Genomic DNA, 57,671 nt, shown 5'->3' on the forward strand with positions numbered 1-57,671 from the left:
GCGCGCATCGCCTGGGTCGTGGGATTGCTCGCCGTTCTCGGCGCGCCGGCGTTCTGCGATCCGCTGGCCTCCTGGAACGAGGGGCCGGCCAAGCAGGCCATCGAAGCATTCATGAAAAAGGTCACCGACCAGCAGGGCAAGGACTTCGTGCCGCCTGACCAGCGCATAGCGGTGTTCGACAATGACGGCACGCTCTGGGTCGAGCAGCCCATGTACACCCAGCTTGCCTTCGCGCTGGACCGGCTCCGCGAGCTCGCTCCGAGCCATCCCGAATGGCGCGACAACCTGGCGCTCAGGGCCGCGATCGACGGCGATCTGAAGGCGCTGGCCGCATCCGGCGAGAGGGGGCTGATGCAGCTGGTCATGGTGACCCATGCCGGCATGACCCCGGAAGAGTTCCAGCAGACCGTGACCGAATGGCTGGCCGGGGCCCGGCATCCGCGGTTCAAAAAGGCGTATACCGACCTTGTCTACCAGCCGATGCTGGAGCTGCTCGCATATCTGCAAGAGAACGGCTTCACCAATTACATCGTTTCCGGCGGGGGCATTGAGTTCATGCGGCCGTGGTCGGAAAAGGTGTACGGCATACCGCCGGCGCAGGTGGTCGGCTCCAGCATCAAGACCAGGTTCGAAGTGGTTGACGGCAAGCCGACGCTGATCCGGTTGCCGGACATCGACTTCATCGATGACGGCGCCGGCAAGCCTGTCGGCATCAACCAGCATGTCGGCCAGCGTCCGATCGCGGCCTTCGGCAATTCGGACGGCGACCTCCAGATGCTGCAATGGACGACCGCGGGCGATGGCGCGCGCCTGGGCATGATCGTGCATCACACCGATGCCGTGCGCGAATACGCCTATGACCGGGCCTCCTCCTTCGGCCGCCTGGACAAGGCCATGGACATGGCTCCCGCCGAGGGCTGGGTCCTCATCGACATGAAGAACGACTGGAAGCGGATCTTTCCGGACGTGAAGTGAGTTGGCCTCCGTCAGCTCGGGTCATCCAGAAAAATGGGAGCGGTCCATTGAGCCTGCCTAAGCACACAACACTGTGCGCGCTTGCCGTGACGACGCTATTTGCGTTCGTCGGCAGTGCGCATGCGCAGGGAACGGCGCCTGCCAGGAAGCCCAACATCCTGCTCATCGTCTCCGACGATACCGGGTGGGGCGATCTCGGCCCCTATCTCGGCGGCAAGCGGCGCGGCATGCCCACGCCCAACCTCGACGAACTGGCCGCCGAGGGCATGACGTTCACCAATTTCTATGGCCAGCCGAGCTGCACGCCCGGCCGCGCGGCCATCCAGACCGGCCGCATTCCCAACCGCTCCGGCATGACCACCGTGGCGTTCCAGGGACAGGGCGGCGGCCTGCCGGCCGCGGAATGGACCCTGGCCTCGGTGCTCAAGCAGGGCGGGTACAAGACCTACTTCACGGGCAAGTGGCACCTCGGCGAGGCGGACTATGCCCTGCCGAACGCCCAAGGCTACGACGTGATGAAGTACGCCTTCCTCTACCACCTCAACGCCTACACCTACGGCGATCCGAAGTGGTTTCCGGACATGAATCCCAAGCTCCGGGAAATGTTCGACAAGGTCACGAAGGGCGCGCTTTCCGGCAATGCCGGCGGACCGGTGCAGCAGGACTTCAAGGTGAACGGCGAGTATGTCAATACGCCGGAAAAGGGCGTCGTGGGCATCCCGTTCCTCGATGAGTACGTCGAGAAGGCGGCGGTCGAATTCCTCGACGATGCGGCCAAGAACAAGGGCACTCCGTTCTTCATCAACATCAACTTCATGAAGAACCACCAGCCCAATCTGCCGGCGCCGGATTTCATCGGCAAGTCGATCTCGAAGTCCAAATATGCGGATTCGGTCGTCGAACTCGACACGCGCATCGGCCATGTGCTGAAGAAGCTGGATGAGCTCGGTCTCGCCGACGACACGCTGGTCTTCTACACGGTGGACAATGGCGCGTGGCAGGATGTGTATCCCGATGCCGGCTACACGCCCTTCCGCGGGACCAAGGGCACCGTACGCGAGGGCGGGAACCTCGTTCCCTCCATGGTCCGCTTCCCCGGCAAGGTGAAGGCCGGCATGAAGAACGACGACATCATCGGCGGCCTCGACCTGATGGCGTCCTTCGCCGCGCTCGCGGGGGTTCCACTGCCGACCAAGGATCGCGCCGGCGAGCCGATCATCTTCGACAGCTACGACATGACCCCGGTGTGGTTCGGCAAGGGCGAGACGCCGCGTCACGAGTGGTTCTATTTCACTGAGAACGAGCTTTCGCCGGGCGCCGCGCGCGTGGACAATTTCAAGTACGTCTTCAATCTGCGCGGCGATGATGGTGCGCACACCGGCGGCCTCGCCGTTGATACCAATCTGGGCTGGAAGGGTGCCGAGAAGTATGTCGCCACGGTCCCGCAGGTGTTCGACCTGCAGCAGGACCCGCAGGAACGCTACGACATCTTCATGACGACCTTCACCGCGAGCACCTGGGCGCTCGTTCCGGCCAACGAGGCCGTGCAGAAGCTGATGAAGACCTATGTCCAATATCCGCCGCGCAAGCCGCAGAGCGAGGCCTATTCCGGCCCCATCACCCTTTCGGGCTATGAGCGCTTCAGAAACGTTCAGGAAAGCCTGAAGGAACAGGGCTTCTCGCTGCCGCTGCCGACGGGCAACTGAACCGGGGCCCTCGATGACCTGAAGCAGAGAGGACGGCGGTGGCCAATCGCGCTGCTGCCCTCTCCCATACAAAGACAATGATCTCGGAAGGAAACATGGGCAACATGGCACGACACGCCGCAAAGGCGGTGCGCCGGCGCGCTCGGGCCATCGGCCTGTCGTGCGCTCTCGCTTTTCTCGGGCTCGCGCGCCCGGCCGCTGCCGCGGACATCCCGGCCGCTGCCGCGGACATCCCGGCGGCGCCTCCGGAACCGCCGGTTTCCACGGTGGCCTGGGAATATCAGCTCAGCCTCTACGGCTGGGCGACCTCGCTGACGGGGGATATCGGCGTGCGCAATCTGCCCACGACCGCGATCGACATCCCGTTTTCGCAGGTGCTTAAGGATCTGAACGGCGCGTTCATGGGCTCGCTGTTGGCCAGCAACGACCGATGGCTTCTCCTGGCCGACGTGGTCTTCGCGAGGCTCTCGGAAACCCGCGCAGTGAGCACATTCGGCGGCAGTGAGCTCGATGCCGAGGTGACCCAGGCCATCGCCACCGGCGCCATCGGCTACAGGCTGCCGACAGGTCGCCCCGACTTCGACTTCGCCATCACCGGCGGCGCCCGCTACATGAGCGTGAAGGGTACGTTGTCGTTTACTCCCGTCGCGTCGCCCATCGGCATCTCGGCCAGCCAGCGGCAATGGTGGATCGACCCGACGGTGGGTTTCTTCGCCCATTGGGAGCTGAACGACAAATGGTTCGTCAATGCCATCGCCGACATCGGTGGGTTCGGCGTCGGCTCCCGGCTCTCAAGCACCGGCTATGCCGGTGTCGGCTACATGTGGACCACCAGTTTCTCCACCGCCCTCGGCTATCGCTACCTCTACGAGGACTATGAGGGAGAGGGCGCCAAGACCGGTACGTTCCGATACAATACGACCATGCACGGGCCGGTGGTGGCATTGGCCTGGCGGTTCTGATCCGATGACGTGGCTCGACCGGCCGATATGGAATTGCGCCGCCGCGCTGGCGCTGGGCGCCGCCGCCGCCGGCCTGATCGCCCTCGTGAGCCTGCTCGCGCCCGCGCGCTCGCAGGCGGGGGAGGCGATGGCGGCGCTTGCCGCCGGAGCTGTCGGCGCGCTGGCCGCGCCCGCGCCCGAAGGCTTCGCCGGTTCCGCGGCCTGCGCGAGCTGCCATCCCACGCAGACCCGCGACTGGCTCGCCTCCCAGCACGCCCACGCCATGGCCCGCGCCACGACGGAAACCGTGCTTGGCGACTTTGGCGATGTGCGCGTCGCGCACAAGGGCTCATCCGCCCGTTTCTATCGCGACGGTGCGCGCTACATGGTCGAGACCGAGGGCGCCGACGGGAAGACGGCGGCGTTCGAGGTCACGGAAACCTTCGGCCTGCACCCGCTGCAGCAATATCTCGTCAGTTTCGCGGATGGCCGCAAGCAGGCGCTGCCGTTCGCCTATGACACCCGAAGCGCCACCGAGGGCGGCCAGCGCTGGTTTCACCTCTACCCCGACCAGGCGATCGCGCCCTCCGATCCGCTGCACTGGACCGGCGCACAGCAGAATTGGAACTTCATGTGCGCCGAATGCCATTCGACGGCGCTGCGCAAGAATTACGAGGCTGCGGCGGATCGCTTCGAAACGCGCTTCTCCGAGATCAGCATCGGCTGCGAGGCGTGCCATGGGCCCGCGCGTGGGCATGTCGACTGGGCGAACGGCGCGCGCGATCCTTCCTGGCCACATAAGGGCTTCGCCGCGGTTGCGGCATCGCGCCCTGCCCCCGACTGGGCGATCGATCCCGAAACCGGAAGTCCGGCGCACGGCGTCTCCCGTCCGGCGGGCGACGAGGTCGAAACCTGCGCGCGCTGCCATTCCCGCCGCAGCATCCTTTCCGAAAACTGGCGGCCCGGCCAGCCGCTGACCGAGACTCATCTGCCCACCTTCCTCTCCGAAGGGCTGTTCGAGGCAGATGGAGTGATGCGGGACGAGGTGTTCAACGATCATGCCTTCAAGCAGAGCCTGATGTATGCGCGCGGCGTGACCTGCTCGGACTGCCACGAGCCGCACTCGGCGAAGCTGCGCGCGCCGGGCGCCGCCGTATGCGGACAGTGCCACCTGCCCGAGCGTTTCGAGACCGCCGCCCATACCGGACATGCGCCGGGGCCGAACGGGCCGGATTGCATCTCCTGCCACATGCCCGCACGCACCTACATGGTGGTGGACCGCCGGCACGATCATTCCTTCCGCATCCCACGGCCGGATGTCTCCGCGCGGCTCGGCACGCCGAACGCCTGCAACGATTGCCACGCGGACAAGCCCGCGCGCTGGGCGGCCGAAGCCGTGGAGCGCTGGCACGGACCCGAGCGCAAGGGATTCCAGACCTGGGCCGAAGCCTTTCACGACGCGCGGCGCGGTGACCCAGCGGCACGTGACGCGCTGATTTCTCTCGCGTCCACGCCCACCGTGCCCGCCATCGTGCGGGCAACGGCCATCGCGGAGCTTCAGGGTTTCCCGTCCACGGCCAGTGAAACGGCCCAGCGCAAGGCACTCGCCGATCCCGATCCGCTCGTGCGCATCGCGGCCCTTCAGGGACAGGCGGGCGCGCCGCTTGATGTCCGGTGGCGGCGTGTCTCGCCGCTGCTTGCGGATCCGGTTGCCGGTGTCCGCATCGAGGCGGCGAACCAGCTCGCCGATCAGCCGACGTCCACGCTCTCGAAAGACGACCGGGCGAGGCTGGAGGCGGCCTGGGGCGAATATGAGGCTGCGCAGCGCGTGAACGCGGACCGCGCCGAGGCGCGGGCCAATCTCGGCAATTTCCTGCAGCGGCAGGGTGATGCGGCCGGGGCGGAAGGAGAGTTCCTCGCCGGCCTCAAGCTCCGGCCGGCGGATCCGGCATTGACGGTCAATCTGGCGGATCTCTACCGTCTCCAGGGGCGCGAGCGCGAATTGCAGGAGGTGCTGCGTCGGGCTATCGCCGTGCATCATGATGCGGCGGCGCCGCATCATGCGCTGGCGCTGGCCCTGATCCGCCAGCGGAACCATGCGGAGGCGCTGGAGCAACTGGCGCAGGCGGTACGCCTTGCGCAAGGGAATGCGCGCTACGCCTATGTCTACGCGGTCGCGCTCAACGCCATGGGCAGGCCGGTTGAAAGCTCCGCCGTCGTGGCGAGCGCGCTGCAGCGAAACCCCGACGATGCGGACCTTCTGACGCTCGCCCTGAACGAGGCGCTGCGATCGGGCGACATCCGGCGCGCCCGCGCCCTCGTCGCCCGCCTCATGCTGCTGCGCCCGGACGACGCCGATCTCGCCCGCCTCGACGCGCGATTGCGTTAGGAGCACCTGGCAGAGCCGTTTGTCTTGAGGCGGTGTCGCCCCTTGGTGGCTCCGCGCAGCTTGGTTCTGGTGCCCGCTCTCCCATCCGAGGCCGACCGCCGTCACCCGCACGCGATCCGCGCCTTTCTCACTGCGGTGCGCAAGCTCATGCATCGAGCGCGTGTGGGAACCTGAGCCGAGATTGTCGTCGCTGATCCGCTCACGGCCACAAGATGAGCGATGTCTTTGTGACGAACACATTCCGCGCCGTTGGCGCTCAAACCGTGCTCGAACACGCTACCTCGGGACGCACGACGCAGTCAGAGGATCGTAATCCTACAGGAAATGGCGCGCCCTAGGGGAGGGGGCAACCCGGCAGGTGATGGCTTTGAAATACATGAAAATATTTACAAAAATGGCGATTTGGGGTACGCAAAGTGGGGTACGTTTCGGGTACTCAGAGCGACCTTTTCATGCCCCGTCCACCCCATTCCGACCGCCGGTATCTTGAGCTGCACCATGGCAAGTGGCGGGTTCCCTGGCCGTGCCTCGACACCTCCATGGTGCCCTTGGAACGCGCCTGAAGCACGCCCTCGACACCGACAGCCTCGCCGTGGCGAACCGCCTCAAGTGGCCCGTGGTGGCCAGCCTGAAGGGTGCCATAGAGAAGGCGCAGCGGGTTCATGACCGGGCCAATGGGGGCGGTAAGACGGGGGGGATGCCGTGGTGTCCGAAGCCATGGAGTGGCGGGAAGCTCTTGCCCAGGGCGACGACATCACGGCTGAAATCCTTCTCCCCGAGCGGGCGGAAGAGATCGAGCGGCGACACGGCACCGAGGCCGCCTTGTCGTTTGTCAGTGTGGTGCAGGGCAGGGCAACGCCTATCACGCCCCTGGAGCCCGCATGGCTTGCCGAAGCGAACTATGCAGGGGCGCACGGAGACAGCTCGGAAACAGGCTGTCCGGGTGTTTCTCGATTGGTGCGGGGCCTCCTCGATCCCCGAGACGGTGGAGGCTATCGACAGGAAGGTGGCCGGTCGGTTCGTGTCCGAGGTCTTCATTGCCAAGGGAGCGGACCCCGCCACGGCGAACAAGCTGATTACAGGCCTGTCCGCTCTCTGGAAGTGGATGGAGAAGCGGGGCCATGCCACCGCCGGCAACCCGTGGGAGCGGCAAAGCCTGAAGCTGAAGAAGGTGAAGACGGAGGAGGGGGAGGGGGCGAAGCGCCCGTTTGCGGACAAGGAGGTCACGGCCATCCTTGCCGGAGCCGAAGGCGTCCTCGGGGACCTCTGCCGATTGGCGGCCCTGTCGGGTATGCGCCTGGGGGAACTGGCAGAGCTACGGGTGCGCAATGTGCGGGACGGCGCCATTCGGGTGGGGCAGGGGAAGACCGATGCCGCCACCCGTGACGTTCCCATCCATCCCGTCATCGCCTCTCTTGTCGCCAGCCGATGCGAGGGGAAGGGGCCTGATGCCTATCTCTTCCATGAGCTGCCAGAGCAACGCAACGAGGCCCGCTCCCGTGGTGCGCCGGCCTCCCAGGCATTCACCCGGCTCCTCCGCGAGTTGAAGCTTTCCGAGCGCATAGAGGGGCGTAGGCAGGCCCGCACGGACTTCCATTCGTTCCGCCGCTGGTTCATCCGCAAGGCCGTGGAAGCCCTCGAACAGGGCGCCACGGGCTTCACCGCCTGGACCCTGGCGGATGTGGTCGGGCATTCCAAGGAGGCCGGGCCGCTCCCCATGACCATGGGGAGATATCCTGGCGCGGCAGGGATGGAGGCGAAACGGGCGTGTGTGGAGGCAGTGCAACTGCCTGTGGCGGGATGACCAGCCCGAAAGCATCATCGCCGTGGTGGTGGGGCACAAGCGGCAGGGGATGACGTTGGGGCGGTATTCGGCAGGGCCGCTGCTGGAACAGGCACGGCGGTGCGTGGAGGCGGTGGAGCTGCCGGCGAAGGCGGAGCGCCACCCGGAATGACCGATATGGGGGGAGCAGGGTGTTCCGGGCTTCATGGCCGGGGCCCTGGCTGATGTCTTTGGCCCCTTTACGGAAGTCGGCCTGTTGCCCATGCCGATGCGGCGTTATCCTGAGGCAGCTACGTCCTGTTGGGCCGACCAGATCGGAGATCGAAGCGCTCACCGACTGAGAGTTGCAAGTGGCTTCTCATGGCACGTCAAGATGCGTACGATGTGCTTTAATTTATGGAGCAGATCAGCGTAGCGGTATGAGCGTTGAGTTTTCTTGCCGGGGCGCCTTTCGGCAGGTGAACGAGCCCCGGCAAGGGGGCATCCGGCTCCGCCGCTCTACACTATAGATTGGCCTCATATTCTTTTTTTACAGCAATCCAGAAGTCATGTAATATTTTCTCTGCGTTCGCATACCACGCCTCGTCGTTGTAATTAAGTCGAAATATAGAGAACTCATGGCGAGATATTACATTTTGAAATGCTTTTGAGAAATTGTTATTATTTGCGTCAAATGGACATGGAGGCTGCTCTTCTGCAGACAGAAGTGCGTCACTGTATTCATCAGATCCATTCCATATAAATGCATCTTCAAGAAATTCAGATCCTATAAATGTCCACAAGAATGACTGCCGTTTTTTCGGCATGTAGGGTTGCGAGTTTCGAGATTGCCAATAAAAAGCCCAACGATTCTCCATAATATCAGTGTCAGATTTATATAGCACCTCTACACCAAGATCGATCCGGTTCCGCAATGTTTTGTTCTCCGCATTCCCGGACTCGGAAAGCGCTTTTTCGTTGTAGTCCCAGTCCTCATTGGCGACCGGCAGCGGCATTGGCAATCGTGCCTGCGTTACATCAAAGTCGCGGAAGCTGCGAAGGGTGGGTTTGCGGCGTTGCCGAGCGCTCCAAGCGGCTTCCGTCGCCTTCCAATCCTCAGCGCTGATGCTCTTCGTATCTGCGCCCTCCCATAGGGCATCAAACCAATCGTGAATTGGGCCAATGTCGGTGACGAGGGCCCCGGCCTCCAGCCATCCTGCCTGTTCTCCAGCCTCCAGCCCCAGTCCGTTTGCTGAAGCGTTCGCGGAGGTGACGACCGCTTTGGTGCGGCCGAGGTAGATTTTTGCGTGGAGAGTATCGCATTGGCGAATGTTACCAGGCGACAGTTTTTTCTCGATATTTTGCAATTCAAATGGGTTGCTTCCGCCCATTTTCAGGTTGCAAATAATCTTTGCGCTTTGAGAGACGAGCTCCAAGCCGCCACGACCCCAGAATGCGACAGCGAGTTTCGCGTCATCTTCTTGGGCGATCTCTCGGACAGCCTTGTTCAGCTCCTCACTGTGCAGAAACAGAGCCACGGTGCGTCTCCTCCAATTTGTGAGCAACTATCGCAAGAGCGAATCGCGTCGTATGGTTGTGGTGGCTCATATATAAACGGAGTAGGAGGGCGCTTGCAGGAGCTTGGGCGTAGCAGGTTGTTGCCGCCGTGAAAGTGGGGCGGAAGTTCTCGACAACGGTCCGTCGCATCAGGAATTCGAGCCGCTTCCCCACGTCTCCCAGAAGCCCCTTCTTGCCGAGGGCGGCGACCACGAGGTCGGCGATGCTCTCGGCGGAGACCTCCTCGGTGGCGACCTTCTCCTCGCCCATGATGTAGGCTCGGTCCTTGTCACTCCGGCTGCGCCGGAGCCTCGGGATGGCAAGGAGCACTACGCGCGTCACCCAATCCTGGAAGGCGCGGGCCTCGGGCTTGTCGTGGCCGCGCTGCATACATATGCGATTTAAGCGCGTGTGTTATGCGATATTTGCGTTTGTAGCGACAAAATCGTCACCAAATCCGTCGCCACTACACCGTTAAGTGGTTCCGGTTCTGTGAAGAAAAAGGAGACGCAGCGGACTAAAAATCCCTTGCGTTTTTATTCACAGGCCCTCGGCTGATTGACGCCCAACCCGTCCGTGAGCATCTTTGCTACGTCAAACGGGCACGACGCCCCGGCGACGGACCCCAAGGACCCGAGGGCGAACAAATATCGGACCGGCTAGGAAGTGTGATGCTGAAGGGCTGAATACGACCGGGCGAAGTGACAGGCCATGGACCTTGCGGAGGCCGGAAGTCGCTTGTCTGCGCTACATCACCGTCACGCTTCTCAAAGCGGACGGCGGAAACCGCAGCACCTTTGCAACTCAACGCCACAGGACCGGGCTGCAACCCACCTGAGGGCACCAATCAAACTCGTATCAATGGCGCGTTGCATACCACGAGATGGGGCAAGCGTCAAGAAAGGTACCGCTACAATGGCCCATGCATCCAAAGCTCTGCCCGTCATCGACGTGGACGCCAACGGCCGAGGGCCGGACGGGGAAGAATTTGTCTACGCCGCCGATCAAGACCATGTTGACGCGGGCTATTTCGTGAACCAGCCGGTGGCTCTTCGTTTGCCCGATGGCACTGTGACAGAAGGTGTCCGCGTCATGGTTACGCTGGCGGGCATGGACTGGCTGGCGGATGAGTTCGCTACTCTGGAAGGCAGGGCGAACTTCGCGAGCGAGGGGTGAAGCCGCGCGGCCCCTACAGTCGCCCGTGGAACCTTGGGAGAGGCATTCCGCCCCTCCGGGCTCCTTCCCTAGCCTCCGCCATCGGATTGCCTCCCCACGCTTCCTGAAGCGCTCCCGCGCATGCGTCACAGAAATGAATCGATCCGGGCTGATTGATTCCAAAATCTCGTTGGACGGCGGATGCATGCTCGGCTGAATGTTGATCGCAGGACATGCAATGCATTCCTGTCGATCCATCCAAAAATCAGGGCATCATCCATGAAATCTGAAATGCATAATAGCTCCTTCGATGCCTCTTCTCTGAAGGCAATCAATCCACCATCGCGCCATTTCCCGGCGGGCCTCCATTATCCCCTCCCGTTCTCTTCCACTCCATTCGGCTGTACGGTCGAAGACATCCCCACGGACATCGTGACGTGGGATGGGTGGTCGCCTCGGGACTGCTTGAACCTTGATCCGGCGCCCCCGGTCGGCTGGTATTCTATTCCCCACTGGTTCGCCCTGACGGAATGGCGTGGCTTTGATTTCCTCGACGAACCCAACGAGTGCCTCACGAATGGGTTCTTCGAGCGGGTGGACAAATACGGGAAGCCGGGCTTGCTCGCCCTCATGGAGATGGCGTGCCGTGACGAGGGATTGGAACCCATCGAATGGCCCGCTCCGCCGAAGCTGGCGGCACACGGCCGGGCCACCGTGCTCCTGTTCCCGGACCCTGTTCTTCGCGACCTGCGGAACTGGCGATAGGGGGCGGAGCCATGACGGACGAACCGACAAAGACCTATGAGGAAGTCGAGGCGGGGCTGTCAGGCATCCTGAACACCTTCACCCTCGCCCGCTCCACGGCCCCCATCTTCAAGGCGCAGGGCGAGCAGCACGCTCGCATCCTCGACGCCGTGGCCAAGTATGTTGCGAATGGTTTCGTGCCACCTCAGCGCGGCATCACGGCCTGTGAGAAGGACATCCCCGTTCGGCTACCCGAGAGCGCGGATGCTGCCTCCTACTGGCTCAAGCCCGGTGTCGCGGGGCTGCAACTCGACCTGTGGGTTTATGCCGACCTGTTCGGCGTGGTCTGCCCCGGCAACGGCGGTAACTTCACCTTCGGCCGCTTCCTGTCCGACCCGATCCTGTCACGCTTACCCTACATCCTCCCCCATGCTGCGTTGGATGAGGTGAAGTGGGCGTGGAGGGACAGCCAGCGGGAAGATGAAGGAGGGTGAGGCCCTCAGGATCGCCTGAGGCGCCGCTAGGCGCGGCTGGGAGACTCCGGGAAGCCCGTCCGCGTTGTTCGGCTACTTGCCCAGCCGCACCCTGCGGATGCCGCTCCCAGAGTCTCCCAGGCCGCTACAGGGCGCATCGGGTTTTGTCCCACGGGAGCGCGCCCCGGCCGAGAGCATTGCCTGCGGGTGTATCTCAAGGAGCACTTCAGGGGAGCTTGAGGAATACCGTGGGGAGGATTGGGCAGGACCACCGTCCTTGTCTTCTTCTCCCCCGCCGTATTGGATGCAGCAAAAAGCCCTGCGTTTTCAATGGTTTCGACTTAGGTTGCACGAGGGCCTAATGCCCTGGGTAGGATTAGTTAAAGATACTCTTAAAGGGACCCTTCATGTTCTCTTATAGATAGCTTGAAGGGACCTTGCAGGGGCATTGAGAAGAAGCCTTCCTGCCTGCCTCTACAGAGGGGGTGTACGAAGTACCCCCCAATATAGACCCTCTATCAGGTCCGTATCTGGCTTCGCCTGCCCCGATCCCTGGTTGAGGATATGCCTGCCGTCAGGTGGTCGGGGTAGGTCGCCAAAGTGGCCCTGCGGGGCCATTTGACGCTGCTATGTGCCAGCGCCTCCAGGCCCTGCCGACCTCTCCCAGGACAACGCTTCCCACGCCCTGAAGCTCCACGCCCTGGTGGAACGTGGCGCCACCGAAGGGGAGCGTGATGTGGCCCGGTACTTCGGGAAGCCCCACAACGACGTGCTCAAGGCCATCCGAGCCTTGCTGGGGCAGGCTCCGGCCAGTCTGGGGAATTTTCCCAGACCCCTGAAGCATCCCCGAATTTTCAGGAATGCCCCTACCGGGACGTGGCGGCCTACTTCGGGAAGCGGCATGACCATGTTCTGAGGGACATCGACATCCTCGTGAGCCACGCCCCAACTCTGGGGGGTGTGCCGAAAATTCCGCACACCCCTACGTCCACCCGCAGAACGGCCAGACCTACCGCTCCTTCGACATGGACCGGGACGGCTTCACGCTCCTGGCGGTGCCCAGCGCTGCTTAGCGCAGCCGACCCACCGCCGGGGAAGGCCAGCTTGCTGGCGCAAGGGGAGGTGCGTCCTCTTCAAGGAATTTGGAGCACACCAAATGAACGCGCATTCTGCTTACGCCTCTTCCACCGGCGGCGTCACCCTCCGCCCCATCGTCACCCACGGCGCCGCCGGGCGGCCCGTCACCAACTCGCGGGACGTGGCGGCCTACTTCGGGAAGGCGCACAAGCATGTGCTTGATGCTATCGACGCCTTGATTTCTCAGGCTCCGTCCATTGAGCCGAATTTTCGGCCCATTAAGACGGACGTGAAGGTTGGCTTCGGAACCCGCAAGGACCGCGCCTACCTCATGGACCGGGATGGCTTCACGCTCCTGGCGATGGGCTTCACGGGCCCCAAGGCGCTCCAGTTCAAGATGGCCTACATCGCCGAGTTCAACGCGATGGAGGCCGAGCTGAATGCGGCCGCCGAGAAGCCCGCCTTCCAGCTTCCCGACTTCACCGACCCCGCCGCAGCCGCCATCGCGTGGGCAGAGGAGTACCGGGAGAAGGAAGCCGCTCAGACGGCACTCGCAGCCGCCCAGGAAAGCCTTGCCATCGCCGAGCCCAAGGCCGAGGCCCTCGACGCCATCGCCACGGCGGACGGCCTCTTCAACCTTGGAGCCGCCGCCAAGAACCTGGGCATCCCGCCTCGGGCCGGCTTCATCACGACCCTGGTGGAGTGGGGCGAGGGGTCTGAAAAGTCACGCGTTTTCAAGGTGATGACTTAGGTTGCACGAGGGCCTAACTCCGACCGCCAACGCGCAGCTTCATGCTGCGCTTTTTTGTGTCCTCATTTGCTCTCCCGGCCGGAACGGCACCCCCATCGCCGCCCCATGGCGTCCCCTCCACCGACCACCCTCCCAAGGAAGCCCGTCAGGGCTCGTGGTCCTCATCCTCCAACCGCCAGCGCAGGACGACCCACCATGTTCATGGAAGCCCCTCCCGCCTCCGAAGACGCTGCCGCCCCTCGACGAGCACGACGGAGAGGACGAGGAAGAGCCGGCCCCCGGCGAGCCGCACAACGCCCATGTGGTCGCCTACCGCGCCCATCGGGAGCGCGAAGCCCACATCGCCAAGCTTCATGCCGGCGTGGACGACATCTTCGCCCACCTCGACGGCTCCCCCGGCTGCATGAAGCTGGGGTGCAGCGAAGAGTTCCTGCACGTCCGCCACCTGTGGGCCGGAGACGCGGACATCCTGGCCGTGCCCTTCGCGCCCACCGAGCACAGCCCGTTCCCCCGCGCGACCGGCTACCCCCATTGCAGGTTGCCATGGGCGTGGTGGCCCCCGGTGGTCGGCTCCGGCCATTCCGCCTTGCTGAGCATCTTCCGCCTCTACCGGGCCGAGGCCATGGTGGTCGCGCAGATTGCCGGCTGCGGTGGCCTGGACGACCTGTGGGGATGGGTCCGCCGGCCCGAGGTGCCCGATTTCGAGGGCCTTGCCGAATGGCGCCGCCGGCTGTTCCTGCCCCCGTCCGAACAGGAAGTCGCCCGGAAGGCCGAGAAGAGGGCCAAGAAGACACTGGACCAGCGCGAGAAACGCGCCCGTGACGCGGGCAAGGCGGCCACCAGGGGCCACACCGTGCGCCCCGTGGTGGTGGAGGGCGGCTTCGCCTTCGTGCCCCTGAGCATGGGCTATACGGCCCGCCTCAGCGCCGCCGACGCGCCCTTGGTGGAAGGCCATAACTGGCACGTCATCGCCTCGCCGGGCCAGTCACCGTTCGCCGCCCGCTTCTCCAAGCGCGAGGACGGCCGCAAGGTTCGCCTGCGGATGCACCGTCTTGAGGGGCTCACCGGCCCTGTCGAGATCATCCAGCCGGCTCCCGATGGTCCCAACGCGGCCTGACGCCCCCCGCAAATCCACTTCATAAGAACACTTGGGCAGCGCCAGCGGCTCCTGTGTGTCGAGGAAAGAGCACTGCCGCTCCTCCCTGACGTGCCGCCCCCGGCGTCTCGATCCGCTCCCCGCCGAGGTGGTGGGTGTGTCGAGGTGAGCGCCGGGAGGGGCAGGGACAGGAGGGGCGGCAATGTGCTGCCTCGCCCACGCATGCCCTCCGCGCTCCCGCCGCCCCCGTCCGCGCTCCGGCCGAGACTGTGCAGCCCTCAGCCGTTGTAGCGCCTCGCCCGGCATCGCCGGGCCCCCTCGCCAGCCCCTTCCATCGGCCCCGTGCACACGGGCTTCTCCTTTCACCGCGCCCACGAGGCGGGCGGGAGGGGCTGGCACCTCTTCGTTTCCCCTGGCGTATCGTCCGGCCCTCTCCCTGAGAAGGGTGGTTCCGTGCGCCCGTGGCACCCATGCGACCCGTGTTCGGTCCAATCCCGATACGGCGCCGCTCTCTTCACGCCCCCATGAAGGAGCACCGACAACGCATGCTTGACACGGCCACATCCACGGCCCCGACGACCACGACCTTCGCCGCCGTTCCTGCCATCGCTCCTGCCACCGGCCGCAGCTCCGGCGGGCCGCTCACCATGAGCAGCCTGGAAATTGCCGAGCTGACGGGGAAGCGGCACGACCACGTGATGCGGGACATCCGCAACATGCTGGCCGAATTGAACGGCCATGACCGTCTCCCCAGTTTTGGGGACACGGTTGACCGGCCCAATCCGAGCGGCGGTTCGCCGATCAAATCGCCAATCTTCCGGCTCCCTAAGCGCGAGACGATGATCCTCGTCAGCGGCTACAGCATCACGCTCCGCGCCCGGATCGTGGACCGCTGGCAGGAGCTGGAAGCCCAGGTCGCTGGGCTTAAGCCCGCCCTGCCGGACTTCACGGACCCCGCCGCAGCCGCCATTGCATGGGCTGAGGAGTACCGGGAGAAGGAAGCCGCTCAAAAGGCACTTGCATCCGCTCAGGAAAACCTCGCCATCGCCGGCCCCAAGGCGGACGCCTACGACGCCTTTCTCGACAGCGACGGGCTTCGCTCCGTCCGCGACACAGCGAAGGTGGTCGGCATCAGCCAAAGCGCCCTCTTCGCCGGCCTGAAGAACAAGAGGGCCGCAAGCAAGGCCAGCAACGGCAAGTGGTATCCCTCTTCGGCTTTCGTCGCCGCTGGGAATGCCAAAATGGTCCCCATCCCGTGCCCCGATGGGCGGTCGCGCGATCAGATGTACCTCACGCCCAAGGGCGTCGATTGGTGCGTGAAGACCTTCGGTCCCAAGTTCGACTGATCGCCTCCTGAGGCACTAATACTGACGTGTCCGTGGTCCGACCCCACGCCGCGCCACAACCCCTTGATGATGCCCGCCAGCCACGACGTGGCCCCCCCGAACGGACGCGCCATCGCTCACAAGCGAGACGCCCGAAGCTCCGCGCACGCGGAGTGAACATGCCATGCGAACTCCACCCCTGTGGTCTCCCATCCCCGCGCCGAGGTGCGGCGGGCGGCCCGTGGCCGGAACTACTCCTTGAGCGTGTCGGGAACCCATGACGGGCCAAGCCCGCTGGGGGCCGAACGCCGCCCGCCGCTGCCGGCTCTCCTGCCCACCGCCCCACAATCCCTTGCGAGGGCTTGCATGCCGCCTGACGGCGACGGGGCGGAGCCTTTGGAGAATTACCGGGAGCCGTGATGCTCCGCGCGACGCGGAGTTGGCGACGCCACGCCACGACCCTCCACATCATCATCAAGGAATTTCCCCACCATGGCTTATAGTGACACCAATCTCTCCCGCCTCGGGCAGGTCAACAAGGCCGGCGCCGTCGATGCCCTCTTCCTCAAGGTCTTCGGCGGCGAGGTCATGACCGAGTTCGAGCGGAACAACGTCTTCAAGGCCCTCACCTACGTCCGCCAGATCACGGCGGGCAAGACGGCCCAGTTCCCGCTCGTGGGCCGCGCCAGCTCGGCCTATCACACCCCCGGCAGCTGGATCGACGGCAGCGCCATCGACCACGCGGAGAAGACCATCTCCGTGGATGACCTGCTTCAGTCCAACACCTTCATCGCGGACGTGGACGAGGCGATGAACCATTACGACGTGCGCAGCATCTACAGCGCCGAGCTGGGGCAGGAACTGGCCTACCAGTACGACACCCACCTCGCCGCCGTGCTGACCCTCGCCGCCCGCTCCACCTCGCCCCTCACCGGCCGGAGCGGCGGTTCCCGCATCACTGATGCCGCCATGAAGACCGATCCGGCGAAGCTGGAAGCGGCCCTGTTCACCGCCACCCAGACCCTGGACGAGAAGAACGTGGGGCAGCAGGACCGCTACGCCGTGTTCCGCCCGGCGCAGTATTACCTGCTCGCCCAGCGCGACCGGCTGGTGGACACCAACCTGGGCGCCAAGGGCGCGGTGGCCTCGGGCGTGGTCGAGACCATCGCCGGCCTGCCCATCGTGAAGTCCAACAACGTCCCCTCCACCAACGTGACGACCGGCCCCGCCAAGTATCAGGGCGACTTCACCACCACCGTGGGTCTGGTCTTCAACAAGTACGCCGCCGGCACCGTGCAGCTCCTCGACCTGTCGGTGGAGAACGAATACGAAATCCGCCGGCAAGGCAATTTCTTCGTCGCCAAGTATCTCTGTGGCCACGACGTGCTCCGCGCGGATTGCGCCATCGAGCTGGCGACCGGGGCGGTGGCGTGATGCCCTCCGGCGCCAACGATGGCGGCGAGCGATGACCTCCCGGTTTCCGCCGGCTTCTACCATCGCGACATGGAGCCTGCCGCTCCTGTGGCTGATGCCGCTGGCAGCGAAGACGTTGTCACTCAACTGAATGCCCTGCTGGCGGCCCTTCGCGCCGCCGGCATCCTCGCCCCCGGCGCCAACGACGGCGGCGAATAACCTCCCTCCCGCGTCCTCCCAAGTCGCCTTCGCCGTCCTGACGGCCCCGCGCGGCGCTCAAGGACCCGCACCCCCGCCCCCGTCGCCCTCAGCGGCCGGGGCGGGGGAATGCGGTCACGCGGCACCCTGCCCATCCCCGCCGTTCCTCTCTTCAAGCCCGCTCTGGCGGGTCCCAAGGACGCCGCATCGAGCGGCTCAACGGCATTCCCACGAAAAGGACGCCTCATGGCTTCGGACACCCACAGCAAGCAGCCCACCGGCATCACGATTACAGCCGCCGGCAGGGGCTCGCCGCAGAGCACCCTCAAGGGCGCGTATGCCATCTGCTACGCGGTCACCACCCATTACGAGGACGGCTCCACCGCCACGACCATGACCTCTGCCCCTTTGGCCGGCGCCCACCCCGGTCCCGAGCCGCATGCAATCGCCGTGGCCGAAGCCCTTCTGGAGGTCTTCGACGCGGGCTTGCAGGGGCTTCCTGTGGAGGTGTTGAGCACGTCCCGCGTCGTTTGCGACCTGCCCCCGTGGGGCACCTGGAAGCCCACCCCGGAGACCACGATAGGCTTCCTGGAGGCTGCGCACAGCCTGCGGGAGGTGGCCGCACAGTTTCCCAAGCTGCGCTTTGAGCTTGCCGAGGGCGGCCATGAGGACCGGCGTCTTTACGGCGTGCTTGCCGAGGCCATGGCGCAAGCGGCTGTGTGGGCTGAGGAGCGCCTTGCGGCCATCGGTGGCACGGGCCTGATGCCCGCCCACGGCGTGGGTCCCTCCGCCCGGCGCGGCTGACCACCACCACCTCCTCCACACCCCGACCCATCAACGAAAGGACCCACCATGACCACCGTCCCCGACACCGCCGTTCCCGGCCACGCCCTCTACGGCACCGCCGACCGCAGCCACATCCCGGCCGCCATGGTTGCCGGCGGCCTCTATGACCTCTCCCCGACCACCCTGCGCGAGGATGGCACTCGCCCCCGGCCCCTGTTCGACCTGGGCACCACGGAGGGCCGCAACGCCCGTAACGCCTACCTCGCCGATGTGGAGCGCTCCGAAGACGCCAAGGACGCCGCCCGTGCCCGGCATGCGGCCAAGCAGGGCAATGGCGAGGGCATGGCCGGTGCGGGCATTTGAACGCCCGCCCGAAGGGGCTGGCCTCTGATGCCTTCCCTTCAGGCCATGGCCCTGGTGGACCTCAGCGACGGCAAAGGCCCCCGGCACATTCCCGGCGTCGTGTGGTCGCCGGTGTCGCAGCTCTTCGAGGCGACCCTGGATGACCCTGAGGGGAACACCGTGTTCCTCGGGGCCTTTGCGAGCCCCATGCAGGCCGTGCAGGCCATGGAGAGCATGAAGGCCACCTTCGCCCGCATGGGCAATGCCACGCCCGGCACCCGCGTGGGCGGGCCGAAGCCCTCAGGCCAGCCGAAGCCGGAATGACCTCGACCACCAAGCGCCCCTTCCCGTGTCGTGTCACGCCTCTTCAGCCGGGCCTAAGCAGTGCCAAGGCGGCCGCAACGCTCCTTCCTGCCGGTCGAGGCTTCCCGGCAAAATCCGGGGCAAATTTCTGAACCCCCCTCGATAGATAAAAGACCGCGCGGCACCCCCCGTGCCCCTTCGCGCCTGGGCAGGACGCCGCCCGCGCGATCCGGCCGCGCCCTCGCGCCACACCGCGCACACGTCACGCGCCCGTCTGGCAAGTCGCGCCCGAGTCCACCAGCGGCCATCATGGGCGTCCATGCCCTTTGCTTCCCAGCGAACCGGAAGCTCGCCAGTGGGTCCCCCAGGCGATCCATGCGTCTCCTGCGCTGAGGAGAGGGCCGCCGCCCACTGCTGCACGCCTCGCTATGGCACCCCCATGGCCAAGGCGGGCGCAGGCCCATACCGAAACCCTCCACGGAAATCGGTCTCTCCGACCACGCATCCATGCGGGTTTGCGGAGGGCGCTTGACGCATGCCGTAAACACTTGTTGTCGGTATGTATGCCGTCCGCCCTTGGAGCCCCTGTCATGCCGCCCAAGGCCCGCCGTCGCGTCGCCCTCTACCTGCGTGTCTCCACCTCCGAGCAGACCACCGAGAACCAGCGCCGCGAGCTTCAGGCCGTGGCGGAGAAGGCGGGCTGGGAGGTGGTGGCCGTGTTCGAGGATGCCGGCATCTCCGGCGCCAAGGGCCGCGACCAGCGCCCCGGCTACGACGCCATGCTGAAGGCCGTGACGCGCCGCGAGGTGGACATGGTGGCCGCGTGGTCGGTGGACCGCCTGGGCCGCTCCATGGCGGACCTCGTGGCGTTCCTAGGAGAGCTTCACGCCCGTGGTGCCGACCTCTACCTGCACCAGCAGGCCCTCGACACCTCGACGCCCTCCGGCCGGGCCATGTTCCAGATGATGGGCGTCTTCGCCGAGTACGAGCGGGCCATGATCCGGGAGCGGGTGAACGCAGGGCTGGCGCGGGCGAAGGCGGAGGGCAAGAAGCTGGGGCGGCCCACGGTGGGCGCTGAGACGGAGGCTCGCATCAGGGAGCTTCGGGCGCAGGCATGGGAATGCTGAAGGTGGCGAAGACGCTGGGGGTGGGCGTCTCGGCGGTGCAGCGGGTGGTCGGGGAGGGGGAGTGAGGGCTGAAGGGCGTGAGCCCCACGGAGATCGCCGGGCGCCTCGGGATCGGTCGGGCGAGCGTCTACCGGTGCTTGCAGGAGGCGGCGGCGTAGCGGGGGGCGTCGCGGGCCGTCCCGTGTGACGTGTGCTTCCGCCCATCTGTAAATCACCAAAACAACAGCACACACGAACCGAGAAAGGCTACATGAACACCTCAAACACCTTATGGACAGTTCAAGGCCATGGTAGGCAGCGCGGCTACAAGGTAAAGCGCCCGCTTCAAGCGGACGCCAGCCATGTTTACATCCCGCTTGGTCATGACAAAGTCGCCATCGTGGACCGCGATGACTTCGATAAGGTGGACGGCTACAACTGGCACCTACACGCGGACGGCTACGCTGTTCGAGGGTGGCTCCGTAGCGAAAGTGGCTACCCCGGCGCCTGCTACCTGCACCGTTGGATTGCGGAGTGCCCCATCAACATGGAGGTGGATCACGTTGACGGCGATCCCCTCAATAACCGCAGGAGCAACCTGCGAATGGGGACGCATCGGGACAACCTGAACAACCGCAGAACTGGCAAGGTGGGGCGCGTCGGCCTCAAGGGTGTGAGATATGCCGGCGGGAGCTTCGGCGCGGGCGTCCAGCATATGGGTAAGCACTACCACCTAGGCACCTACCGCGATCCGCTTCATGCCTGGATAGCCGCATCCATCGCCCGCGAGCGCCTGCATGGCCGATTTGCGAACCACGGGCCTGACCCGTTCGAGGCCGCTGTCGGGAAGCGATTGGCAATCGCCTACGACATCTGGGGTCCTGGCTGGGGTCCCATTGCCTCTTTCTCAGGAGGCTTTGGGGCGGCAGTGATGCGCCTGCGGCGCCTTGGGGTACGCTGCGGGGGTACGGATTGGGGTACGCAAGCGCCTCTGGCGCACCTCTAATGCCCTGCTATTTCAGGAAATTTTATACGTAGAGGTAATATGGCGCGCCCTAGGGGAGTCGAACCCCTCTCTCCACCGTGAAAGGGTGGCGTCCTAACCGATAGACGAAGGGCGCTAAGCGCTCGTGCCTTATAGGCGGGGTGTTTTCGTTCGGCAAGCACCCGGCATCGAGTTTTCCAAAGGCATGCCGCGGGCTCGGGAAAAGAAAAGGGGCGCCTCGCAGGAGGCGCCCCAGTCGCAGAAACGTGCCGATGGACAGGTGCGGCCCGCAGGACGGGCCGCACGCCGCATCAGACCGAGTAGTACATTTCGAACTCGACCGGGTGCGGCGTCATTTCGAAGCGCATCACCTCGGCCATCTTCAGCTCGATGTAGGACTCGATGAAGTCCTTCTGGAACACGTCGCCCTTCAGCAGGTACTCGTGGTCGGCGGCGAGCGAATCAAGCGCTTCGCGCAGCGAGCCGCACACGGTGGGGATCTGCTTCAGCTCGGCCGGGGGCAGGTCGTACAGATCCTTGTCCATGGCGGAGCCGGGATCGATGCGGTTCATGATGCCGTCCATGCCGGCCATGAACAGGGCGGCGAAGGCGAGGTAGGGGTTCGCGCCGGGATCGGGGAAGCGGACCTCGACACGCTTGGCCTTCGGGTTGTTGGTGTAGGGGATGCGGCAGGACGCCGAGCGATTGCGCGCGGAGTAGGCCAGCAGCACCGGCGCCTCATAGCCCGGGACCAGCCGCTTGTAGGAGTTGGTCAGCGGGTTGGTGAAGGCGTTCAGCGACTTGGCATGCTTGATGATGCCGCCGATGTACCACAGGCAGTACTCGGACAGGTCGGCATACTTGTCACCGGCGAAGAGGGGCTTGCCCTCCTTCCAGATGGACTGGTGGACGTGCATGCCCGAGCCGTTGTCGCCGAAGACGGGCTTCGGCATGAAGGTCGCGGTCTTGCCGTAGATGTTGGCCACCTGGTGGATGCAGTACTTGTAGATCTGCAGGTGGTCGGCCATCGTGACCAGCGAGCCGAACTTCAGGCCGAGCTCGTGCTGGGCGGAGGCCACCTCGTGGTGGTGCTTCTCGACCACGGCGCCCATCTTGGCCATGGAGGCGAGCATCTCGGAGCGCATGTCCTGGGCGCTGTCGATGGGGGGCACCGGGAAGTAGCCACCCTTGGTGCGCACGCGGTGGCCGAGGTTGCCACCTTCATACTCGGTGTCGCCATTGGTGGGCAGCTCGACCGAATCGAGCTTGAAGCCCGTGTTGTACGGGTCGGCCTTGAAGCGCACGTCGTCGAAGATGAAGAATTCGGCCTCGGGGCCGAAATACACGGCGTCGCCGATGCCGGTGGACTTGGCGTAGGCCTCGGCCTTCTTGGCGATGGAGCGCGGGTCGCGGCCGTAGGGCTGGCCGGTGGTCGGCTCCAGCACGTCGCAGACGATGGAGATCGTGGTCTCCGAGAAGAAGGGGTCGATGGTGGTGGTGTTGGGGTCCGGCATCAGGAGCATGTCGGACTCGTTGATGGCCTTCCAGCCGGCGATGGAGGAGCCGTCGAAGGCGGTGCCCTCGGTCAGGAACTCCTCGTCCACCATGGAGATATCGAAGGTGACGTGCTGCCACTTGCCGCGCGGATCGGTGAAGCGCAGGTCGACGTACTTCACGTCCTCAGCCTTGATCTGCTCAAGAACGTCCTTGGCCGTCTTGGTCGTCATGTGGATGTCTGCCTTTCTGGGAAAAACTCAGGTGGAATCTTGGGAGGCGTCAGATGGCGTCGAGGCCGGATTCGCCGGTGCGGATTCGGATCGCTTCCTCTACCGGGGAGACGAATATCTTGCCGTCGCCGATCCGTCCCGTCTGGGCTGCGCGACGAATCGCATCGACCGCCTTCTCCACCATCTCGTCGGCGATCACGATCTCGATCTTCACCTTCGGGAGGAAGTCCACCACGTACTCGGCACCGCGATAAAGCTCCGTGTGACCCTTCTGGCGCCCAAAGCCCTTCGCCTCGGTGACGGTGATGCCCTGCAGGCCCACGTCCTGCAGCGCTTCTTTCACCTCATCGAGCTTGAAGGGCTTTATGATTGCCTCGATCTTCTTCATGCGCTCCGTCTCCCGGTGGCCCAACCCGCCGCCGCTGGGTCGGGCCGGCGAGGATTAAGCAGGATGCGTGCCACAAGGCTGTCCACGGGGGGATGCCGCCGCGAGGCCAGGGACAAGCTCGTGGTTGCACGAAAAATGACCAAAATGCCTAATAAATGTGCCGCCGCTGCTCGTCCGCTCAGCCGAAGCTGTGCATGAACTAGGCATCGCTGGAGGGAAACCAGAGTGTACGCGCTTCTTGATCCCCAGGAAATGAGCCGGGCCGACCGCCGCGCCGTCGAGATGGGCGTGCCCTCGCTCGATCTGATGGAAAATGCGGGGCGTGCGGTGGCCGAGGTCGTCGCGCGCAGGTCGCCCTCCGCACGCGTGCTCGTGCTGTGCGGCCCCGGCAACAACGGCGGCGACGGGTTCGTGGCGGCGCGCATCCTTGCCGGGCGCGGCTTTAGGGTCCATCTCGCCCTACTCGGCAGCCGCGAGCATCTCGCGGGGGATGCGGCCGCCATGGCCGCGCTGTGGGCGGGCCCGCTGGAGGATGCCCGCACGGTCGATCTCGCCGCCGCCGACCTCATCGTGGACGCGCTGTTTGGCGCCGGCCTCTCGCGCGATCTCGATGGCGACGCGCGCGCGCTGGTGGAACGCATGGCGGCCTGCGGGCGTCCGATCGTGGCGGTGGACCTGCCCTCCGGCCTCGACGGCGCCACCGGGCAGGTGCGGGGCGCCGCGGCCGCTGCAGTGGAAACGGTCACTTTCTTCCGCCGCAAGCCCGGGCACCTGCTGGAGCCGGGCCGGGGCCTGTGCGGCAGGGTGCGTGTCGCCGACATCGGCATTCCGGAGGCGGCGCTGGAGGTGGTGCGCCCGCGCGCCTGGGTGAACGGGCCCCAGCTCTGGGAGGAGGCATTCCCGGTGCCGCGGCGGAGCGGCCACAAATATGATCGCGGCCACGCGGTGGTGGTCAGCGGCGGCGCCTGGACCTGCGGCGCCGCACGGCTGGCCGCACGGGGCGCGCTGCGGGCGGGGGCGGGCCTCGTGACCGTGGCGTGCCCGGCGGCGGCGCTGCCGCTCCAGGCGGGCTCTTACGCCGCGATCATGGCGCGGCCCATGGAGGGGCCGGATGATCTTGCGGCCCTGCTCGCCGATCCGCGCCTGCATACGGTGCTGCTCGGCCCCGGCCTCGGGGTGGGGGAGGCGACGCGGCGGCTGGCCGCCCTGGCAGCGCCGGGCCGCCGGCTGGTGCTCGATGCGGATGCGCTCACTTCCTACGCCGGAGCCGCCGGTGCGGTGGCCGATCTCGCACGGCAGGCGCAGGCCCTGGTGGTGACACCTCATGACGGGGAATTCGCGCGCCTGTTCCATGAGGAGGCGGAGGTGTGCAACGCGTCCGGCAAGCTGGCGCGCACCCGCGCTGCGGCGGTGCGGCTCGGCGCCGTGGTGGTGCTCAAGGGGCCCGACACGGTGGTGGCGGCGCCCGATGGTCGCGCCGCAATTGCGGAGAATGCGCCGCCTTACCTTGCGACCGCCGGGGCAGGGGACGTGCTGGCGGGCATCACCCTCGGCCTGCTGGCGCAGGGCATGCCGGCATTCGAGGCCGCCTCCGCCGCGGTCTGGGTGCATGGGGAGGCGGCGCGCGCCGCCGGCCCCGGCCTCGTGGCCGATGACCTGCCGGAGGCGCTGCGCATCGTCTATGCCCGCCTCTATGACGCAGAGGGCGTCGTATAGGGCAAACGGACCGGCGCCGCGCCGCTGCGGGCGCCGGTTCCCGCGGCAGGGCTCAGGCCGTGACCTGATAGGTGCGGGCCGCCACGCGGGCGCTGTCGCCCGAGCGCTGGGCGACGATCGACCACGTGCCGGCGTTCTCGGCCTTGAAGGCGACGCGGGCGGTGCCTTTCGCCCGCACCGGAACGGTATCATGCCACCATGGGCTCCACCCGTCGTAATTGGCGTCGAGCAGGCGCACGGGGTGGCCGTCGATGCGCACCGTCACCGGCGCGTCGAGCGGGTTGTCCAGGGTGAGTACCACCACGCGTCCCGCCTTCACGCTGCCGAGGGAGGGGGGGGGGGCTTCCGCCGCGCCGCCTTCCAGCTTGAAGGTGAAGCGGGCGGCGTCGGAGAAGGGCAGCTCGGCCGGCAGGCCATTGCCGGGCAGGGGGGCCGGCGGGCCGCTGGGCGCGGTGCCGCCGGCGCCCACCGGCGTGACGATGGCGAGCTGCACCGGGTCCTGGCTGCTCTCGATGGAGAGGATGGCGGGGTCAGCGCCGCCGAGGGTGACAGCGAGGTCCACCCGCCCGCCGGGCGCGATCTGCACCCGCGAATCCTTCGGCGCGAAAGGCTCGGCCGGCTGGCCGTCCACCGCGATCACGTAGCTCTCGGGCGCGTTCACGCGGATGCGCAGGAACAGCGGCGTGGCATTGATAAGCCGCAGCCGCGTGCGCCCGCTCGCGGGGCCCTGGAAGGTGGGCGAAATGGCGCCGTTGACCGGGAACAGCGGCAGCCCCGTCTCCGGCGGGAAGCTCTGGATGAAAAGGACGTGGTCCGATTCGTAGGCGGGCGCCCCCTCTTCCTCCACCACGAGGGCGCCGGCGAGGGCGCGCCGGGCGAGGGCGGGGTCCGCCGCGTGGTACCAGAAGGTGCCGGCGTCGCGCGGGGTGAAGCCGATGTCCGCCTTGGCCCCGGCCGCCACCACCGGCGCGGAAGGATCGGTGCCCGCGGCGGTGCGCACGCCCTGCCATACCAGCGAGAGGTTCTCTTTCATCGCATTTTCGAGCGAGACGGAGAGCGCGGCGCCCTTCTTCACCCGCAGCACGGGGCCGGGCAGGGCCTGGTTGAAGAGCGCGAGCTGCCCCTGGCCGGCAAGCTCCGGAAGGCTGCCTTCCGCCGCCCGCAGGGCGTTGGGGCCGCCCTGGCCCTGGGCCGCCGCCGGCGGTGTGAGCGCGGGTAGGATGAGGGAGGAGCAGGAGAGGGCCGCCGCCCCCTTCAGTACGGTACGCCGGGAGAAGGTGTGCGTGCTCACGCGAAGCTCTCCAAAGGGGCACGGCCGCGCACCCGGTCGTGCTGCCCCTGGGGTCGGCGCCGGGTCGCTGCCGGGACCTTACTGACCTCGCGCGGAAAAGGGCAAGCGGCATTCGCGTCGGCCGCATCCTACGTGCCACAGCGCGGCGGGGTCATCCGCAGCGCGCCTTGCGCGGCCGGGGAAACCGCACCATTTTCTTGCTGCGCCCCGCGAAGAGCATGATATAAGCCGCGACCCGACCGGCGTTCGCGCGCCGGGTCGAGCCTCCCATGGCGCGTGCCCTTGCGGGACCGCGGCGATGGTTCGTGGCGGCACGGGGCAGGCAGCCTGTGGCCGAGGCCAAAGGCCGTCGGCTGCGGCACGCGGGCGTGGCGGAACTGGTAGACGCGCGGGATTTAGGTTCCCGTGACGCAAGTCGTGGGGGTTCGAAACCCTCCGCCCGCACCACGGTGCCGGTTTCATCCAGGTCGCAGCCGGTCGTTTTGCCGCAGCCCGCCGTGTCGCGTGGGCGCATCGGGCTTGCGCGGCCGGTGTCGGCGCTCCCTGAGGGGCGCGCTCCATCGCGTGGCCGCGGCGTCCGTCGTGGGAGCCACCGGATTCTCAAGTTCCCGCCCGGCGCGGCGGCAAGGATGTGAAGGCAAGACGATGCAGGTGACCGAGACCAAAGCCGAAGGCCTCAAGCACGCGTTCCGCGTGGTGGTTCCCGCCGCGGACCTGGACGCCAAGGCCGACGCGCGCCTCAACGAGCTCAAGGGCCAGGTGAAGCTCAACGGCTTCCGTCCCGGCAAGGTTCCGGCCGCGCACCTCAAGCGCGTGTACGGCAAGCAGATCATGAGCGAAGTGATCGAGCAGACCGTCAACGACACCAACGGCAAGATCGTCGAGGAGCGCGGCTTCCGCCTGGCGCTCCAGCCGAAGGTGAGCCTGCCGGAGGAGGATCCGCAGGGCCAGGGCCTGCTCGATGGCGGCAAGGATCTCGCCTACGACGTCGAGATCGAGGTTCTGCCCAAGATCGAGCTCGGCGACTTCAAGTCCATCGCCGTCGAGAAGCCGGTGCTTGAGGTGACCGACGCCGAGGTGGACGAGACCGTCCAGCGCATCGCCGAGGGCAACCGTCCGTTCGCCCCCAAGGAGGGCGCTGCAGCTGACGGCGACCGCGTCACCATCGACTTCGTTGGCTATGTGGATGGCGTGAAGTTCCCCGGCGGCGAGGGGCAGGACATCGACCTGCTGCTTGGCTCCAAGAGCTTCATTCCCGGCTTCGAGGACCAGCTGGTGGGCATCTCCGCCGGCGAGAGCCGCACCATCTCCGTGACCTTCCCGGAGGATTACGGCGCGGCTGAGCTGGCCGGCAAGGCCGCCACCTTCGAGGTGACCGCCAAGGCCCTTGCCGCTCCGGGCGAGGTCGCCGTGGATGACGAGTTCGCCAAGACCCTGGGCATGGAGAGTCTGGAGAAGCTCAAGGGCATGGTGCGTGAGCGCATCGGCGCCGAGCACGCCGGCGTCGCCCGCCAGAAGGTGAAGCGCGCCCTGCTCGACGCCCTCGACGGCCTGCACAAGTTCGAGGTGCCCGAAGGCCTCCTGAACCAGGAGTTCGAGGGTGTGTGGAATCAGGTCCAGCAGGATCTGGCCGCGCAGAAGCGCAGCTTCGCCGACGAGGGCACCACCGAGGAGGAAGCCCGCGTGGATTATCGCAAGATCGCCGAGCGGCGCGTGCGCCTCGGTCTGGTCCTTGCGGAAATCGGCGAGCGCAACAATATCCAGGTTTCCGACGACGAGGTGACGCGCGCGGTCGTGGAGCGGGCGCGTCAGTTCCCCGGCCAGGAACAGCAGGTTTGGGAGTTCTACCGCAGCAATCCGCAGGCGCTGGCTTCCGTGCGTGCCCCCCTGTTCGAGGAGAAGGTCGTCGACTTCCTGCTGGAGCTCGCCAACGTCACCGAGAAGCCGGTGACCAAGGAAGAGCTCTACAAGGTGGACGACGAGGACGCGGCGGCCTGACGAATCGGGTCGCTATCGTCCAGGATGAACCCGGGTGGCGCGCTTCGGCGTGCCACCGCTTGCGCCGTAGAAACGACAGCGCGACGGGACAGCAGATTTGAGCTGATCTGGACCGACAGCGCCTGAGGGCATCAGATGCGTGATCCTATCGATACTTATATGAATTACCTCGTTCCCATGGTGGTCGAGCAGACCAACCGTGGCGAGCGGGCCTACGACATTTACTCGCGCCTCCTGAAGGAGCGCATCATCTTCCTCACCGGCCCGGTGGAAGATGGCATGTCCACCCTGGCGGTGGCGCAGCTGCTGTTCCTGGAAGCGGACAATCCGAAGAAGGAAATCTCGATGTACATCAACTCCCCCGGGGGAGTGGTGACGTCGGGCCTCGCCATCTACGACACCATGCAGTTCATCAAGCCTGCGGTGTCGACCCTGTGCATCGGCCAGGCGGCCTCGATGGGCTCGCTGCTGCTGACCGCCGGCGAGAAGGACATGCGCTTCGCCCTGCCGAACGCGCGAATCATGGTCCACCAGCCTTCCGGCGGCTTCCAGGGCCAGGTGACGGACATCATGCTGCACGCGCAGGAAATCCTGAACCTGAAGAAGCGGCTGAATGAAATCTACGTGAAGCACACCGGCCAGGAGCTGAAGGCGATCGAGGATGCCCTCGAGCGCGACAACTTCCTGACCGCGGAAGCCGCGAAGGAGTTCGGCCTGATCGATTCGGTGATCGAGAAGCGGCCGACGGACGAGGCGCCCAAGAGCGCGTGACGGGGGCACGGCGGGCGCCCGCGGCAGGGCGTCCGGCGCGGTAATTGATCCGCTCCGGGGATGGTCCCTGTTTGTCCCCCTTGCGTGCGGTGCGAGATCGCGCTTGCATGTCCCTAAGCCGGCATCGGATGCCGCGTGTCGGCCCTCGCCCTCTGATGGCGGGGGTCGTCGCGTTTCAAGGCCATGTCGAAAGGGGCAGGGCCAGGGCTGACGGGGCCGAGTGACGACGCGATGGGGCAGGTGCCCCGGCGGGCGGCCGTGGTCCGCTTTAACCAGCGCCCATGATGCCGCGGGGAAACCCGCGCCGCTGCCTTGATCGCGCCGTTGGAGGGTGATTGGCTGGCGTTCGGCCATAGCCCGAATGGGACCGAAACGGGATTGGCGAGCTTCTTGCTTGGCCCAATCCCCCACTGGTGATCTGTACGACACAGGCGCGCTTTGTGTCCGTATCGATAGATCGTAGGAGACGAAGATGAGCAAGACCGGCGGCAGCGACAGCAAGAACACGCTTTATTGCTCGTTCTGCGGCAAGAGCCAGCATGAGGTCAGGAAGCTCATCGCCGGACCGACCGTGTTCATCTGCGACGAATGCGTCGAGCTGTGCATGGACATCATCCGGGAAGAGTCCAAGTCCTCGCTGGTGAAGTCGCGGGATGGGATCCCGACCCCGAAGGAAATCCGCAAGGTTCTCGATGACTATGTCATCGGCCAGGACCACGCGAAGAAGGTCCTTTCGGTGGCCGTGCACAACCACTACAAGCGCCTCAATCACGCCTCCAAGCATGGGGACGTGGAGCTCGCCAAGTCGAACATCCTGCTCATCGGCCCCACCGGCTCGGGCAAGACGCTCCTGGCGCAGACGCTGGCGCGCATTCTCGACGTGCCCTTCACCATGGCCGACGCCACGACCCTCACCGAGGCCGGCTACGTGGGCGAGGATGTCGAGAACATCATCCTGAAGCTGCTCCAGGCGGCCGACTACAATGTCGAGCGGGCGCAGCGCGGCATCGTCTACATCGACGAGATCGACAAGATCAGTCGCAAATCCGACAATCCGTCCATCACCCGCGACGTTTCGGGCGAGGGCGTGCAGCAGGCGCTGCTGAAGATCATGGAAGGCACGGTGGCCTCCGTTCCGCCCCAGGGTGGCCGGAAGCATCCCCAGCAGGAGTTCCTGCAGGTGGACACCACCAACATCCTCTTCATCTGCGGCGGCGCCTTCGCCGGGCTCGACAAGATCATTTCGTCGCGGTCCAAGGGCTCCACCTCCATCGGCTTTTCGGCCAAGGTGGCCCCGCCGGAGGATCGCCGCCCCGGCGAGCTGTTCCGCGAGGTCGAGCCTGAGGATCTGCTGAAGTATGGCCTCATTCCCGAGTTCATCGGCCGTCTGCCCGTGCTGGCGACGCTGGGCGACCTGGACGAGGAAGCGCTGAAGAAGATCCTGGCCGAGCCCAAGAACGCGCTGGTGAAGCAGTATCAGCGCCTGTTCGAGATGGAGAACGTGGATCTCACCATCCACGAGGAGGCGCTGGGCGCCATCGCCCGCAAGGCCATCGAGCGCAAGACCGGCGCGCGCGGCCTGCGGTCGATCATGGAAGGCATCCTGCTCGACACCATGTTCGACCTGCCGGGCCTGGAGGGCGTGGAGGAAGTGGTCATCTCCCGCGAGGTGGTCGAGCAGAATGCGCGCCCGCTCTATATCTATGCGGACCGCGTCGGTGACGCGGGCGCCAGTGCCTGAGGGCACGGCTCCGGCATTTTTCCCCCGCGCCGCAAGCGCGGGGGAATCCAGGCTTTTTGATCGATTGGACGTTTTTCTCCCGCCCCGCGCCGTTCTTCCGGGGTGCCTGCAGCAGCCCTTGAAACAGGCTGCTGGCGTATCCATGTTGTTGGGGAAAGATCCGGTCTCCGTGCTCGGACCTCATGCCTCCTGCGGTGTCCACCGCTTCAGCATCGAAAAGCCGTTCCGGTAACCCGGCCGCGTGCACGCGCGGCAGCGCCTTCGCGTGTGCACCAAAGAAAGGATTGGGTCATGACGAGCCAGAAGCCGCGCCCCCCGCTCGTTGCCGGTGTGTCGCAAGCTTACCCGGTGCTCCCGCTGCGGGACATCGTGGTTTTCCCTCATATGATCGTTCCCCTGTTCGTGGGCCGCGAGAAGTCGATCCGCGCCCTCGAGGAGGTCATGCGCGGCGACACTTACATCCTGCTCGCCACGCAGGAGAACGCGTCCGACGATGATCCCGCGCCCGACGCCATCTTTGGCGTGGGCACGCTCGCGACCGTGTTGCAGTTGCTGAAGCTGCCCGACGGCACCGTGAAGGTGCTGGTGGAGGGCGTCTCGCGCGCGCACGTCTCCCGCTACACCGACCGCACCGACCTCTATGAGGCGGAAGCCATCATGATCGAGGATGATCCCGGCGATCAGGTGGAGGCGGAGGCGCTTGCCCGCTCGGTGGTGAATGAGTTCGAGAACTATGTGAAGCTCAACAAGAAGGTGTCGCCCGAGGTCGTGGGCGTGGTCGGCCAGATCGACGACCACTCCAAGCTCGCCGACACCATCGCCTCGCACCTCGCGGTCAAGATTCCCGAGAAGCAGGCGGTGCTGGAGACCGTGAAGGTTTCCGACCGCCTGGAAAAGGTGCTCGGCCTCATGGAGAGCGAGATCTCCGTGCTGCAGGTGGAAAAGCGCATCCGCTCCCGCGTGAAGCGGCAGATGGAGAAGACCCAGCGCGAGTACTACCTCAACGAGCAGATGAAGGCGATCCAGAAGGAGCTGGGCGACGAGGACGGCAAGGACGACCTCCAGGAGCTGGAGGACCGCATCAAGCGGACCAAGCTCACCAAGGAGGCGCGCGAAAAGGCCACGCACGAGCTGAAGAAGCTCCGGCAGATGTCGCCCATGTCGGCGGAAGCGACCGTGGTGCGCAACTACCTCGATTGGCTGCTGTCCATCCCGTGGGGCGTGAAGAGCAAGATCAAGAAGGATCTCAACTACGCTCAGGAGGTGCTCGACTCGGAGCACTACGGCCTCGACAAGGTCAAGGAGCGCATCGTCGAGTATCTGGCCGTGCAGAGCCGCGCCAACAAGCTTACGGGCCCCATCCTGTGCCTTGTCGGCCCGCCCGGCGTGGGCAAGACCTCGCTCGGCAAGTCCCTCGCCAAGGCGACGGGCCGTGAGTTCGTGCGCGTGGCCCTCGGCGGCGTGCGCGACGAGGCGGAGATCCGCGGCCACCGGCGCACCTACATCGGCTCCATGCCCGGCAAGATCATCCAGTCCATGCGCAAGGCCAAGAAGGCCAACCCGCTGTTCCTGCTGGACGAGATCGACAAGATGGGCGCCGATTTCCGCGGCGACCCGTCCTCCGCCCTGCTGGAGGTGCTGGACCCCGAGCAGAACAAGACCTTCGCGGACCACTATCTTGAGGTGGATTACGACCTCTCGAACGTGATGTTCGTGACCACGGCGAACACGCTGAACATTCCGCCGGCCCTCCTGGACCGCATGGAAGTGATCCGCATCGCCGGCTACACCGAGGATGAAAAGGCGGAGATCGCGCGCAAGCACCTGATCCCCAACGCCCTGCAGAAGCACGGCCTGTCGACGAAGGAATGGTCCATCGACGACGCGGCGCTCACCACCGTGATCCGGCGCTACACCCGCGAGGCGGGCGTGCGTAACCTGGAGCGCGAGATCTCCACCCTCGCCCGCAAGGCGGTGAAGGAGCTCATGCTCTCCAAGAAGAAGTCGGTGAAGGTGACCGCCAAGAACCTTGAGGATTTCCTCGGGGCGCCGCGCTACCGCTATGGCGAGATGGAGACCGAGGACCAGGTGGGTGTTGTCACCGGCCTTGCCTGGACCGAGGTGGGCGGCGAGCTGCTGACCATCGAGGGCCTCATGATGCCCGGCAAGGGCAAGATGACGGTGACCGGCAACCTCAAGGACGTGATGAAGGAGAGCATCTCGGCCGCGGCGTCCTACGTGCGCTCGCGGGCGGTGGACTTCGGCATCGAGCCGCCGCTGTTCGAGCGCCGGGATATCCACGTCCACGTTCCCGAGGGGGCGACCCCGAAGGACGGGCCCTCGGCGGGCGTCGCCATGGCGACCGCCATCGTTTCGGTGATGACCGGCATTCCGGTGCGCCGCGACGTGGCCATGACGGGCGAGATCACCCTGCGTGGACGGGTGCTGCCCATCGGCGGCCTCAAGGAAAAGCTCCTTGCGGCCCTGCGGGGCGGCATCAAGAAGGTGCTGATCCCCGAGGAGAACGCCAAGGATCTGGCGGAGCTTCCTGCCAATGTGAAGAACGCGCTGGAGATCGTGCCGGTGTCGCGCATGGACGAGGTTCTCAGCAACGCGCTGGTGCGTTCGCCGGAGCCCATCACCTGGGAAGAGAAGCCGGTGAACGCCCCGGTGGGCGGCGAAGACTCCTCCGGAGTCGTTGCGCACTGAGGATTTGAGCCGGAAGGAAATATCCTTGCCGGCTCATTTTCCTGTCGCGGCACCGGCGTGGGTGCCTGCGGCGGGCGGCTCCGTGAAGACGGAGGCCCATGTGTTTGATTACAAGGGGTTAGAAGATGTTGGCGGGCGATCCGGATCATGGGTCGCCCGCTTTTTTTTCGCTGTTGCAATGCTGGAAATCGTGCATTGGCGCGGGTTTGAAGCGGATGGTGCTTGCAAATGCCGTATTTTCCGTGATGCTCGCGCCGATCGTCGGGGCCCTGCCCCTCACGATTCGCGTTTTGACAACGGAAGGGAATGGTCAGATGACCACCAAGAACGAACTGATCGCCGCGGTGGCTGAGGAGGCCAAGCTGACGAAGACGGCTGCTGCCGCTGCCGTTGACGCCACCTTCGACATCATCGCCAAGGCGCTCAAGCAGGGCGAGGAAGTCAAGCTGATCGGTTTCGGCAGCTTCTCGGTGGTGACCCGCGCCGCCCGCGAAGGTCGCAACCCCCGCACGGGCAAGCCGGTGAAGATCAGCGCCTCCAAGGCGCCGAAGTTCACCCCCGGCAAGGGCCTGAAGGAAGCTGTCAACGAGTGATCCCGTGTTTCGGGCGCCGCAGCGGTGGCGCGGCGTCCGAAACGACGAAGGATCTTCCATTTCGCTTTTGGACGGCCGCCTGTCAGCCTTTCGGCCAGGCGGCCGGCTCGCTTTTGTTTGCTACGCGAGGTGGCGCTATGTGAGGCTGCCTCAGGCCGTGCAGACGGGCGAGGGCGAGGTGGCGGCCGTCCGAATGTCTGACCCGCAGCCTCTTGCCGTGGCAGCGCTGGCGGTAGGCGGGGCGGTGGCGCGTGACGCAGTTATCCGTGTCGCGCATGGCCTTATCCCCAGGCGGTCTTGCCGCTGTCGGCGGGGGATGATTTAACGGCGCATGCCGCCGGTGGGCGGTTAGCTCAGTTGGTAGAGCATCTCGTTTACACCGAGAGGGTCGGCGGTTCGAGCCCGTCACCGCCCACCACCATTCGCAATGTCTTGCGAGATTTTCTGCAGCTGCGGTCGACCCAAAATCCGGCGTTTGCGTACGGGCTCGCGTCGCTGCGTGTGGGCGGCGATCCTTGGTCGTGGGCATTGGAGTGTGGGTGGTCTCGGCGAGTGCGTCGCGCCTGGTCGAATATGCGCTCCTCTCCGCGCCGCGAATCTTTTTCGGTAAATCCAATGGCACTCGAGAACCGTGCCGGGGTGCTGGGGCTGACGAGTGGGCCTGACGGCGCTTTGGGCGTGCGTTTCAGAAATCACGCTCTGGTGCCGCTCCGCGCGCAATGCCGGCAAAGTTCTCCACACCCTTGTCACAAAAACGAGGAACCTCGCTTGACGGCGCGGTGGCTCCTGCCCTATCAGGAGCTCCTCCACGGCGCTACGGACTGCGCGGCGCCGGTTGGGGGTGTAGCTCAGTTGGTTAGAGCGCCGGCCTGTCACGCCGGAGGTCGCGGGTTCGAGCCCCGTCACTCCCGCCATTTCAGTGGGCTTTCTTCGGATCAGGCAGATCCCTCAAGTGCCCGCACCTTACACATCAACTCGCAAAACAGACACTCGCGAACGTGAGCGGCAGCGTACCGCTTCGGATGATCGCGGGGGTCGCCGCGTTGCGGAGATGGCGCAGGCTGCCGTGCGTTTTCTCGTGTTGCTTGGAGCGGTTCTGTTCGCTGTGCCGGCAGTGGCGTGCCCTGCCGGAGTGCGCCCGACCCCGGCTCTGGCGCTGGGCGGCCAGGGAGCGGAGCGGCTGCGGGCGGGGGCGCCCCTGCGTATCCTTGCGATCGGCTCATCGAGCACCGCAGGCGTCGGCGCATCGCGTCCCGAGGCGACCTATCCGGCCCAGCTCGCGCATCTTCTGGTGGGGGCGCTGGGGGAGGGGCGGGTGGAGATCACCAATGCCGGCGTCTCCGGGGAAAGTGCGCCGGCCACGGTGAAGCGCCTGGAGGCATTTCTGGCCCATGGCGAAAAGCCCGACCTCGTGCTCTGGCAGGTGGGCACCAACGATGTGATCTTTGGCGGCACGCCGGAGAAGCTCGGTGCCCTTGTGCGTCGAGGCCTGGAGGCGGCGGCCGGGGCGGGCATTCCGGTGGTGGTGATCGATCAGCAATATTTCCCGCTGATTCTGGATGTGGGCCGCTACGAGCATTTCGTGAGCGCGGTGGATGACGCCGCGGGCGAGCGCGGCGTGCCGCTGCTGCGCCGCTACGCCATGATGAAACAGTGGGCGGTGGAAGACCCCGCCGGCTTCAAGGGCCTGTTCTCCTGGGATCGTTTCCACATGAACGACAAGGGCTACGCGTGCCTTGCCGAGGAGCTGGGCGGAGCGATCATCGATGCCGTGGGCAATGCCGGCAAGCCGGCGTTGCCGGGCGGCGGTGTGCGCGTGCCCGCGGTCTCGCGGTAGGGCGGCGCAATAGGCGAGCGGGGTCTGCGGGCGCAGGCGGTGTGCCGGGGAGGCCCTGGGGGCCACCTGAGAGCGCCCTGGCAGTGCAGCGGGCGCAGGGCGGGGTGTCGCGGGGGTCGCTTTCGCGAAAATTGATCTCCTTCAAGGCGAGGGCGGCTTTCCGGTCGCATCCTTCATAATCAACGCTGTCGGGGGCGTGGAGCTCGGCGTGGCCGCAGTATGCATTCGCTCTTGACGCGTTATATAACAAAAATATATTACGTATCGTGTGGCGTATAATAAAGTCATAATCCTTCCGGAGTTGAATGATGACCGCTCTCGCGACGATTACGGAGCCTACGGTTGCCATTGGCGATAAGACTGATGAAGTTATGATCCATGTGCGCTTCCTTCCGAGCGCGGAGATTTTCACGATCGATGCGAAGCCTCAGAGCCTTTCGCCGCGCGAATGGTACAACAAGCTTTATATGGGCTATACGCAATATTATCAGGCGCGCGCCAACGGCCGCGGCTTCTTCCGGCTGCCCCGTCCCGTCTTTGACGCGCTGATGGGTGACCTCGCAGCCTGATCTTCGCGTTTGCGGAGGTTCGGCGTTCCGTCGCGGTCGAGGTTCAACGGCCTGCGGCGGGGGTGGAAACCGGGGCGGCCCACCCGGCCGGGCTTCGTGCCGATCATGCCGTGCTGTCCGAGGACCCGGGGCGATCCTTGCTCTCCGGCTCCGGGAATTCGCAAGCGCGGCATGGGTGCGGGTCCGCCTTGAGTCGGCCTCGGATGTGCGGCGGGCGACGGAAGCGTCGTCCGCCGCACACGTATTCCGCAGGCGGGCTGCGGCAAGTCCGGCTGCCGCAGATCCGGCGTCGTTCGTCCGCTGGCCTGTCAGTCCACGGCGAGGATGACCTGCGAGGTATTGAAGAAGGCGCACACCTGCGCGCCGGCAGAGAGCTCCAACTCGTCGGCCCCGGACCGGGTGATGATGGATGTGAGCGTCTTGCCGCTGCCGAGATCCACCACGATCTCGGTATTGACGCCGCCGTCGATGCGCTCCAGCACCGTGCCGCAGATGAGGTTGGTGGTGGAGAGGCGAGGCTTCGGCTCCGGCCGCGCGAGCATGACGAACGAGGCCTTCACCAGCGCCATCACCTCGCGGCCCACCGTGATGCCGAGGTCGTCCGCGCTGTCGTTGGTGATGACGGCGACGATGGAATGCGCTTCCGAGACCTTCAGCACCACCTCCACGTTCACCGGTGCGCGGCGCACGTCGGTGACGGTGCAGTGGAACACGTTTCGGGCGCTGGTCTTCATGGCCACGCTCCAGAACAGCAGATCGGTGGGGCCGTCCAGCCCCTCCTCGGCAATGAGGGTGGAGATGCGGGCGAGCTTCTCTTCCAGCCGGCGGAAGGCGGCGATGAGGCGATGGCCCTCCTCGGTCAGGGTGGCGCCGCCGCCGCGCTTGCCGCCCGCCCTGGCGATGAGCACGGGGCGGGGCATCAGGTTATTGATGGCCGCGACGGCGTCCCAGGCGGTCTTGTAGCTGAAGCCGAGGGCTTTCGCCGCCTCGGTGATGCTGCCGTGCCTGGCCACCGCCTCCAGGATGGCGATGCGGTCCCGCCCCACCAGGAAGCGCCCCTCCGAGCGGAGCGCGAGCATGGCATCGATCTTGGTGGCAGAACCCATCCTGACTTCCGCGGCGCGGCCGGCTCCCTGACTTCTGCTTGAGCCTAGCATATCGCGCGCGGGGGCGGCACGGGCGCGATGTGCGCGCGAGTTTGTAGGCGCGATATAGTCGGAATACATATGATGGCATGTCGGACGTATAGGAAGGTTCCATTTTCGGCAATCTGCCGCTGTGTGCTTTGTGACAGCGGTGTGTGTTTTCGGACACGACCGCTTGCGCAAAGGAAAAACATTTCCAACGACACGGTGCCTTGCCGACATTGGTCCCGGCTATGCCATGAGAGCGGAGGTTTCTCGGAAATTTACGTGATCTCAAGGGGAAGGGGGCGCCCTGGATGTCATTTCAGGATACGGGCGCGCATTTCAATCGTCATATAAAAAGAGATCATAGCGTTTGGCTATGACGCGTCGTGGTGCCCGTCATGAGGCATAACCAATTGTTTTATATTCATAAAGCCCCGGGGTGGCCTCTTCCGCCTTGCTTAATGCCAAGAAAAATGGAGGACTGGCATTGCTCTTGCTCAAGAACATCGCAGCATTTCGTCGTGTGATGCCCTGTTCTGGCCAGCGTGGCCGGCAACGGCGGGTGCTCTTGAAGCAGGAGACGAGCATGACCCTGAGGCAGATTGCTTTCTACGGGAAGGGTGGCATCGGTAAGTCGACCACCTCCCAGAACACGCTCGGCGCCCTCGCGCAGATGGGTCAGAAGATTCTCATCGTGGGCTGCGATCCGAAGGCCGACTCCACCCGCCTGATCCTGCACGCCAAGGCCCAGGACACCATCCTCTCGCTGGCCGCCAACGCCGGCTCCGTGGAGGATCTGGAACTCGAAGACGTGATGAAGATGGGCTTCATGGACATCCGCTGCGTGGAGTCGGGTGGCCCGGAGCCGGGCGTGGGCTGCGCCGGCCGCGGCGTGATCACCTCCATCAACTTCCTTGAGGAGAATGGCGCCTACGAGGACATCGACTACGTGTCCTACGACGTGCTCGGCGACGTGGTGTGCGGCGGCTTCGCCATGCCCATCCGCGAGAACAAGGCCCAGGAAATCTACATCGTCATGTCCGGCGAGATGATGGCCATGTATGCGGCCAACAACATCTCCAAGGGCATTCTGAAGTACGCCAATTCCGGCGGCGTGCGCCTGGGCGGCCTGGTCTGCAACGAGCGCAAGACCGACAAGGAATATGAGCTGGCCGAGTCCCTGGCCAAGAAGCTCGGCACCCAGCTCATCTACTTCGTGCCGCGCGCCAACATCGTGCAGCACGCCGAGCTGCGCCGCATGACCGTGATCGAATATGCGCCCGAAAGCGAGCAGGCCCAGCACTACCGCAACCTCGCTTCCAAGGTGCATGAGAACAAGGGCAACGGCATCATCCCGACGCCGATCACCATGGACGAACTGGAAGACCTGCTCATGGAGCACGGCATCCTGAACGCCGTCGACGAGAGCCAGGTCGGCAAGACCGCGGCGGAACTCAGCGCCTGATCGCGCGGTATGCCTCGTGAGGTGGCCGGCCGGGTCGCAGCGGCCGGCCACTTCCGTTTTTTGCGTGGCCCGCGCGCGGTTTGCATCGCATTTCTCTTCCGCCCGGTCACAGTGGGGCGGATGCGCTCCGTCGCGCGGCGATGGCAGGGCAGGGGCGGGCGGCGCGTTCATCCCTGATGCAGCGCTGGCGTTGGATGTGGAGGCTGGTGTCGCTCCATCGCCTCTCGCCCGCAAGCTGCGCGCCGGTCCTCCGATCTGTGGCCCTGCTGTCCTGCGCTCATAGCGCTGCCGCCTGAAGCGGCACCGCCTTTGCTTGCCCACGATGCGACACGGATGTGGTGGCGGAGCGCATCGGGGCCTGCATCGCCCTGCGGCAGGAGGAGGACATGCCCGACAAGAGCTGCGTGCTGGTGCGCGGCGTGAACGAGCTGGCCTCGGCGGTGGCCCGCACGCTGCTGCTGTCCGGCCATGCGGTGGCGCTCCACCAGCCGGCACCGGCGCCGGTGCTGCGGCGGAAGATGGCCTTTGCGGATGCGTGGTGGGATGGCGTGGCCACTCTCGGCGGCGTCGAGGCGCGGCGCGCGACCTGCGATGCGGACCTGCTCGCCGGCCTTTCCGGCGGCATGTTCGTGCCGCTGCTCACCCATCCCCATCTCGCCGCCATCGGACGCTGGCCCTGGGACGTGGTGGTGGACGCGCGCTGCGAGGGAGGGGGCGGCGCGGAGGGCTGCGATGTGGAACTTTCCATTGTGCTCGGGCCGGGCGCCGCGGCGGGGGTGGATTGCGACCTCGTCATCGAGATCGGCGGAGCGGACCCGGGCGCGGTGCTGCGGGCGGGGACGGCGCAGGGCGGCCCGCGCGCCTTCGGGCGCTATGAACAGGCGGTGCGCGCCCCGGTGGGCGGCGTCTTCCGGAGCGAGCGGAGCATCGGCGAGCGGGTGCAGGCGGGGGAGATGATCGGCCTCGTGGGTACCGCGCTGGTGGTGGCGCCCTGCGACGGGCGGCTGCGCGGCCTGCTGCGTTCACCGTGGGAGCCGCGCGCGGGGGAAATGCTGGCGGAGGTGGCACCAAGCCGGGCGGCGCAGGTGAGCGGCATCGAGCGCGTCGACCAGATCATCGCGCGGGCGGTGGATTTCGCCATTGAGCTGGAGCAGGCGGGCGCCCCGGCCGCGGCCTGGGGCGCCGATCGGGCTCCGGGTGGCCGGAGCCCGGGCTGAGTTTTCCTCAGGCGGCCGCCGCGTAGCGGGAGACGGCGAAGTCGTCGGAGGCGATGTCCGGCGCCTGCCCGCCGATGAGGTCCGCCAGCACGCGGCCGGAGCCGCAGGCCATGGTCCAGCCCAGGGTGCCGTGGCCGGTGTTGGTGTAGAGGTTCCCATAGGCGGTGGGGCCGACGATGGGGGTGCCATCCGGCGTCATGGGGCGCAGGCCGGTCCAGAAGGTGGCCTTGGAGAGGTCGCCGCCATCGGGGAAGAGATCGCCCACCGAGAAGGCGAGGGTCTGCCGCCGCGATTCCGGCAGGTCCAGGTTGAAGCCCGCCAGCTCCGCCGTGCCGCCCACGCGGATGCGGTCACCGAGGCGGGTAATGGCGATCTTGTAGGTCTCGTCCATGACCGTGGATTCGGGCGCCGCTGCCGGGTCTGTGATGGGTAGGGTGAGCGAATAGCCCTTCACCGGGTAGATGGGCAGGTCGATGCCGAGCGGCTGCAGCAGCGCCGGCGTGTAGCTGCCCATGGCGGCCACGTAGAGGTCGGCGCTCACCACCTCCCCGCCCTTCAGCTCCACGCCGGTGATGCGCCCGCCCTCTGCGCGCAGCTGCTCCACGCTCACGCCGTAGCGGAAGGAGACGCCCCGCTGCTGGGCGATGGCCGCGAGACGCTGGGTGAACAGGTGGGCATCGCCAGTTTCGTCGCCGGGCAGGCGCAGGCCACCGACGAACTTCTCCCGCACCCGCGCCAGCGCCGGCTCCACGGCGATGCAGCCGGCCACGTCCAGCACCTCGTAGGGCACCTCGTGGGCGTCGAGCACCACGGTGTCGTCACCCACATGGTCGAGCTGCTTCTGCGTGCGGAACAGCTGCAGCGTGCCCTTGGCGCGCTCATCATAGGCGATGCCGGTTTCCGCGCGCAGCTCCCGCAGGGCGTCGCGGCTGAACTCGGCGAGGCGCACCATGCGCGCCTTGTTGCGGCGATAGGCGGCCTCGGTGCAATTGGCGAGCATCTTCGCCAGCCAGAAATAGAGCCTGGGGTCGAGGCCGGGGCGGATCACCAGTGGGGAATGGCGCATCATGAGCCACTTCATGGCCTTGAGCGGAATGCCGGGGCCGGCCCAGGGCGCCGAATAGCCGGGCGAGACCTGGCCGGCATTGGCGAAGGAGGTTTCCATGCCCGCTGCCGGCTGGCGGTCGAGCACGGTCACCTCATGGCCCTTCTGCGCGAGATAGTACGCGGATGTGACGCCCACCACACCACTGCCGAGAATAAGAATCCGCATGATGGCTCACCGGTGCAAAGCTGACTGATTATTGGAAAGTGTACGCCTCGCGACGCGGCATTTCAGACGAATCGGCGGCAGAAGTTGCGCGGGGGCGCTGAAGCGTTGCAATTTTCTGCCGTTTTGCGGAAGATCCTGCCATGCCGACCCTCGACGACGTGGACGAGCGCATCATTCGGGTTCTGCGGGGCGACGGCCGCATCTCCAATGCGGACCTCGCGGCGCAGGTGGGCCTTTCGCCCTCCGCCTGCCTGCGGCGCACGCGGCAGCTGGAGCGCAGCGGCGTGATCCGGGGCTATGCCGCCCTGCTCGCCCGCGCGGGGACGGACGACCGGCTGGTGGTCATCACCCAGATCACCCTCGACCGGCAGACGGAGGAGTTCCTGAACCGCTTCGAGGCGGCGGTGCGCCGCTGCCCGGAGGTGACGGACTGCTACCTCATGACCGGGCTGGCGGATTACATCCTGAAGATCGAGGTGAAGAACGCAGCGGACTACGAGCGCCTGCACAAGGAGGTGCTCTCGCGCCTGCCGGGGGTGGCGCGCATCCAGTCGTCGTTCGCCATCCGCACGGTGGTGAGCGGGCGCCCGGCGGGCGGGTAGCCTGCCGCTCAGTGCGCGGGCGGCTGCGGGGTGTCGCTTTGGAACGAGGCCAGCGTCCAGTTGAACACGCGGGTATCGTTGTGCACGTTGCCCACGCGCGCCGAGCTGAGATCGAGAATGTCCACGATGACCATGGTCCACATGGCCGTGAGAAGCACAGAAAGGGCGAGCGCCCTCTGGCCGCGGAGGCCGATCTGGTATCCCAGCGCCGCCATGCTCACCACCGACATGCCGATCAGCAGCCAGAACAGTTCCTCCGGCATATGGGAGCTGAAGGCGAAGCGCGTCCCCGTGGAGGCACTGAAGGTGTCGTTCAGGCTGTTCATCATGGACGCGCTGATCGCGTCGGGCCGCTCGCGCACCATGAGGGAGAGCTGGTCCATGATCCGGGCCTGGGTCGCATCGCTGCGGCTGGTGATCGCGTCCAGCACGGCGGCGTTCGGGGGAGCTTCCACATAGTTCTTGCGCTGCTCGGCATAGTCCACCAGCAGGCGCGCAATCTCGAGGCTCTCAGGGGAGCCGATGACCCGCGCTGCCATCCAGGATGAGCCGATGGCGTTGGCTTCATGCCCGATGTGTTCGCGACGCTCCTGGAACCGGCCGTTGGCGAAGGACAAGGTCAAGGCCAGCACGAAGGCCAGGAGCGCGAGCATGCTGCCGACAAGCACGCCGGCGGTCTCCTGCTCGTCGGGATTGAGGCGGTGCCGGCGGTGGCCGACCCACAGTCCCACCTCACGCGCGGCCAACTGAACAGCGAACACAAGAAGGATGACGGCCAGCACGCTGGCATTGGCCAATTGGATCAGGAAGCCCATGGGAGTTCTCGAAAGGGATAATTGCGGAGCTTGGCACCGAATGGGTGGCGCCGCTTATCCCTTCACGTCAGCAGGCGGTTGCGCCACGGCATTTCCGGGGGCCGCATGCCATTGCGAAATGCGTCTTTCCGATGGTGTGGCTGGGGTGCCGGGCACGCGGCAATGCGGATCGGGAGCGGCCGGTCCTGGAGCTGCCGTCACGGCCCCTTGTCATGCGGGAGCTGAAGCGGTCGGACAAGGTTTGCGCCCCGCAGGCCCTGGCATCCGTCGACATCGCCGTGCCGGTCATGGCGCCGGCACCGGCTTGAGTGTTCCCACCCCGTTGCCGCCTGTCTCCTCTCTAAAAGGGAGCGCCTTGAAGGAGGAGACAGGGCAGGATGTGCGGTTCAGGGGGGACCATCCCCCCTTTTTTTGTCCGTCAGGCCGCCTGCTTGGTCTCGCCGTCCACGATGGACACGATGTCGGCCATGATGCGGTTGAGCTCGAAGTTCTTCGGCGTATAGACCGCCGCGACCCCGAAGCTCTTGAGCTGGGCCTCGTCCTCCGGCGGGATGATGCCGCCCACCACCACCGGAATGTCGGAAAGGCCCTCGGCCCGCATGCGGTCCATCACGTCGCGCACCAGCGGCACATGGGAGCCGGAGAGGATGGAGAGGCCCACCACGTGCACGCTCTCCTCGAGGGCGGCATTCACGATTTCGGCCGGGGTCAGGCGGATGCCCTCGTAGACCACTTCCATGCCGCAGTCGCGGGCGCGCACGGCGATCTGCTCGGCACCGTTGGAATGGCCGTCGAGGCCGGGCTTGCCCACCAGGAACTTGAGCCGGCGGCCGAGCTTCTCGGAGACGGCATCCACGCTCTTGCGGACCTCTTCCAGGCCCTGCGTATCCACGCGGGCGGCGCGGCCGACGCCGGTGGGCGCGCGATATTCGCCGAACACCTCGCGCAGGCAGGTGCCCCACTCGCCGGTGGTCACGCCAGCCTTGGCGCAGGCGATGGAGGGATCCATGATGTTGCGGCCTTCCTGGGCCGCGCTCTTGAGGTCCGCCAGGGCGACAGCCACCGCCTTGCCGTCGCGGGCCTCACGCCAGGCCTGAAGGCGGGCGATCTGCTCAGCCTCCACGCCCTCGGGCACGGTGAGAATGGCGCCTTCGCCGGTGGTGAGGGGCGATGGCTCGCTCTCGGTCCAGCGGTTGACGCCGACCACCACCTGGTCGCCGCGCTCGATGTTCTCGAGGCGGCGGGTGTTGGATTCCACCAGCGCCTGCTTCATGTAGGAATTCTCGATGGCCGCGACCGCGCCGCCCATGGCGTCGATGCGGGCGAGCTCGGCGCGCGCCTCTTCCTTCAGTTCCTCCACCTTGCGGTCGATCTCGGTGGAGCCATCGAAGATGTCGCCATATTCGAGCAGGTCGGTCTCGTAAGCCACCACCTGCTGCATGCGCAGCGACCACTGCTGGTCGAACGAGCGCGGCAGGCCCAGGGCCTCGTTCCAGGCGGGGAGCTGCACGGCGCGGGCGCGGGCCTTCTTGGAGAGGGTCACCGCCAGCATTTCCAAGAGGATGCGGTAGACGTTGTTTTCCGGCTGCTGCTCGGTGAGGCCCAGGGAGTTCACCTGCACGCCGTAGCGGAACAGCTTCTGCTTGGCGTCTGTGATGCCGTAGCGGTTGACGCAGATCTCGTCCCACAGATCCACGAACGCGCGCATCTTGCACATCTCGGTGATGAACCGCATGCCCGCGTTCACGAAGAAGGAGATGCGGCCCACCACCTCGCCGAACACGGGGCCTTCCGCCTCGCCGGATTTCTTCACGGTGTCGAGGATGGCGATGGCGTTCGCGAGCGCGAAGGCCAGCTCCTGCACCGGCGTCGCGCCGGCTTCCTGCAGGTGGTAGGAGCACACGTTCATCGGGTTCCACTTCGGCAAATTGCCGGTGGTGAAGATGATGGTGTCCTTGGTGAGGCGCATGGAGGGTGCGGGCGGGAACACATAGGTGCCGCGCGAGAGGTATTCCTTGATGATGTCGTTCTGCGTGGTGCCCTGCAGCTTGGTGCGGTCCGCGCCCTGCTCGTCGGCGGTCGCGATGTAGAGCGACAGCAGCCAGGCCGCGCAGGCATTGATGGTCATGGAGGTGTTCATGTTCGCGAGCGGGATGTCCGCGAACAGGGTGCGCATGTCGCCGAGGTGCGAGATGGGCACGCCCACCTTGCCCACCTCGCCGCGGGCGAGGGGGTGGTCGCTGTCGTATCCGGTCTGGGTCGGCAGGTCGAACGCGACGGACAGGCCGGTCTGGCCCTTGGCAAGGTTCGACCGGTAGAGCTTGTTCGACTCCGACGCCGTCGAATGCCCCGCATAGGTGCGGAAGAGCCAAGGCTTGTCGCGGACCACCATTCCAAATCCCCGTTGTTCGTTTCTTTTCAGATGCGCTGATTGTGCGTTGCGATGAACGCGGCGTCGACGGGAATTTTTCCCACCGACGCGCGCTTTTTCCCGCGTACGGGCTCAGGCGTGATTGTGCCGGCTCAGCGCTTCACCAGCGAGATGACGAACAGCAGAATCACGGCGCCGATGGTGGCGGAAATGATCTGGCCCACGAGCCCGCCCACCAGGAAGACATTGCCGAACAGGAAGCCGCCGATGAGCGCGCCCACGATGCCCACGGCCACGTTGCCCACGAAGCCGAAGCCGTAGCCGCGGAAGACCTGCCCCGCGAGGAAGCCGGCGATGGCGCCGACGATGATCATCCACAAGATGCCCATATCCCTCACCCTCTCCTCGTTCCTTCGCAGGCGCGAAAGCGCCAGCCGCAACGGCATGGAGCCTCGCCGTGGCCTTGTCCAGGGGTTCTCGCGGACGGGCGGCCCGCCGGTCCGCCGCATTGTGACAACGGATAGATGCAAGGTTCAACAGGCGGGGACTATCGACTTGAATTTCTTCTCTGCTAGTTTGCATCGCGATAGGGGTGCCGGTGGACGTGACCGAAGAGTCCGCTGCCGGTCGAGATGAGAGGACGGGACGCTATGGGCCAGACGGCAGCTGCGGGTGATGCGGCGGTGAAGGATCTCTACGAGCTGGGCGAGATTCCCCCGCTCGGGCATGTGCCCTCGAAGATGTATGCCTGGGCCATCCGCCGTGACCGGCACGGCCCTCCCGAGCAGTCGTTCCAGCTCGAGGTGGTGCCCACCTGGGAGCTGGGCGAGAACGACGTGCTCGTGCTCGTCATGGCCGCCGGCGTGAACTACAACGGCATCTGGGCCGGCCTCGGCGAGCCCATCTCCGTGTTCGACGTGCACAAGGTGCCCTACCACATCGCCGGTTCCGATGCCTCGGGCATCGTCTGGGCGGTGGGGTCCAAGGTGAAGCGCTGGAAGGTCGGCGACGAGGTCGTGGTGCACTGCAACCAGGACGACGGCGACGACGAGGAGTGCAACGGCGGCGACCCGATGTTCTCCCCCACCCAGCGCATCTGGGGCTATGAGACGCCGGACGGCTCCTTCGCCCAGTTCTGCCGGGTGCAGGCGCGCCAGCTCATGCGCCGGCCCAAGCACCTCACCTGGGAAGAGAGCGCCTGCTACACGCTCACCCTCGCCACCGCCTACCGCATGCTGTTCGGCCACCCGCCGCACACCGTGAAGCCGGGCGATTATGTGCTGGTGTGGGGCGCCTCGGGCGGCCTCGGCGTGTTCGGCGTGCAGCTCGCTGCGGCCTCGGGCGCGCACGTGATCGGCGTCATCTCGGACGAGACCAAGCGCGACTACGTGCTCGGCCTCGGCGCGAAGGGCGTCATCAACCGCAAGGAGTTCAAGTGCTGGGGCCAGCTCCCCAAGGTGAACTCGCCCGAATATGCCGAATGGCTGAAGGAAGCCCGCAAGTTCGGCAAGGCCATCTGGGACATCACCGGCAAGCGCGACGTGGACATCGTGTTCGAGCATCCGGGCGAGACCACCTTCCCGGTCTCCACCCTGGTGGGCAAGCGCGGCGGCATGATCGTGTTCTGCGCCGGCACCACCGGCTTCAACATCACCTTCGACGCCCGCTACGTGTGGATGCGCCAGAAGCGCATCCAGGGCTCGCACTTCGCTCATCTGAAGCAGGCCTCCGCCGCCAACGAGTTCATCGTCGACCGGCGCGTGGACCCCTGCATGTCGGAAGTGTTCCCCTGGGATCGCATCCCCGAGGCGCACACCAAGATGTGGCAGAACAAGCACGCCCCCGGCAACATGGCGGTTCTCGTGAACTCGCCCCGCGCCGGCCTGCGCACCTTCGACGACGTGCTGGAAGCCTGCGGCGGCTGATCCGCCGCCGGATTTCCGCCTCTCCATGCCGCCGCGCTCGCCAGCGCGGCGGTTTTTCTTTTTTCCGGAGCCGCCGGAGCCGGCGCGAACCCTTGCAATCGGGTGCGCTTTCCATTAAGTGACCGGCATTCGAGGCTGCGCTCCCTAAGGTGGGGAGCCGTCCCGGGTGGGGCAGGGTCCGCGGGATACGCGCCCTGATCGTCGGAGGCTCCCCGCCCAGGCTTTCGCTGAGCGCGCTTCGGTCCCCGGCCCGGATGGGCCAGAAATCACAGAATTCGTCCGTACCGTCCGGCTTCAGCGCCGGCCCGCCGATGGAACGTCGGCGGCCGTTCTGTCGTTCATCCGCAAGGGGAACGAGAGGACACCCGTTCGGTACGGGCCTCGCAACGCGAGCCGCCGGCGCAAAAGATCTGGAGCGTGAATGTCCGCCGTAGAAACCACCCGTGAAGATTTTGCCGCCCTGCTGGACGAGAGCTTCGGCCGCGCCGAACCCGCCGAAGGCTCGGTCGTCAAGGGCATCGTGGTCGCCATCGAGAAGGATCTGGCGATCATCGATATCGGCCTGAAGACCGAGGGCCGCGTGGCCCTGCGTGAGTTCGCCGGCCCCGGCCGCGACACCCCCATCAAGGTCGGTGACGAGGTCGAGGTCTATCTCGAGCGCGTCGAGAACGCGATGGGCGAGGCTGTCCTGTCGCGCGACAAGGCGCGCCGCGAGGAGAGCTGGGTCAAGCTCGAGAAGGCGTTCACCGCCAACGAGAAGGTCTTCGGCGTGATCTTCAACCAGGTGAAGGGTGGCTTCACCGTGGATCTCGACGGCGCCGTGGCGTTCCTGCCGCGCTCGCAGGTCGACATCCGCCCGATCCGCGACGTGGCTCCGCTGATGCACAATCAGCAGCCCTTCCAGATCCTCAAGATGGACCGCCGCCGCGGCAACATCGTGGTCTCCCGCCGCACCGTGCTGGAAGAGACCCGCGCCGAGCAGCGCCACGAGCTGGTGCAGAACCTCGAAGAGGGTCAGGCCATCGAGGGCGTGGTCAAGAACATCACCGATTACGGTGCGTTCGTTGACCTGGGCGGCATCGACGGCCTGCTGCACGTCACCGACATCGCCTGGCGCCGCGTGAACCACCCGACCGAGGTGCTCTCCATCGGCCAGACGGTGAAGGTCAAGATCATCAAGATCAACCACGAGACCCACCGCATCTCGCTCGGCATGAAGCAGCTCCTGGGCGATCCCTGGGAGGGCATTGAGGCCAAGTATCCGGTGGAGGCCCGCTTCAAGGGTCGCGTCACCAACATCACCGACTACGGCGCGTTCGTGGAACTGGAGCCGGGCATCGAAGGCCTGATCCACGTTTCCGAGATGAGCTGGACCAAGAAGAACGTTCACCCCGGCAAGATCGTTTCCACCTCGCAGGAAGTGGAAGTGCAGGTGCTGGAAGTGGACAGCGCCAAGCGCCGCATCTCCCTCGGCCTCAAGCAGACCCTCCAGAACCCCTGGGAGGCCTTCGCCGAGAAGTATGCCCCCGGCGCGGTGGTCGAGGGCGAGGTCAAGAACAAGACCGAGTTCGGCCTGTTCCTGGGCCTCGACGGCGACGTGGACGGCATGGTCCATCTCTCCGACCTCGACTGGAACCGTCCGGGCGAGCAGGTCATCGACGAATACCGCAAGGGCGACATGGTCAAGGCCGTGGTGCTCGACGTGGACGTCGAGAAGGAGCGCATCTCCCTCGGCATCAAGCAGCTCGCCGGCGATCCCTTCGCCGAGGCTGGCGATGTCCGCAAGGGCGCTGTCGTGACCTGCGAAGTCACCGACGTGAAGGACGGCGGCATCGAGGTGAAGCTCACCGGCACCGATCTGTCGGCCTTCATCAAGCGCTCCGAGCTCGCTCGCGACCGCAACGACCAGCGCCCCGAGCGCTTCTCGGTGGGCGACAAGCTCGACGCCCGCGTCACCCTGTTCGACCGCAAGGCGCGCAAGGTGCAGGTCTCCATCAAGGCGATGGAAATCGCCGAGGAGCGCGAGGCCGTGGCGCAGTTCGGCTCGCAGGATTCGGGCGCTTCGCTCGGCGACATCCTGGGCGCCGCCCTCAAGCAGCGCGCGGAAGAGACCAAGGAGGACTGATCGCTACCCGCGATCGTCCCTTGAACATGGGAAGGGCCGGCTCGCGCCGGCCCTTTTCTTTTGCAGGTCGCCAAAGCGGTCAGCCCGGCCTTGCTCCCCGGCGGCCCGGATGCTGAAAGACCCAGCAGGCGCGCCGGGGCGGCGCGGGCCAGCCCGGTGGAGCGAACATGCGATCCCTGAAGACGATCTTCGACCTCGGCGATGAACGGGGCGTGCTGCGCATGTCCATCGCCGTCACCATCGCCATTTCGACCTTCGGCGTGGGATTCGGCCTCCTCTCCGGCTCCTTCTCGATCCTCTTCGACGGCGTCTATTCGCTGATCGACGCGAGCATGAGCCTGCTCGCCCTCACGGTGGTGAACCTGATCCGCTCCTACACCGATGCCGCCGCCGCCTCGAAGCGGTTGCGGGATCGGTTCACCGTGGGCTTCTGGCACCTCGAGCCCATGGTGCTCGGCCTCAACGGCATCCTGCTGATGGGCGTTTCCGCCTACGCCTTCTTCAATGCGGTGAGCCTGCTCCTGGATGGCGGGCGTCCGCTCGAGTTCGGCTTCGCCATCGTCTATGCGGTGGTGACGGTCTTCGCCTGCGCGCTGGCGGCGGTGCTGGAGATGCGGGCAAACCGGCGCATCCGCTCGGATTTCATCGCCCTCGACGCGCGCGCGTGGGTCATGTCGGGGGGCATCACCCTGGCGCTGCTGGTGGCCTTCATCATCGGCGCCGCCATCGAGGGTACCGCCTATGGCTGGCTGGCGCCTTATGTGGACCCGGCGGTGCTGGCGGTGGTGTGCCTCGTCCTCATCCCGCTGCCGGTGGGCACGGTGAAGCAGGCACTGGCGGACATCCTGCTGGTGACCCCGAGCGACCTGAAGGCGCACGTGGACGAGGTCGCCCGCAAGGCGGTGGCGACGTACGGCTTCAAGTCTTTCCGCGCCTATGTTGCGAAGGTGGGGCGGGCGCAGCAGATCGAGCTGTACTTCATCGTCCCCTCCGATGCGCCGGCACGCCCCATCGCGGAGTGGGATGCCATGCGCGACGTCATCGGCAATGCCATCGGGCCGGATAGCCCGGACCGCTGGCTCACCATCATCTTCACCAGCGACATGGAATGGGCGGAGTAACCCGCCGGATTGTCGCGCCGGGCGTTCAAACGGGCGAGTCACCCGATGCTGGCGGCTGATTCAGTGCCGCGATCAGGCGACGGACGCTCTCGGCCGAGTCTTCTGCGCGCATCACGGTGCCCATGACGGCGATGCCCTTCGCACCCGCATCCAGGCAGGAGCGCGCAGTGTGCGCCTCGATCCCGCCTAGGGCGACCACGGGCACCACCGCCGCGGCGGCGAAGACGGCAAGGCCGGCGACGCTCAGCGCCGGGCCGTAGCCGGGCTTGGAGGCGGTCTGGAACACGGGGCTCGCGGTGATGTAGTCCGCATGCACGGCGTCGCTCCCGCCGGCGTCCGCGAGCGTGTGGATAGAAAGGCCGATGAGGGCATGGGGGCCGAGCAGCGCCCGCGCCGCCGCCACGTCGCCGCCGTCCGGAAGGTGCACGCCATCCGCTCCTGCGGCACGCGCCAGTTCCGGCGCGCCATGGAGCGTCAGCTGCGCGCGGAAGGGGGCGACGGCGGCTCGGAGGTGGGCGAACAGGGCGAGCTGTTCGGCCTCCGGCAGGTCCTTCTCGCGCAGGGAGATCCAGCGGCAGCCGCCCGCGCAGGCGGCGCGAACGACCTCCGCGAGGTCGCCGCGCGCCTGCCGGCGGTCGGTGATGAGCAGCAGCGGCGGCGCCGGCAGCACGGCCATTCAGCTTCCCACGAGGCCGAACTCGGGGCTGGACGCCTCGGCATGCAGCTTCCTGGGGATGCGGCCCGAGAGCCGCGCCAGGCGCCCGCCTTCCACAGCGTGGCGGAAGGCACCCGCCATGCGCACCGGATCGAGCGCCTTGGAGACCGCCGTGTTGAGCAGCACCGCCGAGCAGCCGAGCTCCATGGCGAGGGCGGCATCGGAGGCGGTGCCGATGCCGGCGTCCAGCACCACCGGCACCGGCGAGCGCGAGCAGATGAGCTCGATCATGTGCGGATTGGCGATGCCGAGGCCGGAGCCGATCATGGAGCCGAGGGGCATCACGGTCGCGGCCCCCAGGTCCGCCAGCTTCTGGCAGGTGACGGGATCGTCGTTGCAATAGGGCAGCACCACGAAGCCGCGGTTCACCAGCTCCTCGGTGGCTTTGAGCAGCTCCTCCACATTGGGGTAGAGCAGCTCGCGGTCGCCGATCACCTCCAGCTTCACCCAGTCGGTCTCCAGCGCCTCGCGGGCGAGCTCGGCGGTGAGCACGGCGTCCTTGGCGGTCTGGCAGCCGGCGGTGTTGGGCAGGATGTGCACGCGGCCGGTGAGGAGATCCGTCAGGCTTTCCTCATAGCCGCTGAGGCTGATGCGGCGGATGGAGGCGGTCGCCATCTGTGCGCCGGAGGCGGCGAGCGCGTCGAGGAACACCTTCTGGTTCGGATACCCCGCCGTGCCCAGGAACAGGCGCGACTGGAAGGTACGCCCGGCGATGACGAGGGGATCGGCATTCGTGCTCATGGTCGTTCTCGTGTCCTGTCGCGCCGGGTCAGCCGCCCTGCTTGGCGGTGATGATCTCCACCGTGTCGCCGGCGGAAAGGTGGGTGTCGCCCCAGGCCCGGCGCGGCACCACGGCGCCGTTGAGCGCCACGGCGATGCCCTTCTGCGCCGGGTCGAGCCCCTTGGCGCCGATGAGGTCGGCGACGGTGGCGGCCGCCAGGGCTTCGGCGGCGCCGTTCACGGTCAGCTCCAGGGTGGCCGTCATGGCGCTCACTCCGCCGCGGCGCGCGGCGCGAAGCGGCCGGCGCGAAAGGGGGCGGCCACCGGGTCGAGGCGGCCTTCGAGCACGAAGTCGGCCACGACCTTGGCGGTCACGGCCAGCAGCAGAATGCCGTTGCGGTGGTGCCCGGTGGCATAGACCAGCCCCTCCACCTCCTCGGCTGGGCCGAGGATGGGCGCGTCGTCGCGGCTGCCGGGGCGGAAGCCCACCCATTGCTCGTGGATGGACAATTCCTCGATGGCCGGCAGCGCGCGCCATGCATAAGTGAGCAGGGCAAGCTGCCCGCCGGCCGTGAGGTCGGTGTCGAAGCCCTTTTCCTCCGTGGTGGCGCCCAGGATGAGGCGGCCGTCGCGGCGGGGGACGATGTAGGAATGGGGCGCCCAGATGACGTGGTTCACCAGGGGGGCGGCCGGGTCCATGCGTAGGGCCATCATCTGGCCCTTCACCGGGCGCACCGGCAGCGGCGCGGCGGGGGTGATGTCCACCCCCCGGCTCCAGGCGCCCGCGGCCAGGATGACCACGTCCGCCGTCTTCAGCTCGTCGCCCACCACCACGCCCGTGGCTTTGCCACCCAGGGTGGCGACCCGGCTGACGGAGCTGTTCTCATGCAGGCGCACACCGGCGCGGGCAACGGCCGTGAGCAGGGCGGCGACGACCTTGCGGTTGTCCACCTGATGGTCCTCGGCGCTCAGGATGGCGCCGGAAAGCTGGCCGGCGAGATGCGGCTCCAGGCGGCGCACGGCGGCGGCGCCGAGCCACTCCACGGGCAGACCGAGGGAGGTCTGGAGCGCGAACAGGTGGCGCAGGCGGGCGGCGTCGTCGGCGGTGAGGCCGATGGTGATCGTGCCCTCGGTGCGCAGGTCCACGCTAGCTCCCGATTCGGCCTCGAGCTCGGCGGCGAACTGCGGCCACAGGACCTGGCTCAGACGGTTGAGGGCCAGCAGCTCATCCTCGCCCGGCTCCGCCTCGGCGCAGGCGGCCAGCATGCCGGCGGCGGCATGGCTGGCGCCGCGCCCGGCGACGCCGGCCTCGTAGATGTCCACCGCGCAGCCGGCGCGCGCGAGGCGCCAGCCCAGCGAAAGGCCCATGACGCCGGCGCCCACGATGGCGACCCGCGGGCGCACTGGGGACGCGGCGGAAGACGAAGAAACAGGCGACAAGCTCTCGCTCATCGGCACCTCCCTACGCTGGCATGATCCAGACAGGTTCGATGGGTATGATCTCAGCCGCGTGCGCACGCGGCACCCCAGGCCGTGGCGCGCATTATCCACGGCCGGGCCCATATCGCAAGGTGGCTCAGGAGTTTTCGATGAGGGCGCCCCTCAGGCCGGATGGGCGGCGGCCTCGTCGGCAAGGCGGCTGGCAAGCAGTTCGCCGGAGCGCTCCAGCACCGGATAGGCCGCCGCCGCGACGATATGGGCGTTGATGAGCTTCAGGTCGCGGATGAGGTCGAGGTGCAGCGTGCTCGCTTCGGCGAGGTGCACGAGCCCGGAGCGCAGATGGTCGAAGTGGCTGCGGGTGGCAAGGCTCTCGCTGGCGCGGAAGGCCGCCTTCTCGCCCGCCAGCAGCCGGGCCGCGCGCGGGTCGGCGGTGAGGAACAGGGAGGCGGCGAGCCGCACGTTGTCGGCGAGCCGGTTCAGCAGCATCTCCAGCTCGCGCCGGCCCTCGGGGGAAAAGGAGAGGCCTCGCTTCAGCCGTTTCGCGGCATGCAGCAGAAGGTTGTGGTGCACCACGTCGCCCGCCTGCTCCATGTTGGTGGCGAAGGTGAGGATCTCGTCCACCCGCGCCCGGTCGGCGTCGGTCAACTCGGCGGGGTCGATGGCGGTGAGGTAGGTTTTGATCTCGCGGTTGAGCCGGTCGAGGATGTCGTCCATGCCCTGCGTTTCGGCCAGCCGCCTGCGGTCGCCGGAGATGAGCGCGTCGCGTGCGCCGGCCAGCATGTCGCCCACCGTGTCGGCAAGCCGCATGGCCTCCCGCGCCGCCGCGCCCACCGCCACGATGGGAGTCTCGCGCGCGGCGGGCTCCAGATAGATGGGGCGGCTGGGGTCGGCCGGGTCCTCGCGGTCCGGATAAAGGCGGCGCAGCAGCTTCGAGAAGGGGGCGAGCAGCGGCAGGAAGGCCGCCGCCGTCACCAGGTTGAACAGGGTGTGGAAATCCGCCGCCGCCCGGCCCGGATCGCCCTGGATCGTCACCATGAAGCGGCCGATGGGCTCGATGAAGGCGAGGGCGAGCGCCACCCCCAGCGCCCGGTTGATGAGGTTGCCCAGGGGCAGGCGCCGGGCGGCGGGGTCGGTTCCGCCCGCGGCCTCCAGCGCCGGCGCCAGCGCGCTGCCGAGATTGGCGCCGAGAATGAGCGCGAAGGCGGCATTGGGCGGCACGACGCCCTGGCTCGCCAGCGACATGACGATGAGCACCACCGCCACCGAGGAGTGCACCGCCCAGGTGAGGGCGGCCGCCAGGATCACGTCCAGCATGGGCACGGTCGCCACCTGCCCCAGCAGCATGCGCAGGGAAGGCGCGTCCTCCAGCGGTCGCATCAGCTCCACAAGCTGGTGCAGGGCGATGAGAATGAGGCCGAGGCCGATGACGGCCCGCCCGAGGTCGTGGGCAGCGGAGCCCCGCTGCGTGCGGAACATGATGAGGCCCGCCAGCACCAGCCCCGGCGCGGCGGCGGCGACATCGAAGGAGAGCACCTGCACGATCAGCGTGGTGCCCACGTTGGCCCCCAGCATCGCGGCCAGCGCCGGCACCAGATCGACGAACCCGGCGGCGGCGAAGCCGGACACCATGAAGGCGGTGGCGGTGCTGCTCTGCAGCAGGGCGGTGATGGCGAGCCCGGCCGCGAACCCCTGCCAGCGGTTGCGCAATGCCCGCCCGAGCACCGCCTTCAGCCGCGGCCCCAGAGCCTGCTCCACGGCGCTGCGCACCATGTGCGTGCCCCACAGCAACAGGGCCGCATAGCCGGCGAGATCGATCAGCGTGACGGAAAAGGTCATGGCCACCCCTTTCCTCGAGTTGAGCCCGCGCGGCGTTCGAGCGCGTCCTTTCGGTGCCGGCAGCAGACCGAGGCCGGCGGCATGAATCGCCGGAATCTCCGCGATCATAATTTGCCGGCTATCAGATTAGGCGCATTTCGCTGCGATGCAACAAGCGCCCGCAGGCTCACTCGGCGATGATCTTGACCTTGTCGCCGTATTTCAGCTTGGCGTTGGCATCGAGCCCGTTGAGCGTCAGGAAGCGCTCCAGGTGGCGGTCGGGCACCTGCATGCGGGTGGCGAGCTTGTCGGGCGTGTCGCCGAAGCCCACCGTGACCAGGCGCAAGCGCAGCGGCTTCACCGTCTCCGCCTCCCCCGAGGAGACGCGGCGGAAGGTGCTGGCGGCGGTGCGGAAGCGCTGGTCCAGCTCGGGCGTCAGCTCGCGGGCGGCGAAGATGAGGCGGTAGACATCCGAGCCGAAGCGGATGGCGAACATGCGGAACGACCACTGGTCGCCGCGCGCGATCGCGGTGGCGGCGGAAAAGCCGTTCACGCTCAGGGTCTCGACCGTGTTGATCTCCACCCCGTCGATCCAGCCCGAGGAGAGGTATTGCGCCAGGGACTGGTCGGGGCTCACGCGCACGGCGTCGAGCCGCAGCGCCTCGCGCCCGGAGCTGGTGGCGCCGAGCACCGCCTGGGAGGTGTTCTCCAGCGAGAAGCCCTCGGGCGCGGTGAAGGTAAAGCCGAGCTTGGGGTGGAAGAACTTGCGCCCGCGCACGAAGCCTTCCTTGGGGTCGTCACCATAGACCATGCCGTCGATGGCGGAGAGATAGGCGCTGCGGTCGCGCTCGCCGTTGCCGGGGACGGCGTACTGGCGCGCGTTGGCGATGGCGATGGAGATCCGCTCGGGCGTGGCCGGGTGCGAGGAGAGGAAGTCCATCTCCGGCGGCGTGGCGGAGCCGCCGAGCGCGGTGGATCGCATCTCGGAGGAGCGGCCCATGTCAGTGAGGAAGCGCGAGGCGCCGTAGGGATCGAACCCCGCGCGCGAGGCGATGCCGACGCCGATGGCATCCGCCTCCAGCTCCTGCCCGCGGGAGAAGGAGGCGAGGGTGCGCTGGCTCTTCTGCATGGCGAGCGCCCCCAGGTCGGGGTCGTTCACCACGTCGGAGATGACGCGGCTCACCAGCACCGCCTGTTTCACCTGGTCCTCGCGGATGTTGGCATGGCGGGCGATGACATGCGCCATTTCGTGCGCGAGCACGGAGGACATCTCGGAGGTGTCGTTGGCGAGCGCGAGCAGGCCGCGGGTGACGTAAAGCGAGCCATCGGGCAAGGCGAAGGCGTTCACGGCCGGCGAGTTCAGCACCGTGACGCGGTATTTCAGGTCCGGCCGCTCGGACGCCGCCACCAGCCGCTCCACCACCTGCTGGATGAGGGCCTTCAGCTCGGGATCGTTATAGGCGCCGCCGTAGCTGGCCACGAGCCGCTCGTGCTCGCGCCGCTGGGCGGGGGACATGTCGGCAAACTCGGAGGCCTGCGCGCCGGAAAGGGGCACGCTCACCTGGTCGAGCTCGGCCGTGGAGCAGCCGGCCAGCAGCAGCGCAAGAAAAACGACGCCCGCCCGCAGCCGACGCCGCGGCGCATCACGCCGGAGCACGCTCGCGTTTCGGGCCTCAGCGCTCAACTTCACTCCTCGCTTCCCGCTCGCTCGCCGAGCCGCTCGATGCCGGCCGGAGACCGGACCATGATCGCCGGGCCGCCCTGTTCCCGCACCACGCCGCGCGCGCGCACCCGTTCACCCCGCAAGGTGTCGGGATCGTGGCCGGAACCTGCGCCATGCCCGAAGATTATGGCGAAATCCCTGGTCGGCACGAGCACCGTGAAATCCCGTCGCCAGATCTCACCAAAATTCAGATAGGTCGTTTCACGCCGTCCGCCAACCGCCTTGATGCGTCCTTCCGCAACGGCATGAAGGCCGAGGTGGCGCCCCATCTCCTCCTCGTTTTCCGCCGCCGCGACGGCGCCCGGCCGCGCCCACAGGCCCCGCCGCGCCGCGCGCGCGGCCCGCTCGGCCGCGGCCAGAGACAGCGCGCAGGCCGCGTCCGCGCTCGCATAAGCGGCCCCGGCTGCCACCAGGCGGGTGGCGATGTCGGCCTCCGGGCCGTCCGCGCCGGCCACCCGCGCAGCGCCCGTCAGGCGCCCGTGCCGGTCCATACCGACGCGCGAAAACGTGATCTCCTGTCCGCCCACTGCGTCGATGGCGGCGCGCGCTGCGGCTTCTGGGAGCCCGTCCACCGGCTCCAGCCGAGTGGGCAGGACGATGCCGTCCGGAACGAAGCGCCGGCTATCCGTGAGCAGCAGGCTTCCGTCCGGCCCCATGCCGGCGATGCGGGCGGAAAGCCCGGCAGTCGATTCCCCGGCGGCACAGGCAGGCCGCTTCGCGCCGGCCGCGTCCGCGCCGGAGGCGAGGAGGGGCGCGGCCGCCAGCGCGCCGAGCACGCTTGCGGCGATGC

At 66.7% G+C, this 57,671-nt stretch carries 49 protein-coding genes, 4 tRNA genes and 1 riboswitch; of the genes, 35 read left to right on the plus strand and 18 right to left on the minus strand.

The window, feature by feature from the left end:
• Positions 1-6: 6 nt before the first annotated feature.
• From V5F61_RS02045 to V5F61_RS02065, 5 genes are all read left to right on the plus strand, one after another.
• Positions 7-975 (plus strand): HAD family hydrolase, encoded by a 969-nt coding sequence (locus V5F61_RS02045; protein ID WP_393990351.1) that lies wholly within the window; start codon positions 7-9, stop codon positions 973-975.
• A gap of 86 nt (positions 976-1,061) precedes the next feature.
• Positions 1,062-2,681, plus strand: a complete 1,620-nt coding sequence (locus V5F61_RS02050; RefSeq protein WP_393990324.1) for an arylsulfatase — start codon at positions 1,062-1,064, stop codon at positions 2,679-2,681.
• Positions 2,682-2,776: 95 nt separating this feature from the next.
• Positions 2,777-3,643, plus strand: a complete 867-nt coding sequence (locus tag V5F61_RS02055) for a hypothetical protein (protein ID WP_393990325.1) — start codon at positions 2,777-2,779, stop codon at positions 3,641-3,643.
• A 4-nt stretch (positions 3,644-3,647) separates the two neighbouring features.
• Positions 3,648-6,011: a cytochrome c3 family protein gene (locus V5F61_RS02060; protein WP_393990326.1), complete on the plus strand. Its 2,364-nt coding sequence runs from the start codon at positions 3,648-3,650 to the stop codon at positions 6,009-6,011.
• Positions 6,012-6,912: 901 nt separating this feature from the next.
• Positions 6,913-7,815 (plus strand): tyrosine-type recombinase/integrase, encoded by a 903-nt coding sequence (locus V5F61_RS02065; RefSeq protein WP_445329458.1) that lies wholly within the window; start codon positions 6,913-6,915, stop codon positions 7,813-7,815.
• A 482-nt stretch (positions 7,816-8,297) separates the two neighbouring features.
• Here the strand turns inward: V5F61_RS02065 and V5F61_RS02070 are convergent, their stop codons facing one another.
• Positions 8,298-9,311: a phospholipase D family protein gene (locus V5F61_RS02070; protein ID WP_393990327.1), complete on the minus strand. Its 1,014-nt coding sequence runs from the start codon at positions 9,309-9,311 to the stop codon at positions 8,298-8,300.
• Positions 9,289-9,600: a hypothetical protein gene (locus tag V5F61_RS02075; protein ID WP_393990328.1), complete on the minus strand. Its 312-nt coding sequence runs from the start codon at positions 9,598-9,600 to the stop codon at positions 9,289-9,291. Before V5F61_RS02075 ends, V5F61_RS02070 begins: the two co-directional genes overlap by 23 nt.
• Positions 9,601-10,245: 645 nt before the next feature.
• Between V5F61_RS02075 and V5F61_RS02080 the strand changes: the two genes are divergently transcribed.
• The 13 genes from V5F61_RS02080 to V5F61_RS02140 all read left to right on the plus strand — a co-directional run bounded on the left by V5F61_RS02080 (position 10,246) and on the right by V5F61_RS02140 (position 21,105).
• Positions 10,246-10,506: a hypothetical protein gene (locus V5F61_RS02080; protein WP_393990329.1), complete on the plus strand. Its 261-nt coding sequence runs from the start codon at positions 10,246-10,248 to the stop codon at positions 10,504-10,506.
• A 258-nt stretch (positions 10,507-10,764) separates the two neighbouring features.
• Entirely contained in the window at positions 10,765-11,250 is a 486-nt protein-coding gene (locus V5F61_RS02085) for a hypothetical protein (RefSeq protein WP_393990330.1), read from the plus strand.
• 11 nt (positions 11,251-11,261) lie between these two features.
• Positions 11,262-11,723, plus strand: a complete 462-nt coding sequence (locus tag V5F61_RS02090) for a hypothetical protein (RefSeq protein ID WP_393990331.1) — start codon at positions 11,262-11,264, stop codon at positions 11,721-11,723.
• Between the two features lie 1,135 nt (positions 11,724-12,858).
• Positions 12,859-13,530 (plus strand): Rha family transcriptional regulator, encoded by a 672-nt coding sequence (locus V5F61_RS02095; protein WP_393990332.1) that lies wholly within the window; start codon positions 12,859-12,861, stop codon positions 13,528-13,530.
• Positions 13,531-13,684: 154 nt separating this feature from the next.
• Positions 13,685-14,647, plus strand: a complete 963-nt coding sequence (locus tag V5F61_RS02100) for a hypothetical protein (protein WP_393990333.1) — start codon at positions 13,685-13,687, stop codon at positions 14,645-14,647.
• 626 nt (positions 14,648-15,273) lie between these two features.
• Positions 15,274-15,972 (plus strand): Rha family transcriptional regulator, encoded by a 699-nt coding sequence (locus V5F61_RS02105; RefSeq protein WP_393990353.1) that lies wholly within the window; start codon positions 15,274-15,276, stop codon positions 15,970-15,972.
• 471 nt (positions 15,973-16,443) lie between these two features.
• Positions 16,444-17,385 carry a major capsid protein gene (locus V5F61_RS02110; protein ID WP_393990334.1) on the plus strand — a complete coding sequence of 314 codons (942 nt, stop codon included), beginning with the start codon at positions 16,444-16,446 and terminating at the stop codon, positions 17,383-17,385.
• Positions 17,386-17,403: 18 nt separating this feature from the next.
• Entirely contained in the window at positions 17,404-17,583 is a 180-nt protein-coding gene (locus V5F61_RS02115) for a hypothetical protein (protein WP_393990335.1), read from the plus strand.
• A gap of 225 nt (positions 17,584-17,808) precedes the next feature.
• The gene (locus tag V5F61_RS02120; protein ID WP_393990336.1) at positions 17,809-18,366 is read left to right on the plus strand and encodes a hypothetical protein; all 558 of its coding nucleotides are present in this window, start codon (positions 17,809-17,811) and stop codon (positions 18,364-18,366) included.
• A 48-nt stretch (positions 18,367-18,414) separates the two neighbouring features.
• Positions 18,415-18,711 (plus strand): LbetaH domain-containing protein, encoded by a 297-nt coding sequence (locus V5F61_RS02125; protein ID WP_393990337.1) that lies wholly within the window; start codon positions 18,415-18,417, stop codon positions 18,709-18,711.
• A 27-nt stretch (positions 18,712-18,738) separates the two neighbouring features.
• Positions 18,739-19,014 (plus strand): hypothetical protein, encoded by a 276-nt coding sequence (locus tag V5F61_RS02130; RefSeq protein ID WP_393990338.1) that lies wholly within the window; start codon positions 18,739-18,741, stop codon positions 19,012-19,014.
• Between the two features lie 569 nt (positions 19,015-19,583).
• On the plus strand, positions 19,584-20,120 hold the full coding sequence (locus V5F61_RS02135) for a recombinase family protein (protein WP_393990339.1): 537 nt from the start codon (positions 19,584-19,586) through the stop codon (positions 20,118-20,120).
• Between the two features lie 250 nt (positions 20,121-20,370).
• Positions 20,371-21,105 (plus strand): HNH endonuclease, encoded by a 735-nt coding sequence (locus V5F61_RS02140; protein ID WP_393990340.1) that lies wholly within the window; start codon positions 20,371-20,373, stop codon positions 21,103-21,105.
• A 40-nt stretch (positions 21,106-21,145) separates the two neighbouring features.
• On the opposite strand, the gene V5F61_RS02145 is transcribed toward V5F61_RS02140, so the two are convergent.
• The 3 genes from V5F61_RS02145 to V5F61_RS02155 all read right to left on the minus strand — a co-directional run bounded on the left by V5F61_RS02145 (position 21,146) and on the right by V5F61_RS02155 (position 23,199).
• Positions 21,146-21,220 (minus strand) — tRNA-Glu (locus tag V5F61_RS02145).
• Positions 21,221-21,395: 175 nt separating this feature from the next.
• The gene (glnA, locus tag V5F61_RS02150) at positions 21,396-22,811 is read right to left on the minus strand and encodes a type I glutamate--ammonia ligase (RefSeq protein ID WP_393990341.1); all 1,416 of its coding nucleotides are present in this window, start codon (positions 22,809-22,811) and stop codon (positions 21,396-21,398) included.
• Positions 22,812-22,860: 49 nt separating this feature from the next.
• On the minus strand, positions 22,861-23,199 hold the full coding sequence (locus V5F61_RS02155) for a P-II family nitrogen regulator (RefSeq protein ID WP_393990342.1): 339 nt from the start codon (positions 23,197-23,199) through the stop codon (positions 22,861-22,863).
• Positions 23,200-23,451: 252 nt separating this feature from the next.
• Between V5F61_RS02155 and V5F61_RS02160 the strand changes: the two genes are divergently transcribed.
• Positions 23,452-24,915 (plus strand): NAD(P)H-hydrate dehydratase, encoded by a 1,464-nt coding sequence (locus V5F61_RS02160; RefSeq protein ID WP_393990354.1) that lies wholly within the window; start codon positions 23,452-23,454, stop codon positions 24,913-24,915.
• Positions 24,916-24,967: 52 nt separating this feature from the next.
• On the opposite strand, the gene V5F61_RS02165 is transcribed toward V5F61_RS02160, so the two are convergent.
• On the minus strand, positions 24,968-26,206 hold the full coding sequence (locus V5F61_RS02165; protein ID WP_393990343.1) for a multicopper oxidase family protein: 1,239 nt from the start codon (positions 26,204-26,206) through the stop codon (positions 24,968-24,970).
• A gap of 362 nt (positions 26,207-26,568) precedes the next feature.
• On the opposite strand from V5F61_RS02165, the gene V5F61_RS02170 reads away from it, so the two are divergent.
• From V5F61_RS02170 to V5F61_RS02215, 10 genes are all read left to right on the plus strand, one after another.
• Positions 26,569-26,653 (plus strand) — tRNA-Leu (locus tag V5F61_RS02170).
• A gap of 198 nt (positions 26,654-26,851) precedes the next feature.
• Positions 26,852-28,204 (plus strand): trigger factor, encoded by a 1,353-nt coding sequence (tig, locus tag V5F61_RS02175; protein ID WP_393990344.1) that lies wholly within the window; start codon positions 26,852-26,854, stop codon positions 28,202-28,204.
• A gap of 135 nt (positions 28,205-28,339) precedes the next feature.
• Positions 28,340-28,975 (plus strand): ATP-dependent Clp protease proteolytic subunit, encoded by a 636-nt coding sequence (locus tag V5F61_RS02180; RefSeq protein WP_393990345.1) that lies wholly within the window; start codon positions 28,340-28,342, stop codon positions 28,973-28,975.
• Positions 28,976-29,447: 472 nt separating this feature from the next.
• On the plus strand, positions 29,448-30,716 hold the full coding sequence (gene clpX, locus V5F61_RS02185) for an ATP-dependent Clp protease ATP-binding subunit ClpX (protein WP_393990346.1): 1,269 nt from the start codon (positions 29,448-29,450) through the stop codon (positions 30,714-30,716).
• 291 nt (positions 30,717-31,007) lie between these two features.
• On the plus strand, positions 31,008-33,425 hold the full coding sequence (lon, locus tag V5F61_RS02190) for an endopeptidase La (protein ID WP_393990347.1): 2,418 nt from the start codon (positions 31,008-31,010) through the stop codon (positions 33,423-33,425).
• A 314-nt stretch (positions 33,426-33,739) separates the two neighbouring features.
• On the plus strand, positions 33,740-34,018 hold the full coding sequence (locus tag V5F61_RS02195; RefSeq protein WP_234052210.1) for an HU family DNA-binding protein: 279 nt from the start codon (positions 33,740-33,742) through the stop codon (positions 34,016-34,018).
• 342 nt (positions 34,019-34,360) lie between these two features.
• Positions 34,361-34,436 (plus strand) — tRNA-Val (locus tag V5F61_RS02200).
• Positions 34,437-34,855: 419 nt separating this feature from the next.
• Positions 34,856-34,932: transfer RNA gene (locus V5F61_RS02205), tRNA-Asp, on the plus strand.
• A gap of 218 nt (positions 34,933-35,150) precedes the next feature.
• Positions 35,151-35,855 (plus strand): SGNH/GDSL hydrolase family protein, encoded by a 705-nt coding sequence (locus V5F61_RS02210; protein ID WP_393990348.1) that lies wholly within the window; start codon positions 35,151-35,153, stop codon positions 35,853-35,855.
• A 305-nt stretch (positions 35,856-36,160) separates the two neighbouring features.
• A complete protein-coding gene (locus V5F61_RS02215; protein WP_393990349.1) occupies positions 36,161-36,424 on the plus strand; it encodes a hypothetical protein in 264 nt (87 codons plus the stop codon).
• 308 nt (positions 36,425-36,732) lie between these two features.
• Here the strand turns inward: V5F61_RS02215 and V5F61_RS02220 are convergent, their stop codons facing one another.
• Positions 36,733-37,530, minus strand: coding sequence for a TOBE domain-containing protein (locus V5F61_RS02220; RefSeq protein WP_393990350.1), 798 nt, complete (start codon positions 37,528-37,530; stop codon positions 36,733-36,735).
• A 610-nt stretch (positions 37,531-38,140) separates the two neighbouring features.
• Between V5F61_RS02220 and nifH the strand changes: the two genes are divergently transcribed.
• The gene (gene nifH / locus V5F61_RS02225; protein ID WP_394103996.1) at positions 38,141-39,019 is read left to right on the plus strand and encodes a nitrogenase iron protein; all 879 of its coding nucleotides are present in this window, start codon (positions 38,141-38,143) and stop codon (positions 39,017-39,019) included.
• Positions 39,020-39,357: 338 nt separating this feature from the next.
• The gene (locus tag V5F61_RS02230) at positions 39,358-40,236 is read left to right on the plus strand and encodes a hypothetical protein (protein ID WP_393987131.1); all 879 of its coding nucleotides are present in this window, start codon (positions 39,358-39,360) and stop codon (positions 40,234-40,236) included.
• Between the two features lie 7 nt (positions 40,237-40,243).
• Here the strand turns inward: V5F61_RS02230 and V5F61_RS02235 are convergent, their stop codons facing one another.
• Positions 40,244-41,509 carry a D-amino acid dehydrogenase gene (locus V5F61_RS02235; protein WP_393987132.1) on the minus strand — a complete coding sequence of 422 codons (1,266 nt, stop codon included), beginning with the start codon at positions 41,507-41,509 and terminating at the stop codon, positions 40,244-40,246.
• A 140-nt stretch (positions 41,510-41,649) separates the two neighbouring features.
• On the opposite strand from V5F61_RS02235, the gene V5F61_RS02240 reads away from it, so the two are divergent.
• Entirely contained in the window at positions 41,650-42,111 is a 462-nt protein-coding gene (locus tag V5F61_RS02240) for an Lrp/AsnC family transcriptional regulator (protein WP_393987133.1), read from the plus strand.
• An 8-nt stretch (positions 42,112-42,119) separates the two neighbouring features.
• On the opposite strand, the gene V5F61_RS02245 is transcribed toward V5F61_RS02240, so the two are convergent.
• The 3 genes from V5F61_RS02245 to V5F61_RS02255 all read right to left on the minus strand — a co-directional run bounded on the left by V5F61_RS02245 (position 42,120) and on the right by V5F61_RS02255 (position 45,686).
• Complete coding sequence (locus V5F61_RS02245; protein ID WP_393987134.1) at positions 42,120-42,926, minus strand: bestrophin-like domain; 807 nt, start codon at positions 42,924-42,926, stop codon at positions 42,120-42,122.
• A 418-nt stretch (positions 42,927-43,344) separates the two neighbouring features.
• Positions 43,345-45,318, minus strand: a complete 1,974-nt coding sequence (locus V5F61_RS02250; RefSeq protein WP_393987135.1) for a methylmalonyl-CoA mutase family protein — start codon at positions 45,316-45,318, stop codon at positions 43,345-43,347.
• Between the two features lie 131 nt (positions 45,319-45,449).
• Entirely contained in the window at positions 45,450-45,686 is a 237-nt protein-coding gene (locus tag V5F61_RS02255) for a GlsB/YeaQ/YmgE family stress response membrane protein (RefSeq protein ID WP_393987136.1), read from the minus strand.
• A 261-nt stretch (positions 45,687-45,947) separates the two neighbouring features.
• On the opposite strand from V5F61_RS02255, the gene ccrA reads away from it, so the two are divergent.
• The 3 genes from ccrA (at position 45,948) to V5F61_RS02270 (ending at position 50,468) form a co-directional block, all read left to right on the plus strand.
• Complete coding sequence (gene ccrA, locus V5F61_RS02260; RefSeq protein WP_393987137.1) at positions 45,948-47,222, plus strand: crotonyl-CoA carboxylase/reductase; 1,275 nt, start codon at positions 45,948-45,950, stop codon at positions 47,220-47,222.
• A gap of 421 nt (positions 47,223-47,643) precedes the next feature.
• On the plus strand, positions 47,644-49,347 hold the full coding sequence (gene rpsA, locus V5F61_RS02265) for a 30S ribosomal protein S1 (RefSeq protein ID WP_393987138.1): 1,704 nt from the start codon (positions 47,644-47,646) through the stop codon (positions 49,345-49,347).
• Between the two features lie 167 nt (positions 49,348-49,514).
• A complete protein-coding gene (locus V5F61_RS02270) occupies positions 49,515-50,468 on the plus strand; it encodes a cation diffusion facilitator family transporter (RefSeq protein ID WP_393987139.1) in 954 nt (317 codons plus the stop codon).
• 25 nt (positions 50,469-50,493) lie between these two features.
• Here the strand turns inward: V5F61_RS02270 and V5F61_RS02275 are convergent, their stop codons facing one another.
• The 7 genes from V5F61_RS02275 to V5F61_RS02305 all read right to left on the minus strand — a co-directional run bounded on the left by V5F61_RS02275 (position 50,494) and on the right by V5F61_RS02305 (position 57,657).
• Positions 50,494-51,144, minus strand: coding sequence for a thiamine phosphate synthase (locus V5F61_RS02275; RefSeq protein ID WP_393987140.1), 651 nt, complete (start codon positions 51,142-51,144; stop codon positions 50,494-50,496).
• Entirely contained in the window at positions 51,145-51,924 is a 780-nt protein-coding gene (gene thiG, locus V5F61_RS02280) for a thiazole synthase (RefSeq protein ID WP_393987141.1), read from the minus strand.
• A gap of 28 nt (positions 51,925-51,952) precedes the next feature.
• The gene (thiS, locus tag V5F61_RS02285; RefSeq protein ID WP_393987142.1) at positions 51,953-52,168 is read right to left on the minus strand and encodes a sulfur carrier protein ThiS; all 216 of its coding nucleotides are present in this window, start codon (positions 52,166-52,168) and stop codon (positions 51,953-51,955) included.
• Positions 52,169-52,173: 5 nt separating this feature from the next.
• Positions 52,174-53,355: a glycine oxidase ThiO gene (thiO, locus tag V5F61_RS02290; protein ID WP_393987143.1), complete on the minus strand. Its 1,182-nt coding sequence runs from the start codon at positions 53,353-53,355 to the stop codon at positions 52,174-52,176.
• Positions 53,346-53,442: riboswitch (TPP riboswitch) on the minus strand. Its footprint overlaps the gene before it by 10 nt.
• A 63-nt stretch (positions 53,443-53,505) precedes the next feature.
• Positions 53,506-55,179 (minus strand): Na/Pi cotransporter family protein, encoded by a 1,674-nt coding sequence (locus V5F61_RS02295; protein ID WP_393987144.1) that lies wholly within the window; start codon positions 55,177-55,179, stop codon positions 53,506-53,508.
• Positions 55,180-55,345: 166 nt separating this feature from the next.
• A complete protein-coding gene (locus V5F61_RS02300; protein ID WP_393987145.1) occupies positions 55,346-56,848 on the minus strand; it encodes a M48 family metalloprotease in 1,503 nt (500 codons plus the stop codon).
• The gene (locus tag V5F61_RS02305) at positions 56,845-57,657 is read right to left on the minus strand and encodes a hypothetical protein (RefSeq protein WP_393987146.1); all 813 of its coding nucleotides are present in this window, start codon (positions 57,655-57,657) and stop codon (positions 56,845-56,847) included. The genes V5F61_RS02300 and V5F61_RS02305 overlap by 4 nt, the downstream gene beginning before the upstream one ends.
• Positions 57,658-57,671 lie beyond the last annotated feature (14 nt).

Source organism: Xanthobacter sediminis (genome assembly GCF_043195015.1).
Lineage (GTDB): Bacteria > Pseudomonadota > Alphaproteobacteria > Rhizobiales > Xanthobacteraceae > Xanthobacter.

Coding starts and splice junctions, on each gene's coding strand:
- V5F61_RS02055 (WP_393990325.1), top strand. CDS start 2,777: ATGGGCAACATGGCACGACACGCCGCAAAGGCGGTGCGCCGGCGCGCT.
- V5F61_RS02060 (WP_393990326.1), top strand. CDS start 3,648: ATGACGTGGCTCGACCGGCCGATATGGAATTGCGCCGCCGCGCTGGCG.
- V5F61_RS02065 (WP_445329458.1), top strand. CDS start 6,913: ATGCAGGGGCGCACGGAGACAGCTCGGAAACAGGCTGTCCGGGTGTTT.
- V5F61_RS02075 (WP_393990328.1), bottom strand. CDS start 9,600: ATGGGCGAGGAGAAGGTCGCCACCGAGGAGGTCTCCGCCGAGAGCATC.
- V5F61_RS02080 (WP_393990329.1), top strand. CDS start 10,246: ATGGCCCATGCATCCAAAGCTCTGCCCGTCATCGACGTGGACGCCAAC.
- V5F61_RS02085 (WP_393990330.1), top strand. CDS start 10,765: ATGAAATCTGAAATGCATAATAGCTCCTTCGATGCCTCTTCTCTGAAG.
- V5F61_RS02090 (WP_393990331.1), top strand. CDS start 11,262: ATGACGGACGAACCGACAAAGACCTATGAGGAAGTCGAGGCGGGGCTG.
- V5F61_RS02095 (WP_393990332.1), top strand. CDS start 12,859: ATGAACGCGCATTCTGCTTACGCCTCTTCCACCGGCGGCGTCACCCTC.
- V5F61_RS02105 (WP_393990353.1), top strand. CDS start 15,274: ATGAGCAGCCTGGAAATTGCCGAGCTGACGGGGAAGCGGCACGACCAC.
- V5F61_RS02110 (WP_393990334.1), top strand. CDS start 16,444: ATGGCTTATAGTGACACCAATCTCTCCCGCCTCGGGCAGGTCAACAAG.
- V5F61_RS02115 (WP_393990335.1), top strand. CDS start 17,404: ATGGCGGCGAGCGATGACCTCCCGGTTTCCGCCGGCTTCTACCATCGC.
- V5F61_RS02120 (WP_393990336.1), top strand. CDS start 17,809: ATGGCTTCGGACACCCACAGCAAGCAGCCCACCGGCATCACGATTACA.
- V5F61_RS02125 (WP_393990337.1), top strand. CDS start 18,415: ATGACCACCGTCCCCGACACCGCCGTTCCCGGCCACGCCCTCTACGGC.
- V5F61_RS02130 (WP_393990338.1), top strand. CDS start 18,739: ATGCCTTCCCTTCAGGCCATGGCCCTGGTGGACCTCAGCGACGGCAAA.
- V5F61_RS02135 (WP_393990339.1), top strand. CDS start 19,584: ATGCCGCCCAAGGCCCGCCGTCGCGTCGCCCTCTACCTGCGTGTCTCC.
- V5F61_RS02140 (WP_393990340.1), top strand. CDS start 20,371: ATGAACACCTCAAACACCTTATGGACAGTTCAAGGCCATGGTAGGCAG.
- glnA (WP_393990341.1), bottom strand. CDS start 22,811: ATGACGACCAAGACGGCCAAGGACGTTCTTGAGCAGATCAAGGCTGAG.
- V5F61_RS02155 (WP_393990342.1), bottom strand. CDS start 23,199: ATGAAGAAGATCGAGGCAATCATAAAGCCCTTCAAGCTCGATGAGGTG.
- V5F61_RS02160 (WP_393990354.1), top strand. CDS start 23,452: ATGAGCCGGGCCGACCGCCGCGCCGTCGAGATGGGCGTGCCCTCGCTC.
- tig (WP_393990344.1), top strand. CDS start 26,852: ATGCAGGTGACCGAGACCAAAGCCGAAGGCCTCAAGCACGCGTTCCGC.
- V5F61_RS02180 (WP_393990345.1), top strand. CDS start 28,340: ATGCGTGATCCTATCGATACTTATATGAATTACCTCGTTCCCATGGTG.
- clpX (WP_393990346.1), top strand. CDS start 29,448: ATGAGCAAGACCGGCGGCAGCGACAGCAAGAACACGCTTTATTGCTCG.
- lon (WP_393990347.1), top strand. CDS start 31,008: ATGACGAGCCAGAAGCCGCGCCCCCCGCTCGTTGCCGGTGTGTCGCAA.
- V5F61_RS02195 (WP_234052210.1), top strand. CDS start 33,740: ATGACCACCAAGAACGAACTGATCGCCGCGGTGGCTGAGGAGGCCAAG.
- V5F61_RS02215 (WP_393990349.1), top strand. CDS start 36,161: ATGATGACCGCTCTCGCGACGATTACGGAGCCTACGGTTGCCATTGGC.
- V5F61_RS02220 (WP_393990350.1), bottom strand. CDS start 37,530: ATGGGTTCTGCCACCAAGATCGATGCCATGCTCGCGCTCCGCTCGGAG.
- nifH (WP_394103996.1), top strand. CDS start 38,141: ATGACCCTGAGGCAGATTGCTTTCTACGGGAAGGGTGGCATCGGTAAG.
- V5F61_RS02235 (WP_393987132.1), bottom strand. CDS start 41,509: ATGCGGATTCTTATTCTCGGCAGTGGTGTGGTGGGCGTCACATCCGCG.
- V5F61_RS02240 (WP_393987133.1), top strand. CDS start 41,650: ATGCCGACCCTCGACGACGTGGACGAGCGCATCATTCGGGTTCTGCGG.
- V5F61_RS02245 (WP_393987134.1), bottom strand. CDS start 42,926: ATGGGCTTCCTGATCCAATTGGCCAATGCCAGCGTGCTGGCCGTCATC.
- V5F61_RS02250 (WP_393987135.1), bottom strand. CDS start 45,318: ATGGTGGTCCGCGACAAGCCTTGGCTCTTCCGCACCTATGCGGGGCAT.
- V5F61_RS02255 (WP_393987136.1), bottom strand. CDS start 45,686: ATGGGCATCTTGTGGATGATCATCGTCGGCGCCATCGCCGGCTTCCTC.
- ccrA (WP_393987137.1), top strand. CDS start 45,948: ATGGGCCAGACGGCAGCTGCGGGTGATGCGGCGGTGAAGGATCTCTAC.
- rpsA (WP_393987138.1), top strand. CDS start 47,644: ATGTCCGCCGTAGAAACCACCCGTGAAGATTTTGCCGCCCTGCTGGAC.
- V5F61_RS02270 (WP_393987139.1), top strand. CDS start 49,515: ATGCGATCCCTGAAGACGATCTTCGACCTCGGCGATGAACGGGGCGTG.
- V5F61_RS02275 (WP_393987140.1), bottom strand. CDS start 51,144: ATGGCCGTGCTGCCGGCGCCGCCGCTGCTGCTCATCACCGACCGCCGG.
- thiG (WP_393987141.1), bottom strand. CDS start 51,924: ATGAGCACGAATGCCGATCCCCTCGTCATCGCCGGGCGTACCTTCCAG.
- thiS (WP_393987142.1), bottom strand. CDS start 52,168: ATGACGGCCACCCTGGAGCTGACCGTGAACGGCGCCGCCGAAGCCCTG.
- thiO (WP_393987143.1), bottom strand. CDS start 53,355: ATGAGCGAGAGCTTGTCGCCTGTTTCTTCGTCTTCCGCCGCGTCCCCA.
- V5F61_RS02295 (WP_393987144.1), bottom strand. CDS start 55,179: ATGACCTTTTCCGTCACGCTGATCGATCTCGCCGGCTATGCGGCCCTG.